General features: G+C 64.9%; 53 protein-coding genes and 1 tRNA gene (2 of these 54 only partly in view). 20 read left to right on the top strand and 34 right to left on the bottom strand.

Annotated features, from left to right (window positions below; genetic code table 11):
• On the bottom strand, positions 1–775 hold the 5' portion of the coding sequence (locus HWX53_RS04270; RefSeq protein ID WP_175939586.1) for an efflux RND transporter periplasmic adaptor subunit. It extends 458 nt beyond the left edge of the window; 775 of the gene's 1,233 nt are visible here — the first part of the coding sequence; its start codon is at positions 773–775; its stop codon lies off the left edge, out of view.
• Between the two features lie 391 nt (positions 776–1,166).
• On the opposite strand from HWX53_RS04270, the gene HWX53_RS04265 reads away from it, so the two are divergent.
• The gene (locus HWX53_RS04265; RefSeq protein ID WP_175939585.1) at positions 1,167–1,811 is read left to right on the top strand and encodes a TetR family transcriptional regulator; all 645 of its coding nucleotides are present in this window, start codon (positions 1,167–1,169) and stop codon (positions 1,809–1,811) included.
• Positions 1,812–1,820: 9 nt separating this feature from the next.
• On the opposite strand, the gene HWX53_RS04260 is transcribed toward HWX53_RS04265, so the two are convergent.
• The 6 genes from HWX53_RS04260 to HWX53_RS04235 form a co-directional block, all read right to left on the bottom strand.
• Positions 1,821–2,435 carry a cysteine hydrolase family protein gene (locus HWX53_RS04260; protein WP_175939584.1) on the bottom strand — a complete coding sequence of 205 codons (615 nt, stop codon included), beginning with the start codon at positions 2,433–2,435 and terminating at the stop codon, positions 1,821–1,823.
• A gap of 58 nt (positions 2,436–2,493) precedes the next feature.
• Positions 2,494–3,303 (bottom strand): SRPBCC domain-containing protein, encoded by an 810-nt coding sequence (locus HWX53_RS04255; protein ID WP_175939583.1) that lies wholly within the window; start codon positions 3,301–3,303, stop codon positions 2,494–2,496.
• A gap of 75 nt (positions 3,304–3,378) precedes the next feature.
• Positions 3,379–3,753, bottom strand: a complete 375-nt coding sequence (locus HWX53_RS04250) for a DUF427 domain-containing protein (RefSeq protein ID WP_175939582.1) — start codon at positions 3,751–3,753, stop codon at positions 3,379–3,381.
• A 151-nt stretch (positions 3,754–3,904) separates the two neighbouring features.
• A complete protein-coding gene (locus HWX53_RS04245; RefSeq protein WP_175939581.1) occupies positions 3,905–4,405 on the bottom strand; it encodes a carboxypeptidase regulatory-like domain-containing protein in 501 nt (166 codons plus the stop codon).
• Between the two features lie 129 nt (positions 4,406–4,534).
• A complete protein-coding gene (locus HWX53_RS04240; RefSeq protein WP_175939580.1) occupies positions 4,535–6,037 on the bottom strand; it encodes a DegQ family serine endoprotease in 1,503 nt (500 codons plus the stop codon).
• A 186-nt stretch (positions 6,038–6,223) separates the two neighbouring features.
• Positions 6,224–8,806, bottom strand: coding sequence for a YadA-like family protein (locus tag HWX53_RS04235; RefSeq protein WP_175939579.1), 2,583 nt, complete (start codon positions 8,804–8,806; stop codon positions 6,224–6,226).
• 102 nt (positions 8,807–8,908) lie between these two features.
• Here HWX53_RS04235 and HWX53_RS04230 point away from each other — a divergent pair, with 102 nt between their 5' ends.
• Positions 8,909–9,052, top strand: a complete 144-nt coding sequence (locus HWX53_RS04230; protein WP_175939578.1) for a hypothetical protein — start codon at positions 8,909–8,911, stop codon at positions 9,050–9,052.
• Positions 9,053–9,304: 252 nt separating this feature from the next.
• On the opposite strand, the gene HWX53_RS04225 is transcribed toward HWX53_RS04230, so the two are convergent.
• Positions 9,305–10,606: an ATP-binding protein gene (locus HWX53_RS04225; RefSeq protein ID WP_175939577.1), complete on the bottom strand. Its 1,302-nt coding sequence runs from the start codon at positions 10,604–10,606 to the stop codon at positions 9,305–9,307.
• A complete protein-coding gene (locus HWX53_RS04220; protein WP_040051669.1) occupies positions 10,606–11,268 on the bottom strand; it encodes a response regulator in 663 nt (220 codons plus the stop codon). The genes HWX53_RS04225 and HWX53_RS04220 overlap by 1 nt, the downstream gene beginning before the upstream one ends.
• Positions 11,269–11,476: 208 nt before the next feature.
• Here HWX53_RS04220 and dacB point away from each other — a divergent pair, with 208 nt between their 5' ends.
• Positions 11,477–13,081, top strand: a complete 1,605-nt coding sequence (gene dacB, locus HWX53_RS04215) for a D-alanyl-D-alanine carboxypeptidase/D-alanyl-D-alanine-endopeptidase (protein WP_244139993.1) — start codon at positions 11,477–11,479, stop codon at positions 13,079–13,081.
• Between the two features lie 295 nt (positions 13,082–13,376).
• Positions 13,377–14,483 (top strand): SGNH/GDSL hydrolase family protein, encoded by a 1,107-nt coding sequence (locus tag HWX53_RS04210; RefSeq protein WP_175939576.1) that lies wholly within the window; start codon positions 13,377–13,379, stop codon positions 14,481–14,483.
• A gap of 192 nt (positions 14,484–14,675) precedes the next feature.
• Here the strand turns inward: HWX53_RS04210 and HWX53_RS04205 are convergent, their stop codons facing one another.
• The 12 genes from HWX53_RS04205 to HWX53_RS04150 all read right to left on the bottom strand — a co-directional run bounded on the left by HWX53_RS04205 (position 14,676) and on the right by HWX53_RS04150 (position 27,333).
• Positions 14,676–16,385: a hypothetical protein gene (locus HWX53_RS04205; protein WP_175939575.1), complete on the bottom strand. Its 1,710-nt coding sequence runs from the start codon at positions 16,383–16,385 to the stop codon at positions 14,676–14,678.
• 116 nt (positions 16,386–16,501) lie between these two features.
• Positions 16,502–16,732: a hypothetical protein gene (locus tag HWX53_RS04200; protein WP_175939574.1), complete on the bottom strand. Its 231-nt coding sequence runs from the start codon at positions 16,730–16,732 to the stop codon at positions 16,502–16,504.
• Positions 16,729–17,313 carry a hypothetical protein gene (locus HWX53_RS04195; protein WP_175939573.1) on the bottom strand — a complete coding sequence of 195 codons (585 nt, stop codon included), beginning with the start codon at positions 17,311–17,313 and terminating at the stop codon, positions 16,729–16,731. Before HWX53_RS04195 ends, HWX53_RS04200 begins: the two co-directional genes overlap by 4 nt.
• A gap of 359 nt (positions 17,314–17,672) precedes the next feature.
• On the bottom strand, positions 17,673–18,704 hold the full coding sequence (locus tag HWX53_RS04190) for an L-threonylcarbamoyladenylate synthase (RefSeq protein ID WP_175939572.1): 1,032 nt from the start codon (positions 18,702–18,704) through the stop codon (positions 17,673–17,675).
• A gap of 33 nt (positions 18,705–18,737) precedes the next feature.
• Entirely contained in the window at positions 18,738–19,934 is a 1,197-nt protein-coding gene (locus HWX53_RS04185) for a 5-(carboxyamino)imidazole ribonucleotide synthase (protein ID WP_175939571.1), read from the bottom strand.
• Positions 19,935–19,982: 48 nt separating this feature from the next.
• Positions 19,983–20,504, bottom strand: a complete 522-nt coding sequence (gene purE / locus HWX53_RS04180) for a 5-(carboxyamino)imidazole ribonucleotide mutase (RefSeq protein WP_175939570.1) — start codon at positions 20,502–20,504, stop codon at positions 19,983–19,985.
• Positions 20,505–20,565: 61 nt separating this feature from the next.
• Entirely contained in the window at positions 20,566–21,456 is an 891-nt protein-coding gene (locus HWX53_RS04175; protein ID WP_175939569.1) for a phosphoribosylaminoimidazolesuccinocarboxamide synthase, read from the bottom strand.
• 159 nt (positions 21,457–21,615) lie between these two features.
• A complete protein-coding gene (gene fba / locus HWX53_RS04170) occupies positions 21,616–22,680 on the bottom strand; it encodes a class II fructose-bisphosphate aldolase (protein WP_175939568.1) in 1,065 nt (354 codons plus the stop codon).
• 184 nt (positions 22,681–22,864) lie between these two features.
• Positions 22,865–24,301, bottom strand: coding sequence for a pyruvate kinase (gene pyk, locus HWX53_RS04165; RefSeq protein ID WP_175940593.1), 1,437 nt, complete (start codon positions 24,299–24,301; stop codon positions 22,865–22,867).
• Positions 24,302–24,646: 345 nt separating this feature from the next.
• Entirely contained in the window at positions 24,647–25,837 is a 1,191-nt protein-coding gene (locus HWX53_RS04160; RefSeq protein WP_175939567.1) for a phosphoglycerate kinase, read from the bottom strand.
• A 381-nt stretch (positions 25,838–26,218) separates the two neighbouring features.
• Entirely contained in the window at positions 26,219–26,542 is a 324-nt protein-coding gene (locus HWX53_RS04155) for an AzlD domain-containing protein (protein ID WP_175939566.1), read from the bottom strand.
• Positions 26,539–27,333 (bottom strand): AzlC family ABC transporter permease, encoded by a 795-nt coding sequence (locus HWX53_RS04150; protein WP_175939565.1) that lies wholly within the window; start codon positions 27,331–27,333, stop codon positions 26,539–26,541. Before HWX53_RS04150 ends, HWX53_RS04155 begins: the two co-directional genes overlap by 4 nt.
• A 333-nt stretch (positions 27,334–27,666) precedes the next feature.
• On the opposite strand from HWX53_RS04150, the gene HWX53_RS04145 reads away from it, so the two are divergent.
• The 6 genes from HWX53_RS04145 (at position 27,667) to HWX53_RS04120 (ending at position 32,455) form a co-directional block, all read left to right on the top strand.
• Positions 27,667–28,587, top strand: coding sequence for a branched-chain amino acid transaminase (locus HWX53_RS04145; RefSeq protein WP_175939564.1), 921 nt, complete (start codon positions 27,667–27,669; stop codon positions 28,585–28,587).
• Positions 28,588–28,654: 67 nt separating this feature from the next.
• Entirely contained in the window at positions 28,655–28,849 is a 195-nt protein-coding gene (locus HWX53_RS04140; protein ID WP_175939563.1) for a zinc-finger domain-containing protein, read from the top strand.
• Positions 28,850–29,027: 178 nt separating this feature from the next.
• Positions 29,028–30,101, top strand: a complete 1,074-nt coding sequence (gene waaF / locus HWX53_RS04135) for a lipopolysaccharide heptosyltransferase II (RefSeq protein ID WP_175939562.1) — start codon at positions 29,028–29,030, stop codon at positions 30,099–30,101.
• 185 nt (positions 30,102–30,286) lie between these two features.
• On the top strand, positions 30,287–30,730 hold the full coding sequence (locus HWX53_RS04130; RefSeq protein ID WP_175939561.1) for a nuclear transport factor 2 family protein: 444 nt from the start codon (positions 30,287–30,289) through the stop codon (positions 30,728–30,730).
• Positions 30,731–30,778: 48 nt separating this feature from the next.
• On the top strand, positions 30,779–31,870 hold the full coding sequence (locus HWX53_RS04125) for an alpha/beta fold hydrolase (protein WP_175939560.1): 1,092 nt from the start codon (positions 30,779–30,781) through the stop codon (positions 31,868–31,870).
• A 3-nt stretch (positions 31,871–31,873) separates the two neighbouring features.
• Complete coding sequence (locus HWX53_RS04120; protein WP_175939559.1) at positions 31,874–32,455, top strand: DUF2946 family protein; 582 nt, start codon at positions 31,874–31,876, stop codon at positions 32,453–32,455.
• Positions 32,456–32,459: 4 nt separating this feature from the next.
• Here the strand turns inward: HWX53_RS04120 and HWX53_RS04115 are convergent, their stop codons facing one another.
• Complete coding sequence (locus HWX53_RS04115; protein ID WP_175939558.1) at positions 32,460–34,463, bottom strand: M48 family metalloprotease; 2,004 nt, start codon at positions 34,461–34,463, stop codon at positions 32,460–32,462.
• A 52-nt stretch (positions 34,464–34,515) separates the two neighbouring features.
• Here HWX53_RS04115 and HWX53_RS27550 point away from each other — a divergent pair, with 52 nt between their 5' ends.
• The gene (locus HWX53_RS27550) at positions 34,516–35,244 is read left to right on the top strand and encodes a hypothetical protein (protein WP_175939557.1); all 729 of its coding nucleotides are present in this window, start codon (positions 34,516–34,518) and stop codon (positions 35,242–35,244) included.
• A gap of 27 nt (positions 35,245–35,271) precedes the next feature.
• Positions 35,272–35,763, top strand: a complete 492-nt coding sequence (gene moaC / locus HWX53_RS04105) for a cyclic pyranopterin monophosphate synthase MoaC (protein ID WP_175939556.1) — start codon at positions 35,272–35,274, stop codon at positions 35,761–35,763.
• Positions 35,764–35,790: 27 nt separating this feature from the next.
• Here moaC and HWX53_RS04100 read toward each other — a convergent pair whose 3' ends face one another.
• The 8 genes from HWX53_RS04100 to recA all read right to left on the bottom strand — a co-directional run bounded on the left by HWX53_RS04100 (position 35,791) and on the right by recA (position 44,564).
• Positions 35,791–37,605, bottom strand: a complete 1,815-nt coding sequence (locus HWX53_RS04100) for a Wzy polymerase domain-containing protein (RefSeq protein WP_175939555.1) — start codon at positions 37,603–37,605, stop codon at positions 35,791–35,793.
• A gap of 136 nt (positions 37,606–37,741) precedes the next feature.
• Positions 37,742–38,335 (bottom strand): pilin, encoded by a 594-nt coding sequence (locus HWX53_RS04095; RefSeq protein ID WP_175939554.1) that lies wholly within the window; start codon positions 38,333–38,335, stop codon positions 37,742–37,744.
• A 121-nt stretch (positions 38,336–38,456) separates the two neighbouring features.
• On the bottom strand, positions 38,457–39,155 hold the full coding sequence (locus HWX53_RS04090) for a TerC family protein (RefSeq protein ID WP_175939553.1): 699 nt from the start codon (positions 39,153–39,155) through the stop codon (positions 38,457–38,459).
• Positions 39,156–39,279: 124 nt separating this feature from the next.
• Positions 39,280–40,161, bottom strand: a complete 882-nt coding sequence (gene sucD, locus HWX53_RS04085; protein ID WP_175939552.1) for a succinate--CoA ligase subunit alpha — start codon at positions 40,159–40,161, stop codon at positions 39,280–39,282.
• Positions 40,162–40,259: 98 nt separating this feature from the next.
• Positions 40,260–41,441, bottom strand: coding sequence for an ADP-forming succinate--CoA ligase subunit beta (gene sucC, locus HWX53_RS04080; protein WP_347879152.1), 1,182 nt, complete (start codon positions 41,439–41,441; stop codon positions 40,260–40,262).
• Positions 41,442–41,546: 105 nt separating this feature from the next.
• Positions 41,547–42,173 (bottom strand): DUF2889 domain-containing protein, encoded by a 627-nt coding sequence (locus HWX53_RS04075; RefSeq protein ID WP_175939550.1) that lies wholly within the window; start codon positions 42,171–42,173, stop codon positions 41,547–41,549.
• Positions 42,174–42,295: 122 nt separating this feature from the next.
• The gene (recX, locus tag HWX53_RS27545; RefSeq protein WP_244140041.1) at positions 42,296–43,042 is read right to left on the bottom strand and encodes a recombination regulator RecX; all 747 of its coding nucleotides are present in this window, start codon (positions 43,040–43,042) and stop codon (positions 42,296–42,298) included.
• A gap of 451 nt (positions 43,043–43,493) precedes the next feature.
• On the bottom strand, positions 43,494–44,564 hold the full coding sequence (gene recA / locus HWX53_RS04065; protein ID WP_175939548.1) for a recombinase RecA: 1,071 nt from the start codon (positions 44,562–44,564) through the stop codon (positions 43,494–43,496).
• Between the two features lie 262 nt (positions 44,565–44,826).
• On the opposite strand from recA, the gene HWX53_RS04060 reads away from it, so the two are divergent.
• The 5 genes from HWX53_RS04060 (at position 44,827) to HWX53_RS04040 (ending at position 49,883) form a co-directional block, all read left to right on the top strand.
• Positions 44,827–45,537 (top strand): response regulator transcription factor, encoded by a 711-nt coding sequence (locus HWX53_RS04060; protein WP_175939547.1) that lies wholly within the window; start codon positions 44,827–44,829, stop codon positions 45,535–45,537.
• A gap of 12 nt (positions 45,538–45,549) precedes the next feature.
• Positions 45,550–47,133 carry a sensor histidine kinase gene (locus tag HWX53_RS04055; protein WP_175939546.1) on the top strand — a complete coding sequence of 528 codons (1,584 nt, stop codon included), beginning with the start codon at positions 45,550–45,552 and terminating at the stop codon, positions 47,131–47,133.
• A 229-nt stretch (positions 47,134–47,362) separates the two neighbouring features.
• Positions 47,363–49,021 (top strand): MFS transporter, encoded by a 1,659-nt coding sequence (locus tag HWX53_RS04050; protein WP_175939545.1) that lies wholly within the window; start codon positions 47,363–47,365, stop codon positions 49,019–49,021.
• A 96-nt stretch (positions 49,022–49,117) separates the two neighbouring features.
• A tRNA-Met gene (locus HWX53_RS04045) sits at positions 49,118–49,194 on the top strand.
• 209 nt (positions 49,195–49,403) lie between these two features.
• Positions 49,404–49,883, top strand: coding sequence for a hypothetical protein (locus tag HWX53_RS04040; protein ID WP_175939544.1), 480 nt, complete (start codon positions 49,404–49,406; stop codon positions 49,881–49,883).
• A gap of 269 nt (positions 49,884–50,152) precedes the next feature.
• Here HWX53_RS04040 and HWX53_RS04035 read toward each other — a convergent pair whose 3' ends face one another.
• Genes HWX53_RS04035 through HWX53_RS04025 form a run of 3 tightly spaced genes read right to left on the bottom strand, consistent with a single transcriptional unit; the run spans position 50,153 to position 52,035 of the window.
• Complete coding sequence (locus HWX53_RS04035; RefSeq protein ID WP_175939543.1) at positions 50,153–50,539, bottom strand: hypothetical protein; 387 nt, start codon at positions 50,537–50,539, stop codon at positions 50,153–50,155.
• Between the two features lie 36 nt (positions 50,540–50,575).
• Positions 50,576–51,127 (bottom strand): outer membrane protein assembly factor BamE, encoded by a 552-nt coding sequence (gene bamE / locus HWX53_RS04030; protein WP_175939542.1) that lies wholly within the window; start codon positions 51,125–51,127, stop codon positions 50,576–50,578.
• A gap of 14 nt (positions 51,128–51,141) precedes the next feature.
• Positions 51,142–52,035: a peptidoglycan DD-metalloendopeptidase family protein gene (locus HWX53_RS04025; RefSeq protein WP_244139992.1), complete on the bottom strand. Its 894-nt coding sequence runs from the start codon at positions 52,033–52,035 to the stop codon at positions 51,142–51,144.
• 535 nt (positions 52,036–52,570) lie between these two features.
• Here HWX53_RS04025 and HWX53_RS04020 point away from each other — a divergent pair.
• Positions 52,571–52,831, top strand: a complete 261-nt coding sequence (locus HWX53_RS04020) for a GlsB/YeaQ/YmgE family stress response membrane protein (RefSeq protein WP_175939540.1) — start codon at positions 52,571–52,573, stop codon at positions 52,829–52,831.
• A 76-nt stretch (positions 52,832–52,907) separates the two neighbouring features.
• On the opposite strand, the gene HWX53_RS04015 is transcribed toward HWX53_RS04020, so the two are convergent.
• Positions 52,908–53,567, bottom strand: a complete 660-nt coding sequence (locus tag HWX53_RS04015; RefSeq protein ID WP_175939539.1) for a VTT domain-containing protein — start codon at positions 53,565–53,567, stop codon at positions 52,908–52,910.
• Between the two features lie 169 nt (positions 53,568–53,736).
• On the opposite strand from HWX53_RS04015, the gene mutL reads away from it, so the two are divergent.
• Together mutL and miaA are read left to right on the top strand one after the other, a co-directional pair.
• Complete coding sequence (mutL, locus tag HWX53_RS04010; protein WP_175939538.1) at positions 53,737–55,674, top strand: DNA mismatch repair endonuclease MutL; 1,938 nt, start codon at positions 53,737–53,739, stop codon at positions 55,672–55,674.
• On the top strand, positions 55,671–55,936 hold the start of the coding sequence (gene miaA / locus HWX53_RS04005) for a tRNA (adenosine(37)-N6)-dimethylallyltransferase MiaA (protein ID WP_175939537.1). The gene runs 706 nt beyond the window's last position; the window shows 266 of its 972 coding nt (coding positions 1–266); it begins with the start codon at positions 55,671–55,673; its stop codon lies off the right edge, out of view. Before mutL ends, miaA begins: the two co-directional genes overlap by 4 nt.

The raw sequence follows: 55,936 nt of genomic DNA, 5'->3' as shown, positions 1-55,936 counted from the left end.
GCAGCTTGCCCTTCTCCGAATATGCGCGGCCGTCTTCCAGCACGAGCGAGACTTTGGCCGCGTTCGGGCCGCTCGTCGTGAGGCGGCCTTGCTGGATCTGCTGGCGCAGCTTCAGACCGTCGAGGCTCGATTGCGTCAGGTCGACGTACATCGGGTCGAGCTGCTGGACGGTCGCCATCAGCGTCGCCTGGCTCGCCTGCACGTACGCGCCCGGCGTGACCTGCGAGATGCCGACCTGGCCGGTCACGGGCGCAACGACATCCGTGTAGCCGAGGTTGATCGCTGCGGTATCGACCGCGGCCTTGCCGGCAGCCACGTCGGCGGCGGCCTGGCCTTGCGCGGCGACGGCGTTGTCGTAGTCCTGCTTGCTGACCGCGTTCGCCGAGACCAGCACCTTGTAGCGATTCGCCTGCGCGGTCGTCGACGCGAGGTTCGCCTGCGCCTTCGCGAGCGACGCCTTCGCGTTGTTCAACTGCGCGATGTAGGGCGCCGGATCGATCTTATAGAGCCGCTGGCCCGCCTTGACGATGCTGCCTTCCGTGAACTCGCGGCGCAGCACGACGCCGTCCACGCGCGCCCGCACCTGTGCGACGAGATACGCGCTCGTGCGGCCCGGCAATTCGGCCGTGACCGGCACGGCGGTCGACTGGATCGTCACGACGCCGACTTCGGGCGTCTGCGGCGGCGGCGCCGACTGTTTTTGTCCGCACGCCGCCAGCAAGATGGCAGCCGTCGCGGCACTGACGAGGTGAAACGGAACCCTTTCGAAGCGCATGGAGCGACCTCTGTGTGTGACTGATAGCGAAAAGAACACGCGCATCGCCGGATCGGCGGCTCAGTGACGAGACGCACTTCTCTTTATGACGGCGATGCACACATTAGCGAGCATCTGGCGCGCGTCCGAACGACGGCGGCGCCACACGCGAATCTGAACAACGTTGATGACGAAACTGACGAGCCGACGATTGTTGCGTCTTGACGGCGTGTGGGCTGGTATTATAAATACATTCACGAATGGATGTAAAAATAAGATACCGCGAAGATTACGGCCGTAACGAGACGTTCCCGCGCCGTCGTTGGACAAAAAAGGTACAGCTTTTCGTTCACCGCATTCACACCCCGCATCGCGATTTCGATTTGCAGCGGCAAGCCGTCAATCCCAGGATATGGTCAGACGAACCAAGGAAGAAGCGCAGGAGACGCGCAACCGCATTCTCGACGCCGCCGAGCGCGTTTTTTATGAAAAAGGCGTGTCTCGCACGTCGCTCGCGGACATCGCGGAGGCGGCGGGCGTGACGCGCGGCGCCATCTACTGGCACTTCGCCAACAAAGGCGATCTTTTCAACGCGATGTTCGACCGCAGTCTGCTGCCGCTCGACGAACTCGTCGAAGCCACGCTCGACGGCAAGGAACCCGACCCGCTCGCGCGCATCCGCGAGATTTTCATCTGGTGCATGCGCAACATCACCGAGGACGAAAAACGCCGCCGCGTGTTCGACATCCTGTTTCTCAAGTGCGAATTCGTCGAGGAAATGGGACCCGTGCGCGAGCGCCAGCAAAACAACATGCGCGACGGCATGGAACGCATCGCGCGGGCGCTGCGCAATGCCATCGACAAGGCGCAACTGCCCGCCGCGCTCGACGTGCGCCGCGCCACGACGCTGCTGCACGCGCTCTTCACGGGCATCCTGCACGACTCGCTGATGATGCCCGAGCGCGTCGATCCGTCGAAGGACGCGGAAGCGCTCATCGACGCCTGCTTCGACGCGCTGCGCGCGAGTCCCGCGCTGCTCACGACCGCCAGCGTCTGAGCGCTGCGCTCAGCGGCCACGCGCGCGCTGGTTCGACGCGTAGATGTTGTCGCGCGGCGGCGCCTCGCCGCTTTCGAGCGCCGCGATCCATTCGTCCGTCGTCAGCACGGCGGCAAAGCGCGACTGCATGACGACCGTGAACACGCGATGAATCTCCTCGGCGCTCGCCCGCCCCGCGCGGTTTTCGTACGGCACGGCGCCGGTGGCGTCGGTCAGGAATTCGACCGATAAGCCGGCATGCACCGCGTGCCGCACCGTGGAATCGTCGCAATTGTGGGTCATGTAGCCGGCGATCACGATGGTGTCGATGTCGTGCGCGTTCAGCCAGTCGCCCAGATCCGTGCCGGCGAACGCGCTCGGCAGCGCCTTTTCGACATAGTGAGCGCGCGGGCGCGTCGCGACCGATTCGTGCAACTCCGCCATTCTCGAGCCGCGCGCAAAGATTGGCGCGGTCGCGGGCGCGAAGTTCTGCACGACGACGATCGGCACGCCGTGCGCGTCGGCGGCATCCATCGCGCGCGAAATATTGGCGAGCGACACGTTCACATCGGGATATTCGATCGGCAGATTGCCGGTGACATACTCGTTCTGCACGTCGATGACGATCAGGGCGCGGCGCGGCATGGTGGATTCCTTCCGAAAACGTCGGGGAGAAACGCAGCACTCTAGCGCCGATCGCCGTTCAATGCAGGCTTCCGCGCTCCGCGAAGAAGGCGAGCAGCGCGACGAACACGAGCATCGCGGCCCACGCCCAGCCCGGCAGTCCGAACGGATGCGGATCGTGCTCGCGATGGTGACTGTGATGGTGACTGTGATGCCCCTCGCGATGCGCGAACGGATGCCCGCCCAGCCGATGCCGCAGCACGCCGCTCGGCGCGGCATCGCCCGGTGTGCCGTGGACGGCCCGCGCGGTCGCCCCCGCGCGGCGCGAGAACGCCGCCGACATGCCGCCGGGGCGCAGGAACACGTGACGGCGCGCACGGTCGCCGGCCGCGCGCATCGACGGCAGGCCGTGCTTCGCGCGCACGACTTCGCAGAATTCCGCGAAGAAATCGTCGGCGCCTTCGCGCAGCGCATTTTCGATCTGGCGCGCTGGCAAGCCCGCGAGTGGGCCTGAGACCGTCGCCCAGACGGTGTACTCGATCCACGTCGACTCGCCGCCGTCGCCGGGATTGAGCGCCACGGCAATCTGTCCGCGCAACGAACCGACGCCCTCGCCGCGCGCCTTGAAACTGAGCGTGCGGGCGTAGGCGCGGTCGTCGTCCTGCTCGGCATCGCCCTGCCGCGTGCGGCCGGCCGGATGCGCGCGCACGTCATACCGGGCGCGCAGCGCGCCTAACGGCACGACCAGCGTGAGCGCGTACTCGCCGGCCGGCGTGCGCGTGAAGGATTCGCAATTGTCGAGACTCGCGCGCAACAACGCGAGATCGCCGAGCGCGTCCTCGACATGTGCCGGCTCGAGCGGCACGCGCAACGCTTCGGTGACTTCCATCCGAGCCTCCGGGACAAGAAACGCGTCTGCGTGCTTTATCGCACGCCGGGGAGCATGCGTCTGTTGGCCGGGCCGCTAAGCCGTCTCGTCGATGCGGTCCACGCGCGACGGATAGAACGCCAGATAGCCTTTGATCTGCGCGGCAGCGTCGAACGGGTTTTCGTAGCTCCACGCGGCGTTTTCCACCGGACCGTCTTCCGTCAGCAGATGATAGTGCGTGGCCTCGCCCTTGAACGGGCAGTGCGTGGTGTGCGCGGAGCGTTGGAGCCGCGCCATGTTGACATCGGCGCGCGGGAAATAGTGAACGGGCTCGTGCCCGATTTCGATGAGCGTCATCGACGCATGCGTGTCCGCGAACGTGACGCCCTGATGAATTACGCGGCAGCGCCGCGCGTTCGGCTTGATCTCGATGCGGCGCGCCTCCTGGCCGTGGTTCAGGTCCGTGCTCATCGTGCGTCCTCCGCGCTGCGGTCGAGAGAATCGCGGGCGCGGTGGCGCCTCGCTCACAAAAAAGCCACGAGCCGGGAGCGACTCGTGGCTTCATTATGAGACAAGTTTTCGCCGCGAGACAGAGGCGGCGTTCGATGCGCGGACTACCGCCTCATTGAATACTCCAATGGAACGCGGCCTTCGCCTTGCCCGGCCCGGACACGTTGACGGCCTGCTTCTTTTCCTGATCTTTGTACTTGGCGTACACGGTATAGCTGCCCGGCGGCAGCTTGACGAGCATGTACGGCCCCATCGATTCGGTGTTCAGCACTTCGCCGCCCTTGCCGCCGACGATGCGCACGGTCACGCCCGAGAGATAATCGGCGGTCGGTCCCGTGAAGCGCAACGAGAGCGGCCAGTGCGCCTGTTCGCGCAACAATGCACGCGATTCGTCGAGCCCCACGCCGCCCGACGTGTACGACACATCGCCTTGTTGCTGGATTTGCGGCAGGCCGCCGCCGTTCGCGTTGCCGGCGCTGCCCGTATCGCTCGTGCCGGCGCTCGCTGCATTGGCCGAATCCGCGGACTGCTGCGCCCACGCGCCGCCAGCCAGCCCGGCGCTCAATGCGGCCGCGATGACAGTCGCGGCCAGTTTGCCCATTTTGCTCTTCATCTTCTTGGCTCCTTTATCCGATGCCGCCGCGCCACGGCGCAGCGGCGTCACGCCCGATGCGCGGTGACACGCGATGGGGCCCCGGCGAGCCTTCGAGCATGCTCCGTGCCCGCATCGCGGGTCGCTCGATCAGCCGAGGTCGACCGGAACGAAGATCTGCGCGTCGTCGCGCTGGATCAGAAGCGCGATGCTGTCGCCGGCGTGCGAGATCATCGACTTGAGTTGCTGCACGCTCGTGACCGGCTGGCCGTTCACCGCGAGAATCACGTCGCCCGGCTGGATGCCCGCGCTCGCCGCCGCGCCGCTCGCCTGCTGCACGACCAGTCCGCGCGAAAGCGAAGCCTGCTGCTTTTCGTCCGGCGTGAGCGGCCGCACCGCGACGCCGAGCCGCGCATCCTGCGACGCGCCGCCCTGATCGCCGTTCGCGTCCGCGCTCGCCGTCTTCGCGTCCTTGAGCGCGCCGACGGTCACGGTCAAATCCTTCGAGCTCTTGTCCCGCCACACCTGCACCTTCGCCGAGCTGCCCGGCGACAAGCCGGCCACTTGCGACGGCAGCGAGGTCGAATCCGTCACCGGCACGCCGTTCAATGCGGTGATCACGTCGCCCGGTTGCAGGCCGGCCTTCGCGGCGGGTCCGCCCGGCTCGACCGAACTCACGAGCGCGCCCTGCGGCGACTTCATGCCGAAGGAATTCGCGAGCGTCTGGTTCATTGCCTGCACGGTGACGCCCAGGCGGCCGCGGTCCACATGACCGGTCTTGATGAGCGCGTCCTTGACCTTGATGGCTTCGTTGATCGGGATCGCGAACGAAAGGCCCTGGAAGCCGCCCGTCTGCGAGTAGATCATCGAATTGATGCCGATGACTTCGCCTTGCAGGTTGAAGAGCGGCCCGCCCGAGTTGCCCGGATTCACCGGCACGTCGGTCTGGATGAACGGCGTGTAATTCTCGTTCGGCAGCGACCGCGACTTCGCGCTGATGATGCCCGACGTCACGGTGTTATCGAAGCCGTACGGCGAGCCGATCGCCACGACCCACTGCCCGACCTTGCTGCCGTTCGGATCGCCGATCTTGACCGTCGGCAGGTTCTTGGCGTCGATCTTCAGCACGGCGACGTCGGACTGCTTGTCGGAGCCGATCACCTTCGCGCGATACTCGCGCTTGTCCGTGAGCTTGACGGTGACGACGTTCGCGTTATCGACGACGTGCGCGTTCGTCAAAATGTAGCCATCGCTGCTCACGATGAAGCCCGAACCGAGCCCTTCGCTCGGACGGTCCGCGCCGGGGCCGTTATCGCCGCCGCCGAAGCCCGGCATGCCGCCGAAGCGCTTGAAGAACTGGTAGAACGGGTCGTCCGGGTCCATCGGCAACTGGTTCTGGCTGCGGCGCGCGGATGTCTGCTTGACGAGATGCTTCGCGCTGATGTTGACCACGGCCGGGCCGTACGTTTCGACGAGGCCGGAGAAGTCGGGCACGCCTGTCTTGGCGGCGGCTTCGGCCGGCATCATCGCGGCCTGCGCGGGGGCAATGACTTGCGGCGCGGGAATGTTGTTGTGACCGGCGACATAGCCTGCCGACAAGGCAACGGCGACGGCGGCTGCGACGGCGCTGCGGGTAAAAATCTTCGCTTTCATCGTGTGCTCCTGACGGATTGCAATGCGCTTGAGATGCTGGCGCAGTGGGATGAACGAAGATTACGGGGCGTGGCTTAAACGTCTCTTAAACGGTGAAAGCGCGGCCACATGCGGCGAAGCGCCATAGAAAACGGGCGGCTACCCTTCCGGATAGCCGCCCGTCCTACTGCTTGATTGCGCTCGAGCTTAGAACTCGTAGCCGACCTGACCGCGCACGCCGGCATCGCCGCGCTGTGTGATCGACGCCGCAGCGTTCACGAGCCAGCGGCTGTCGCGCGAACGATACGTCGCGCCGAAGCCCATCGCGGTGTAGCCCTTGTAGTTGCCGACGCCCGCGGCGACCACCGTCTTGCCCGGCTGGCTCGGCGTCAGGTTAGGCATGGCCATGGCGGCGGCCACGCCCGAGAACGCCTGGCGCGCCGTGGCGTTGACGCTGTTCTGAACCGCGTTCAACTGGTTCATGTTAGCCGCGTCCGTGCCGTTGACGCCCGGTGCGACGTTCGTCAGGCGACGTTCGTTACCCGCCGAGCCGATAGACACCGTGTTGTCTTCGTCGGCGACGGAACCGCTGCCGATCGCGACCGAATTGTTGCCCGTCGCTTTCGAACCGTTGCCCATCGCAGTCGAATTCGCGCCGGATGCGACCGCCGGTGTATCGGTGCTCTGCGATGCGAACGCCGAACTGGCAGCCGCGACGTTGTTGATCTGCTGCGTCAAACTCGCGACGTTCTGGTTCGTGGCGTAAAGCTGCGAACCGTTGACCGCGTCGAGGCTGTCGGAGGAGAGCGTGCCGGCGGCGACGCCCGTCACCGTGCGCGCGCCTTGCGTGCCCGTCATGTCGACGACCGTGCCGTCGTTGTCCTTCGCGACCGTGATATTGCGCGTGGTCGCGTCCTGCTTCACCAGACCAACGTTGCCGCTGGAAATCTGCTGATTGATGTTGCTGATGTCGGTCGTGTTCTTCGCGATATCGACCGTGTTCTGCGCGACATTGGTGTTCAGGTTGGCGATGTCCGCGGTGTTCTTCGCGATATCGGCGGTGTTCTGAGCGATGTTCGCGGTGTTCTGCGTGACGGTCGTGTTCAGGTTCGCGATATCGGCTGTGTTTTGCGCCACGTTCTGGTTGGTCGCATAAAGCTGCGAGCCGTTGACTGCGTCGGTGCTCGTCGCGTTCAGTTGACCTGCCGTCACGCCGGTCACCGTGCGCGTGCCCGCCGTGCCCGTCATGTCGACCACGGTGCCGTCGGTGTTCTTGGCGACGGTAATGACGCGCGTCGTCGGGTCCTGCTGGACCAGACCGATTGATCCGTTGTTGAACTGGTTGACGATGTTGTTAATGTCGGACGTGTTCTTGGCGATATCGGTCGTGTTCTGCGCAACGGCCTGATTCGTTGCGTAGAGTTGCGAGCCGTTGACCGCATCGGTGCTGGTCGCGTTCAACTGCCCCGCCGTCACGCCCGTCACCGTGCGCGTGCCCGCCGTGCCCGTCATGTCGACGGTCGTGCCGTCGGTGTTCTTCGCGACCGTGATATTGCGCGTCGTCGCGTCCTGCTGCACCAAACCGATCGTGCCGTTGTTGATCTGCGTCGACATGTTGTTGATGTCGGTCGTGTTCTGCGCAACCGCCTGATTCGTTGCATAGAGTTGCGAGCCGTTGACCGCGTCCGTGCTGGTCGCGTTCAGTTGACCCGCCGTCACGCCCGTCACCGTGCGCGTGCCCGCCGTGCCCGTCATGTCGACGGTCGTGCCGTCGGTGTTCTTCGCGACCGTGATGTTGCGCGTCGTCGCATCCTGCTGCACCAGACCGATCGTGCCGTTGTTGATCTGCGTCGACATGTTGTTGATGTCGGTCGTGTTCTGTGCGACAGCCTGATTCGTGGCGTAGAGTTGCGAGCCGTTGACTGCGTCGGTGCTCGTCGCGTTCAACTGCCCCGCCGTCACGCCCGTCACCGTGCGCGTGCCTGCCGTGCCCGTCATGTCGACGGTCGTGCCGTCGGTGTTCTTCGCGACCGTGATGTTGCGCGTCGTCGCGTCCTGCTGCACCAGACCGATCGTGCCGTTGTTGATCTGCGTCGACATGTTGTTGATGTCGGACGTGTTCTGTGCGACAGCCTGATTCGTGGCGTAGAGCTGCGAGCCGTTGACTGCATCGGTGCTCGTCGCGTTCAGTTGACCCGCCGTCACGCCCGTCACCGTGCGCGTGCCTGCCGTGCCCGTCATGTCGACGGTCGTGCCGTCGGTGTTCTTCGCGACGGTGATTTTGCGGGTCGTCGGGTCTTGCTGCACCAGACCGATCGTGCCGTTGTTGATCTGCGTCGACATGTTGTTGATGTCGCTCGCGTTCTGTGCAACGGCCGTGTTCAGCTTGCCGAGCGCGCTGTCGACCGTCTGGAACGCCGATCCGACGTCGTTCGCGGCGCCGGTGGTGCCATCGATCGAATTGGCGTTAGTCAACGCGTAGCTCGGAGCGGAAACCGAGCCGTCGGCGTTCACCGACGCGCCGCCACCCAGCGCCGAGGCAGTCGAGCTCGCAAGCCCGAACAGTTGCGAACCGTTGACGGCGTCAAGGCTCGTGCTCGACACCTGACCAGCCGCGAGTCCGCTCAGCAACACGTTCGAACCCGAGGCCGTCGCGGTCATCACGTTGCTCGCCATCGAGCCGCTGCTGTTCAGATAGAACGTCGCCTTGCCGGAAGTCAGGGCCAGCGCGGAGTGACCGGCCGGACTGCCGTTGTCCAACACCGCGTACGGTCCGCTCAGACCTGACACCCAGCTCGTACAGCCGGAAGTGGCCGAGCCCGACGTTGAACCATAGTTGTATGTACCGTTTGCGTCGCTCAGACACATGACGCTGGCCGAGGCGGGAGCGGCATGAGCCAGAACGGCGGCAACGGCGCTTGCGCCAATCACGATTCCGCGGTGCGACTTCGGCTTGTTGTTGCAAATTACTTCAATGATTTTCGTCATAAAAATGCATGCCGGGAAAACAACACCGGCGGATTCTCGATGGGTTAGGGTGACCCCATAGATTCGTAGTCCGAACGACTCGTCTGTAACAGCGAACCAACCGGCGCGTTCTTCGACTGTCAGGGAGCCGTCGCCGATAAGAAAGTATTCGAGCCCTTCTTCGCGGAAATCAACAATCTATGGATGAAGGCATGGTATTCAGATGTACGCATGCTTCAAAGCAGACACTTCCGAAAAGATATCGAAGGATTTCGAAAATTCGGACTGCGGGCAGGAAAGCTGGCCGGCGCGTTCTGAACGTCAACAAACGATTCGAACGAGCAAACCGCCAGCCGGCGATTCCCCAAGCGCGATAGAAAAACCGTGGCGGTCGGCAATACGCCGTACGATGGCGAGCCCTAATCCGCTGCCCGCCACGTCGGTGCGCTCCCTGTCCGCGCTTTGCCCCACGCGATAGAAGCGGTCGAAGACGCGCTCGCGCTCGTCTGCCGGAATGCCAGGTCCCGTGTCGGCGATTTCCACGACCGGACGTCCCTCTTGTACTTTTATTGAGGCATCCACGCGTCCGCCGACCGGCGTGTACTTGGTCGCGTTGTCGATCAGATTGTTGAACATGACGCGCAGCGCATCCGCGTCGCCTTTGACGGTCGCGGGCTCGCTCCTCTCGATGCCGAGATCGACGCCTCGGTCCTGCGCGACGAGCACATAACCGCGCACGCACTCGCCGAGCAGCGCGCACAGGTCGACGGGCGCCCGCGCGACCTGCGTATCCGGCTCCGACCGCGCGAGCGCCAGCAGTTGCTCCGCAAGCCGCGTCGCGCGCCCGATGCCTTCGTTCAGATCGGTGAGCGCCTCGCGGCGCGCGGCGTCGTCCTGTGCGCGCCCGACGAGTTGCGCTTGAATCTTCACGGCGGCGAGCGGCGTGCGCAGTTCGTGCGCGGCATCGGCGACGAAGGCTTTCTGCGTGTCGAGCGCCGTGGAAAGCCGCGCGAGCAGCGCATTGAGCGCGCGCACGAGCGGCCGCACTTCCTGCGGCAGACGCTGGTCCGACAGCGGATCGAGCGCCTCCGGATGCCGCGAGTCGAGCGCGCGCGTCACGCGTTGCAGCGGCGCGAGCCCCCGCCCGACGATGATCCAGATCGCGAGCCCGAGCAGCGGCAACAGCAGCACGAGCGGCCATAGCGTGCGCCACGCGACGCCCGCCGCGACACGGTTTCGGATCGACAGCGGCTGCGCCAACTGCACCACGTTATCGCCGACGATCGCGCTGTACACGCGCCATTCGCCGCGCGGCGTCATCTCGGTGGAAAAGCCCAGTTCGGCATGCGGCGCAAGCGGCACGCGCGGATGCGAGTAGTACATCAGCACGCCGTTGCGGTTCCAGATCTGGATGACGACGCCTTCGTCCGTCTCGCTGCGCGAACTGAGCACCGACGAGAACGGCTCGGAAGGCAGCGCCGCCGCGATCTGCTGGAGCTGGTAATCGAAGAGTTCGTTGGCTTCGGCGAGCGCCTGCCGGTAGATGAGCCATCCGGCGAAGCCCACGCCCACGATCACGAGCGCGAGCAGCCAGACGAGAAGCTGGCGGCGAATCGACCGCATCAGGCGTCCTTCGCGACCATGTAGCCGAGGCCGCGCACGTTGCGGATGAGATCGGCGCCGAGCTTCTTGCGCAGCGAATGGATGTAGACCTCGACCGTGTTGCTGCCGATTTCCTCGCCCCAGCCGTAGATTTTTTCTTCGAGCTGGCTCTTGGAAAGCACCGCGCCGGGCCGCGCCATCAAGGCTTCGAGGAGCGCAAACTCGCGTGCCGAAAGCGCGACGGGCGCGCCCGCGAGCGTCACCTGATGACCGACCGGATCGAGTGTCAGATTGCCATGCCGCACCAGCGATTCGCCCCGACCCGCGTGACGGCGGATCAGCGCGCGCATGCGGGCGCCAAGTTCGTCGAGATCGAACGGCTTGACGAGATAATCGTCCGCGCCGGCGTCGAGACCTTTCACGCGATCCGCGATGGCATCGCGCGCGGTGACGATCAGCACCGGCAGCGCATTCGCGCGGGCGCGCAGCGTCTTCAGCACGTCGAGGCCGTCGCGTTTGGGCAGGCCGAGGTCGAGCAGCATCAGGTCGTAGGCTTCGCCGCTGACGGCCGTGAGCGCCGCTTCGCCGTCCTGCACCCAATCGACCGCGAAGCCGTCCGCGCGCAGCGCCTTGCGCACGCCCTCGGCGATCATCCGGTCATCTTCGACTAGCAGGATTCGCATGTTATTTCGGGAAGATTGGTGTGCGGCTCATTTTAGCCGCGCGGCTCGGCGGCAGGCTTAAACCGGACTTAACGCAACGAAGCACGCCGCCCCGCCCGCCGCGTACGATTTCCGCAAGCCGGCTTGTCTACAATAGCCGCTTCGCCCGCGCGGCCCGGCCCAGCCGCGCGGGGCAGTCTCAGAACTCACACCAAGAACGCACGTCCGTATGCCGCTCTTTTCCGCTATTCCTCGTTCACTCTCCGCGCGTCTGTCGACGCTCGCTTTCGCGGCGGCGCTCGCCTGCGCCGGACTGTCCCACGCACCGGACGCGCACGCCCGCGGCGGCACGCGGTCCGACTCGCAGAAGCACGCGCCCGAGCGCGCGGCGCGCGGCGCTTTCGGCGCGAAGAAAAGCGCCAAGGCGGAGAAGGTTGCACGCGTCGCGCCGGCCGGTCCGCTGCCCGCCTCCGTGATGAGCGCGCTCGCCCGCGCGCACGTGCCGCTTTCGTCGATCAGCGTCGTCGTGCAGCGAATCGGCGCGCCGGAGCCGCTCGTCGCGATCAACGCCGACCGGCCGATGCTCCCCGCCTCGACGATGAAGCTCGTCACCACGTATGCGGGCCTCTCGCTGCTCGGGCCGGACTACCGCTGGAAGACGACCGCCTACGCCGACGGCGATGTCGACGCGCAAGGCGTCTTGCACGGCAACCTGTACATTCAGGGCACCGGCGACCCGAAGCTCGTGCCGGAAGAATTGATCGATCTCGTCGAGCAGATTCGCAAGAACGGCATTACCGGCATCGACGGCGCGCTGGTGCTTGACAAGCGTTACTTCGACGCCTCCACGCGCGATCTGCCCGCCTTCGACAGCGACGAAGCCGCGCCGTACAACGTCGGCCCCGATCCGCTGCTGTACGCGTTCAAGTCGCTCTCGTTCACGCTGACGCCGAATCCGGACGGGCAAGTGTCCATCGACGTGCTGCCACAGCTCGCGCAGCTTCAGATCGACAACGAACTGCGCGTCACGCGAGGCGCGTGCGCGGGGACGCTGCCGGCGGCGTCGCCTAGCGTCGCGCAGACGCAGGGCGGCTTCGTGCAGGCGTCGTTCATCGGCGACTATCCGCTGCGCTGCGGCTCGCGCACCATCAACGTCGCCGCGCTCGATCATTCGACGTTCTTCGCGGGCGGCTTTCTCGCGCTGTGGAAGCAGGCGGGCGGCACGTTCCAGGGCGTGACGCGCGAAGGCCCGACGCCTTCGAGCGCGCGGCTCGTCGGCACGCATCGCAGCCCGGTGCTGTCGGACATCGTGCGCGACATCAACAAGTTCAGCAACAACGTGATGGCGCGTAACCTGTTCCTGACCATCGGCGCGGTGCAGTCGAAGCCGCCCGCGACGACCGCGAAGTCCGCGCAGGCCATCCAGACCTTTCTGCGCCGCAGCGCGCTGCCGATGGACGGTCTTTCGCTCGACAACGGCTCCGGTCTCTCGCGCGACGAAGCGATCTCCGCGACCTCGCTCACCGACGTGCTTCAGGCCGCGAACGCCAGCCCGGTCGCGCAGGTCTTCGTGGAATCGCTGCCGATCGCGGGCGTGGACGGCACCATGCGCAACCGCCTGACGAACGCGGGCGCGGGCGGCAACGCGCACATCAAGACCGGCACGCTGCGCGACGTGCGCGCCATCGCGGGCTACGTCGGCGCGGCCAACGGCGAAAGCTATGTCGTGGTGAGCTTCATCAACGATCCGCGCGCGGAAGCGGCGCGCGCCGCCCACGACGCGTTGCTCGAATGGGTCTACGAAGGCGCGCGCAAGCCGGGCATCGAAGACTGAGCGGGCATGCACGACGTCGCGGGAGCGGCAATCCTGCAAAACCCTCGCTTTTTGCGAACGATCGTGCGCGAGAGCCGAAGATTTCTTCTACGAAGTCGCGCCCGCCAAGGCTCGCGCGCCGTGTACGCTGTCGGAACGGCGCGTCGCCGGCCGCGCGTCTGGCTGAGCGGCTGGCCGCATCGCTCGACATCCGCCTGCTTTGCGGCACAATGAGACGCGGCAGTGACACAGCAGTAACGCGGCCGCGAGCGCCGCGAGAAACAAATACAAAACACCGAAAACGGAGACGAGGTCCATGAAGAAGCAACTCTCGATGCGCGCCGCCGTGGTGCGCGCCACGCGCATTGCGGCCGCGAGCGCGGCATTCGCCCTAATCGCAGCGTGCGGCGGCGGCGGCGACGACAACAATTCGACGCCCGCGGGCGGCATCAAGCTACAGGTCGTGTCCTTCGGCGACAGCCTCTCCGATGTCGGCACCTATTCGCCTATCGCGGCAGCGAACTTCGGCGGCGGGCGCTTCACGACGAACCCCGGCGAGATCTGGGTGCAGGACGTCGCGAAGTATTACGGCGACACGCTCACGCCCGCGATGAGCGGCGGCTTCGGCGCGCCGCCGACCACGCTCACCGGCTTGGGCTACGCGCAAGGCGGATCGCGCGTGACGAATCCTATCGGCGTCGGCCATCAGAGCACCGACCCGGCGAACTACGCGGGCGCGCTGACGGTGCCGGTCGTGCAGCAGGTGACGAACTATCTGTCGTCGCATGGCAGCTTCAATGCGAATCAACTCGTGATCGTCAACGGCGGCGCGAACGACATTCTCTACAACCTGACCGCGGTGCAGGCCGGGCAGATCACCGCCGCGCAGGCGCAGGCGGCGATCGGACAGGCGGCGATCGATCTCGCGGGCGTGATCGGCAAGATCGTGCAGAGCGGCGCGACGCATGTGCTGGTGTCGAATGTGCCGGATATCGGCGCGACGCCGCAAGGCGTGGCAAGCAACGCGTCGACGCGCGCGCTGCTCACGCAGGCATCGCTCGGTTTCAATCAGGTGCTCGCGGGCGCACTCACGCGAGCCGGACTCATGTCGAAGGTGATTTACCTCGATATCGTGCCGGCGCTCGCGAATATCACGGCGAACTATCAGCAGTACGGATTCGCGGTGTCGAACACCGGCACGGCCTGCAATCTTCAGGCGATGGCCGCGGCGGCGCAGAAGTTCGGCGAGCCGAATCCGCAGGCGTTCGCCACGTCGCTGTTCTGCTCGCCGCAAACGCTGACCGTCGCCGGCGCGGACCAGACGTACATGTACGCCGACACCGTGCATCCGACGACGCATCTGCACGCCCTCTACGCGCAGACCGCGGAGCAGACGATCGCGAAATCGGGACTGGGCAAGTAACGCTTCGCGTTGATGCACGGTTTCGTAGCCGCCCGGGTTTTAGCCTGGGCGGCTTTTTTGCTTGACGCTTTCTTTTTTTTTGAGTCTGCCCAAGCGTTCAGACGCCAAGTCAGCGACGTCTCCCTGAAAGCTGCATTTCGTCAGTCATCCTAAACGAAGCAGGCCGAAGAACGCGCCAATGCGTGCCTCCGCTTACCAGCGGTATCCGACTTGCGCCTTGATACCCGCCGATCCGCTATCGGTCGTCGAAACGCCCATCCCGACGTTCAGGTTCGCCGTCGCCTGATAGGCCGCCGCCACGCCGATCCCGACACGGCTGCCATACGCGCCCACGCTTGTCCCGACCCACTTTTCGCCCGCCTGAAGCATCGGAATGCTCGGCATGGATAGAACCGTCGCCACGGCTTTGTCGGTGTAGTTCTTCGACTGCTGAACGCCGGCCGCAACCGCTTTGTCCGTGTACGCGTTCGCGCTCGACACCGCTTTGTCCGTATAGACGTTCGCTTGCTGCACCGCGCCGTTCAACTGGTTGACGTTCACCGCGTCCGTGCCTTGTGTCCCGGCCGCAACGTTGACGACCTGTCGTTCGTTACCCGACGAGCCGACGGAAACCGTATTCGCGCGATCGGCAGACGAGTTCGCGCCGAGCGCCACCGAATTGTCGGCGCTTGCCGTCGCGTTCGCGCCCATCGCCGTCGAATGCGCTCCGCTTGCGACGGCCGCTTCGGTGGCCGCGTTCCCGTCGGCCGCGAAGAGCGGATTCGAGCCACCCGAAACCGATATGTTCGCGATCTTATTAGTGATGGTCGACATCGCCGAATTGAGCTGGCCGACATTCACGGCATCCATGTCGGCAGAACCGGCGGCGAGGTTGTGAAGCGTCGTGCCGTTCGCGCCGCCGAGCGTCACGTTGTCGAGATCGAGCGAGCCGCCTTTGGTGTCGTATCGCACGGCAGCCGGATCGGTTGCGCCGCCCGTGTTGTTCGCAATGTTCGCAATGGTCGTGTTGATGTTCGTGAGCGAACTGTCGACGCCGTTCAGTGCGCTGCCGACATCGTGATACGTTACGCCGTTGATGACATACGACGGCATCAGAATGCTTGCATCGGGCAGCGCGGCAGCGCCGCCGCCCAGTGCCGACGCCGTGCCGCTCGCCAGAACTTTCAGCTGGCTCAGGTTCACCGCGTCAGTGCCTTGCGTGCCGGCCGCCACGTTGATGATGCGTCGCTCGGATCCGGCACTGCCGACGCTCACCACATTGCTCTGCCCGCCGTCGAAACTGCTTGCGCCGATGACCACGGAGTTATCGCCTTTCGCATAAGCATAGTTGCCGATGGCCACCGAATCCTGACCGCCCGATGTCGTACTATTGCCGATGGCCACCGACGTGCTGCCCAGCCCCACCGCATTGCTCCCGACTGCCACGGCGCTGTTGCCGCTTCCGCTCGCGTTGCGCCCAATCGCGACCGCGGCGTTCGCCGCGGTGCTGCCTCCACCGGCCGCCACGGCCGCGTCTGCCGCTGACGAATCGATGCCCAGGGCCACCGCGCGAAAGCCCGCGTTGGCGTTATCGCCGATCACGGTAGCCTGGTTGTTCCGGGCGAGTGCGTTTCGGCCGATCACCACACCGTTCTCTTGCGACTGGGCACCGAAGCCGATCGCCACGGAGGCCTGTTCTGCTGCCTGATTTCCGCCGTTCACGACTGCACCATCACCCACAACGACGCTTTCCTCGATATTGTTATGCGCCCCGTCATTTCCGATCAGGACGCCTGTGCTCGCGGAGGTCGTTCCATTGCCTTCGACGATGGCTTGCCCGAAAGCCGAGTTCATGGCCAGCCCGGCGAGACTGGCGGCGATAGCGGCGATAATCGGTTTGAGTCGGAATTTCGCTTTATTCATGCTAAGTTGTCCTTATAATATTAAACGTGTTGCGTACCTCATCGTTTCACTGCGTCTCGGTTTCCGGCGAAGGTGCCCGGTTGCAGTCGAAATATCTTGGGCGAAAGACTATTGGGTCAGTCGTTCGTTGCCGAATCTGACTTCGGCTCGAAATGAAGCCACGTCATCGGCTTGGCTCGGCCTTCCGAACATAAAAGCCAGCGGTCCGAGTCGGTCCAGTTATCGGCGATCAACGGAATTTGCGACAAGTCGCGTGCGCCGGCTTTTATCTCGGTGACGTTGAAATATTCGCTCGCGCGGGCGACGAGGTCGGGGAGCCACGTATGACGGTCCGGGCCGACAATCATGAAATCGTGAATTCCACGATGACGTGAGCATGCCTCAGCGTGCGAAGGCAGCCTCGCGTGAGCGTCTCGAACTCGTGTCCCTCGATATCGCAAAGCACAACGCAGTCTTTGAAATCGACGCCATGCGCAGAGAGTTCATCGGCGAAAGTGGAAGTCGCGGCACCCAGAATATCCACACGGTCTCCAACGCCACGTTCACTCGCGAGATTTCTTAAGTTGTCGCGACTGGCTTCGTCAATCTCGTAACAAATCGAGCGTTCGAAGACGCCCGTCGAGACCAGACCTATTCCGTAGAAGCCGTCGGCCGCGCCGAGGTCGATAAACGTGCTGCGCCCGCGATGAACCCTGCGAATGAGTTCGCATACTTCGAGTTCATAGAGACCGACGAGCTTCGTTCCTGTGTCCTCATAGCGCCACGTGGCCCGTTCACCGAGGAAATATCCTTTGAGAAGCCCATGCTGCACGACGCCGTTCGTCGCTCGCCAAAGCCGGCGCCCGTTATACATGCGTCGCGCCTCTACCACTTCGGCACTCATCTTGATGAAATCCGGGGAGTCCAAAAATGAGTCGGCAGGGTTCATCGTGAATTCTAGTTTTGATTGCGAGCAATCGTTTGGGAAGGAAGCGACTGACGCCGGTGAATCGCCTCAACGCCGACACTCTTCTGGCATCACTCGAGAAGAGCCGGCGCATTCATTTTTATTTGCAGTGCAGAATTCTAACGCGCGACGCCTGGACTTATTTAACGCAGACGCGGGTTTTTACTCATCATTGCGCTTCCGGGAGAAGTCGTCGCAATGAATAGGCGGAGGATTAATACTTCACGCCAGGACAACCGGCCATACGAAAAATCCGATAAGCACCGGATAATTCGACGGCCGATAGTATTTGATATTCAGACAGGCAACAGTTTGCTCAAAAGGCGTTCGCACGGCCGCCTTCACTCTTCGTTCTCGAACGCCGCAGCCGCCCTTCCGAGCCGATCATTCACCGCGACCCACTCGGCCGTTTCCGGCAGCTTTTCGATCAATATGCGCTCGACATTCGCCCGATCCAGCGCCCGCAGCAAGCCGTATAGCTCCCGCGCGTAAGTCTGTGGATCTTCCGGCGCGGCGACGAAATGCACGTGCGGCGCATGCGCCCACTCGCCCGCGCTCGACGGCCGCGCGACCAACGCGAGCTTCCCGCCACCCGCGCGATCGAACGCCGCGAGCAACGGCTCGATCGACGCGAACGGCAACAGCGCCAACGGCGTGCGCGGCGCGTAATGCGCCTTGAGCGTGCCCGACGCGCGCGGCGCGGTGGCATCGCCGCCATCGGGCAGACGCGGCGCGGTGCCGATCACGTCGGCAATGGCCTGCGGGCTCACATGCCCCGGCCGCAGCAACGCCGGAAAGCCGCGCGACAAATCCAGAATGGTCGATTCGATGCCGACATCCGCCGCGCCGCCATCTAGCACATGCACCGCGCTGCCGAACTCGTCGCGGACGTGCTGTGCCGTCGTCGGGCTCACGTGCCCAAAACGGTTCGCCGAAGGACCCGCCACGCCCGCTTGCCTACCAGTTCCTTGACGCCGCGCATGAAACGCCGACAACAGCTGCTGCGCGACCGGATGCGAAGGACAGCGAATCCCGACCGAGTCCTGCCCGCCGCTCACGGCCGCCGGAATATGCGCGGCACGCTTCAAAATCAAGGTCAACGGACCGGGCCAGAACGCGTCGATGAGCTTCTGCGCGTCAGCGGGCAACTCGCGCACCCAGTAGCCGGGATCGGCCTGCGGCGCGAGGTGGACGATCACCGGATGATTCGCCGGCCGGCCCTTCGCGGCATAGATTCGCGCGACCGCCTCCGGGTTCTCGGCATCGGCGCCGAGGCCGTACACCGTTTCGGTCGGAAACGCGACGAGTTCGCCCGCATCGAGCAGAGCCGCGGCTTCGTCGATCTGCGCGGCGCTCGGGTAAATGATGGTCATTGTCTAACTGCTGCTTGAGGGTTGCCTGAGAGTTCAGTCGGTCGCGATGTGCAGCATGCGCGCGCAGTCGCGCGCCGCCGTGCGCGCTTCTTCGAGCGTCGCCGCCGTGAAGTTGATGTGCCCCATCTTGCGGCCGGGACGCGCTTCCTCCTTGCCGTAGAGATGCAGCCGCGCCGCCGGCATCGCCACGACCTCGGTCCACGCGGGCGGGCGCGGCTTGTCGTCCTCGCCACCGTCGAACCAGATATCGCCGAGCAGGTTCAGCATGGCGGCCGGCGAATGCTGGCGCGTGTCGCCGAGCGGCATGCCGGTCATCGCGCGGACCTGCTGCTCGAACTGGCTCGTGGCGCAGGCATCGACCGTGTAGTGGCCGGAATTGTGCGGACGCGGCGCCATTTCGTTCGCGATCAGCGAGCCGTCTTCCAGCACGAAGAACTCGACACACAGCACGCCCACGTAGCCGAGCTTCGCGGCGATGGTGAGCGCCGCGTCCTGCGCCTGCGCGACGAGCGCGTCCGACGCGTCCGGCGCGGGCACCACCGTCTTCGCGAGAATGCCGTTCACGTGCGAGTTCTGCGCGAGCGGAAACACGGCGGACTTGCCGTCGCCGCCACGGGCGATCAGCACGGACACTTCGTATTTCAACGGCATGCGCTTTTCCAGCACGCACGGCACGCCCGACAGCGAGCCGTACGCCGTGCGCACTTCCTCCACGTTGCGCACGCTGACCTGGCCTTTGCCGTCGTAGCCGAGGCGCGCGGTCTTGAGAATGCCCGGCAGCACGGCGGCGATTTCATCGTCGGGGAGCGCGGCGAGTGCTTCCGGCGATTCGATCACCACGTGCGGCGCGACCGGCACGCCGGCTCCCGCGATAAAACGCTTCTCGGCGACGCGATCCTGCGCAATCGCGACGCAACTCGCCGCCGGACTCACGAACGTGAGCGACGCCAGAAAGTCGAGACTCGCGGAAGGCACGTTCTCGAATTCCGTCGATACCGCCGCGCACAGGCGGCCGAGTTCGGTGAGCGCCGTTTCGTCGTCGTACGCCGCGCGGATATGGCGATCCGCCACCGCGCCCGCCGGACTCGTTTCGTCCGGATCGAGCACGGCCACGCGATAGCCCATGGATTGCGCCGCGAAGCAGAACATGCGGCCGAGCTGGCCGCCGCCGACCATGCCGAGCCACGCGCCCGGCAGAATGGGGGAATTCGGGGAGTGTTGTGGGTTCATCGTGGGACTGGCCGATAACCTGTAGGGAGAGTTTCGTCGACGGAACGCTCAGAGCGGCGGCAGCGTCATGGCGTGCGCGGCCTGATTCTGCTTGACGCGAAACGCGGCGAGCGCCTCGGCATAACGCGCATCCGTCACGCTCAAAATGGACATCGCGAACAGCGCCGCATTCGCCGCGCCCGCTTCGCCGATTGCAAAGGTAGCAACGGGCACGCCCTTGGGCATCTGCACGATCGAATGCAGCGAATCGACGCCCTTCAAAAACTTGCTCGCCACCGGCACGCCGAGCACCGGCAACGTGGTTTTCGCCGCGAGCATGCCCGGCAAATGCGCCGCGCCGCCCGCGCCCGCGATGATGGCGCGCAGTCCGCGCTCGCGCGCGCTTTCCGCGTAGGCGAACATCTCGTCGGGCATGCGGTGCGCGGAGACGACCTTCGCCTCGTACGGCACGCCGAAATCCTGCAGGATCGCGACCGCGTTCTTCATCACCTCCCAGTCGGAACTGGAGCCCATCAACACGCCGACGAGCGGCGCATCGTGCGCATGCGCTCCGGTCTGTACTTCGCTCATTGCTTTTCCCTCGATCCGAGCGCGCCGGGTCGGTGTCGGTGCCACGGCGCGCGTGCCGACATTACGACAGCGTCTTGCCCGTGATGCGTTGCAGCGCTTCCTGATACTTCTCCGACGTCTTCGCGATCACGTCGTCCGGCAGCTTCGGCGCGGGCGGTTCCTTCTTCCACGGCTGCGTTTCGAGCCAGTCGCGCACGAACTGCTTGTCGAACGACGGCGGATTCGTGCCGACCGTGTAGCCGTCCGCCGGCCAGAAGCGCGAGGAATCGGCGGTGAGCACTTCGTCCATCAGGAACAGTTCGCCCTTGTTGTCGAGGCCGAATTCGAACTTCGTATCCGCGATGATGATGCCGCGCGTGGCTGCGTACTCGGCCGCTTCCTTGTACAGCTGGATGGAGATGCGCTTGATGGTCGCCGACAGCTCCGTGCCGATGCGGCGCTCCATCTCGTCGTAGGTGATGTTTTCGTCGTGATGGCCCATCTCGGCCTTCGCCGCCGGCGTGAAGATCGGCTCGGGCAGCTTCTCGGCGTTTTGCAGGCCCGGCGGCAGTTGCACGCCGCAGACGGCGCCCGTCGCCTGATAGTCCTTCCAGCCGCTGCCCGCGAGATAGCCGCGCACCACGGCTTCCACGAGAATCGGTTCCAGGCGCTTCACGACGACCGCGCGGCCCTTCACCTGCTCGACTTCGTCCGGCGCGACCACCGAAGCCGGATCGATGCCCGTATTGTGGTTCGGCACGATATGGCCGAGCTTTTCGAACCAGAAATCGGCCATCTGATTGAGCACGCGGCCCTTGTTCGGGATCGGCTCGCCCATCACCACGTCGAAGGCGGAAAGGCGGTCGGTTGTCACGATCAACAGCTTGTCGTTGCCGACGGCGTAGTTGTCGCGGACCTTGCCACGGCCGAGCAGCGGCAGCGATTTGATCGTGGATTCGTAGAGCGTGGACATCGTCATGTACCGAAGAGGTGCCGAAAAAAGTGAATCGCCGCCACGAGCCTTGCGCGGCGGCGATGGAAAAAATGCGAACGGGTCCCGTCGCCGGAACCCGTTGATTTTACTTTACAAATGAAGCGAGCTTGCTTGAGACCTGCGTGAGACCTGCGCCGCTCACCGGACAACCTGCGCGAGTTCGCCGGATTTGTACTTCTCGGCCATCTTGTCGAGCGTAACGGGCTTGATCTTGCCTGCCATGCCCTCGCAGCCGAACTGCATGTACCGCTGACGGCAGATCTCCTTCGCTGCCTCGCGCGCGGGCTTCAGATAGTCGCGCGGATCGAACTTCGACGGATTTTCGAACAGATAACGGCGGATCGCGCCGGTAATGGCGAGACGCAGGTCCGTGTCGATGTTCACCTTGCGCACGCCGTGCTTGATGCCTTCCTGAATCTCCTCGACCGGCACGCCGTAGGTTTCCTTCATGTCGCCGCCGAACTCGCGGATTTCGGCCAGCAACTCCTGCGGCACCGACGAGGAGCCGTGCATCACCAGATGCGTGTTCGGAATGCGCTGGTGAATTTGCTTGATGCGATCGATCGCGAGGATATCGCCGGTCGGCTTCTTCGAGAACTTGTACGCGCCGTGCGACGTGCCGATGGCAATGGCGAGCGCGTCGCACTGCGTGAGCTTCACGAAGTCGGCGGCCTGCTCGACGTCGGTGAGCAACTGCTCGCGCGTCATCGTGCCTTCCGCGCCGTGGCCGTCTTCCTTGTCGCCCTTCATGGTTTCCAGCGAGCCGAGTACGCCGAGTTCCGCTTCGACCGTGACGCCGATCGAATGCGAGAACTCGACCACCTTGCGCGACACATCGACGTTGTACTCGTAGGACGCAACGGTCTTGCCGTCCGCTTCCAGCGAGCCGTCCATCATCACGCTCGTGAAGCCCGAGCGGATCGCCGCCATGCACACGGCCGGCGACTGTCCGTGATCCTGATGCATCACGACGGGAATGTGCGGATACGACTCCACCGCCGCTTCGATCAGATGCCGCAGGAACGCTTCGCCCGCGTACTTCCGCGCGCCGGCCGACGCCTGCATGATGACGGGCGCGTTGACTTCGTTCGCCGCCGACATGATGGCCTGCACTTGTTCCAGATTGTTCACGTTGAATGCCGGGAGGCCGTAGCCGTGTTCGGCTGCGTGATCCAGCAATTGACGCATTGATACGAGAGGCATTGAGAAACTCCAGGATGTGAAACGAAATCCTTCGCGCGCACGGTTCTGCTCTTTGCTTCTTTCGAGCTTCTCGGCAGCTTCCGGCCTTCTTCGTGGCGACGACTTGCGTTCGAATCGTCCAGCGCGCTCTTGGGCGTTCGCGGATCGGACCGCGAACGCCCTGCCATGCGTTGAAACGGGTGAATCAGAAATGGTCGCCGACGCGCACGATCTTCAGCGTGTTCGTGCCGCCCGCCTGCCCCATCGGCTCGCCGACGGTGAGCACGACCATGTCGCCGCGCGCCGCATAGCCTTTGGAAACGACCACTTCAAGCGCCTGATTCAGCGCCGTGTCGCGATCCATGTTGGTGTCGAGATGCAGCGGCGTGACGTTGCGATACAGCGCCATCGTCCGTTCGCTGCCCACGCGCGGCGTCAGCGCGAAGATCGGCACATGCGTCCAGTGACGCGACATCCACAGCGCCGTCGAGCCGGATTCCGTCAGCGCGACAACGGCCTTCGCGCCCAGATGGAATGCGGTGAACAACGCGCCCATCGCGATCGACTGGTCGATGCGCGTGAACGTGCGATCCAGGAAATCGCGGTCCAGTTGCGATTCCTCGGACTTCTCGGCTTCGATGCACACGGCGGCCATCGTTTCGATGGTCGTCACCGGATACTTGCCCGCCGCCGTTTCGGCGGAAAGCATGACGGCGTCGGTGCCGTCGAGCACGGCGTTCGCCACGTCGGAGACTTCGGCGCGCGTCGGCACCGGCGCGTGAATCATCGATTCCATCATCTGCGTGGCCGTGATCACCAGCTTGTTCGACTCGCGCGCCATGCGGATCATGCGCTTTTGCAGCGCGGGCACCGCCGCGTTGCCGACTTCCACCGCCAGATCGCCGCGCGCGACCATGATGCCGTCCGAGGCATCCAGAATGCCTTGCAGCGCGGGAATGGCCTCGGCGCGCTCGATCTTCGCGATCATCTTCGGCTTGATGCCGTACGGCGCGCCCGCGATGTTCGCCAGTTGCCGCGCCATTTCCATGTCCGTCGCGTTCTTCGGGAACGACACCGCGACGAAATCCGCGCCGAGCGACATCGCCGTCTTGATGTCCTCCATGTCCTTCTCGGTCAGCGCGGGCGCGGTCAGCCCGCCGCCCTGCCGATTGATGCCCTTGTTGTTGGACAGCTCGCCGCCGACCTTCACGGTCGTGTGAATCTCCTCGCCGATCACGCGCGTCACGTCGAGCACGATCAGGCCGTCGTTGAGCAGGAGCACGTCGCCCGCGCGCAGATCGCGCGGCAAGTCCTTGTAGTCGAGGCCCACGCGGTCGTTGTTGCCCATCTCGCAGTTCGCATCGAGGATGAACGTGTTGCCCGCGACCAGCATGGTCTTGCCGTTCTCGAACTTGCCGACGCGAATCTTCGGGCCTTGCAGGTCCGCCATGATCGCGACTTCGCGGCCGACCTGCCGCGCCGCCTCGCGCACCCATTCGGCGCGCTGGCGATGATCGTCGGCGGTGCCGTGCGAGAAGTTGAAGCGAACGACGTCGAGCCCGGCCTGCATCATCTGCAGCAGGATTTCCGGATTACTCGACGCCGGACCGATGGTGGCGACAATCTTGGTGGCGCGATGCATGTCTTTCCTCGTCTCTTTGGGAACGGCCGTAACCAGGCTGCGAGCACGTTGCGCTTGCAGTGACGTGTTGCTCACTGGCTGCGCGCGCGCGCCGGTTCGTGCCGGCGTCGCTTTATCGATGGGCTGCGCGGCATGAACGGGCATGCCGCCGATGGTGACGACAGCAGTCGTCTGTTCTTCCAGATGCGGCTCTTCGCTCAGAGCCGCCTCCGCGATGATCGAAGCAGCAACGGCGGCGGCATCGGGTTGACTGCCGCTTTCGATCACATCCGCTTGCGCGCCGCCGGCTGCTTGCGCGCCCTTCCTTGCTGCTTTCGCCGGATGGGTTCGGGCCGTCACCGGGCGTTACGCGCGCGACTCGAGCACTTCCACCGCCGGCAGCGTCTTGCCTTCGAGGAACTCGAGGAACGCGCCGCCGCCGGTCGAGATATAGCTGACCTTGTCGTGAATGCCGTACTTCGCGATGGCCGCGAGCGTGTCGCCGCCGCCCGCGATCGAGAACGCCGACGAATTCGCGATGGCCTGCGCCAGCGTCTTGGTGCCGTTGCCGAACTGGTCGAATTCGAACACGCCGACCGGGCCGTTCCACACGATGGTGCCCGCCGTCGCGAGTTGCGCGGCGAGCGCGTTAGCGGTGTCCGGGCCGATGTCGAGAATCATGTCGTCGTCGGCGATATCGGCGACGGGCTTCGTTTCGGCCTTCGCGGTCGCTGCGAATTCCTTTGCGGTCACGACATCGCTCGGAATGGGCACCGAAGCTCCGCGCGCGCGCGCCTCTCCGATGATGTCCTTCGCCTCGCCGACGAGATCAGCTTCAGCCAGCGACTTGCCGATCTTGAGGCCCGACGCCAGCATGAACGTGTTCGCGATGCCGCCGCCGACGATCAGCTGATCGACCTTCTCGGCGAGCGACTTCAAAATGGTGAGCTTGGTCGACACTTTCGAACCGGCGACGATGGCCACGAGCGGGCGCTTCGGGTTGCCGAGCGCCTTGCCGAGCGCGTCGAGTTCGGCGGCGAGCAGCGGGCCGGCGCACGCAACGGGCGCGTACTTGGCGATGCCGTGCGTGGTCGCTTCGGCGCGGTGCGCGGTGCCGAAGGCGTCGTTGACGTAGATGTCGCAGAGCTTCGCGAGCTTCTGCGCGAGGCCGTCGTCGTTCTTCTTCTCGCCCTTGTTGCAGCGGCAGTTTTCAAGCAGCACGACATTACCCGGCTGCACGTCGACGCCGTCCACCCAGTCGGCGACGAGCGGCACGTCGCGGCCGAGCAGTTCCGACAGGCGCGCCGCGACCGGCGCGAGCGAGTCTTCCGGCTTGAACTGGCCTTCGGTCGGGCGGCCCAGATGGGACGTGACCATCACGGCCGCGCCGGCGTCGAGCGCTGCCTTGATCGCCGGGACCGAAGCGCGCACGCGCGTGTCCTCGGTGATGTTGCCGGCGTCGTCCTGCGGCACGTTGAGGTCCGCGCGGATGAACACGCGCTTGCCGGAGACTTTGCCTTCGGCGATCAGATCGGTGAAACGCAGTACTTTCGTCATGGGAGTCAACGTTAGTCAGAAAAGCGGTTCGGGCGAAGATGGCCGGACGAGCGCCGGCCGGTTCGTTGAGAGTTTGGCGCGAGGCCTGAAAACCGAAACTGGGAACTGAAAGACGCGCAAGCGAAACGAGCGGACAGCGTCTGTCGCGCGAACGTGCAGAGGGTCGAGTGGAGTGAGACGCGGAGAAAGATACGCGCCAAGCGCGCAGACACGGACGCAGCGGACAAGCCGGAGGCGGCGAGCTTCGGAACCGTTGCGGTGACTGCCGGACTCACTTTCGACCTCGCTCCATGCGACAGGAAAGACCGTCATTTTAACCGATCACCCCGCCCGCTTTTAGCCGGTGTTTCTTGATGATGCGTATTTGGGACGCGGCGCGGATCACGCGGCGAGGCGCAGCAGCGTGAAAACGATCATGCCGACCGCGATGGTGCCCATCATGCCGCGCCGCCACACGTAATACGCGAGGCCGGCGAGCGACGCCCACACCGCATGATTCGAGAACGCGATCGAGAAGCCGGCCGATGTTTCGAGCAGATCGGGCACGACGACGCCCGCGAGCGCGGCGGCCGGCGCGTAGCGCAGCACGCGTTGCACACGCGGCGGCAGCACGGTGCGCTCGCCGCCGATCAGGAAGAACGCGCGCGTCGCCGCGGTCACCACGCCCATGCCGAGAATCGCGAGCCAGATCTGGAGCGTGGTCATCGCGCGGGCCTCGCGGGTTCGGGCTCGGCCGCTGCATCCGGCGCGGCGGCCGACTCAGCGTCGCTAGAACCCAGAGCCGCCGGGCGCGCCCGTTCCGCGATTAGATCGGCGAGCGTGCCGGCCAACAGCGCGGCGAGCACCGCGAGCGGCAAGCCGAAGCGATACGGCAGATGAAACGCGAGCAGCGCGACCACGCTCGCGACGACGACCGCGGCGAGCGTCGAGCGCGTGGCGATGGCGGAGACGATCAGCGGAATCAGCGCCAGCGTTCCCGCCAGTTCCAGCCCCCAGTTGTCGGGAATGAGGCTCGCGAGCAGAATCCCCGCCACCGACGACGCCTGCCACGCGAGCCAGCACGTGAACGCGAGTCCCCAGAAGAACGCTTCCTTGCCGGGCTGCCGGCCGACGGGAAAATTCCGCGCGGAGAACATCAGATAGATGATGTCGCCGTTGAAGTAGCCGATCGCGAGGCGCCGCCACATCGGCAGATAGGAGAATTGCGGCGCGAGCCCGGCGCTGAAAATGACGAAGCGCAGATTCACCATCGCGGCGGTGAGGAGCACGGTCCAGAGCGGCAGCCTGGCGGCCAAGAGCGGCAGCACGGCGAGTTGCGACGACCCCGCGTACACCGCGAGCGACATGCCGAGCGCCTGCGGCACCGTGAGCACCGATTTCGTCATGGCGACGCCGGTGACGAGTCCCCACGAGAACGTCGCCATGACGGCGGGAGAGAACGCGCGGGCACCGTCGAGAAATGCGCGGCGATTCGTGTCGGATAGCCGGTGGAGCATGCAAGGGTGCGCGGCCGAGTGGCCGCGATGACGAAATGGGAAACGCCGCGCGCGCAACGCGAAAAACGGACGACTCGGCGCAGCTTGCCGCTTGCCGGTCCGAACAACGCTTTCGGGCGGCTTTGCCTCTTCGCGGCGAAAGGCAAAGTATAGCCGCGTGAAAGGCGCTTCCTATCCGGTTTGATCGCGAAAAGAAGCTAAAATGACGAACTTTGACCGCTCTTGCAGCCGGCAGCGCCGGCAACGCGCGGAATGGGAAGATTCACCCCGAGATTCACCCGGAGATTCACCCGGATTCATCGAATTTCTGAACGAGACAGCTAGGAGAACCGTATGTCAATGGCCGACCGCGACGGCAAGATCTGGATGGATGGCAAGCTGATCGACTGGCGAGACGCCAACATCCACGTTCTGACGCACACGCTGCACTACGGCATGGGCGTATTCGAGGGCGTGCGCGCGTACAAGACCGCCCAGGGAACGGCCATTTTCCGCCTGAAGGAGCACACCAAGCGCCTTCTGAACTCGGCGAAAATCTTCCAGATGGAAGTCCCGTTCGATCACTCGACGCTCGAAGCCGCGCAACTCGAAGTCGTGCGCGAGAACAAGCTCGAATCGTGCTATATCCGCCCGATCATCTGGGTCGGCTCCGAAAAGCTCGGCGTCTCGGCGAAGGGCAACACCATTCACGTGGCCATCGCCGCGTGGCCGTGGGGCGCGTATCTCGGCGAAGACGGGCTCGCGAAGGGCATCCGCGTGAAGACGTCGTCGTTCACGCGCCATCACGTGAACGTGTCGATGGTGCGCGCGAAGGCGTCCGGCTGGTACGTGAACTCGATTCTCGCGAATCAGGAAGCCGTCACCGACGGTTACGACGAAGCCCTGCTGCTCGACGTGGACGGCTACGTGTCCGAAGGCTCCGGCGAAAACTTCTTCCTCGTGAACAACGGCAAGCTGTACACGCCGGATTTGTCGTCGTGCCTCGACGGCATCACGCGCGACACGGTCATCACGCTGGCGCGCGACTTCGGCATCCCGGTCATCGAGAAACGCATCACGCGCGACGAAGTCTATACGTGCGACGAAGCGTTCTTCACCGGCACCGCCGCCGAAGTCACGCCGATCCGCGAACTCGACAATCGCACGATCGGCGAGGGCAAGCGCGGCCCGATCACGGAGAAGCTGCAAAGCGCGTTCTTCGACGTGGTCGGCGGCAAGAACGAAAAGTACGCGAGCTGGCTCGCGAAAGTCTGACGCCGCGAGGGCCGCGCTGCCCTCGCGCGACAGACGACAGCAACGAACGACATTGAAAGAGATAGCAATGAGCGACCTGAAGGAAATGCCGCTGGTGGAATTGTCGGCGAAAGATATCCCCGCGTTCTGCCCGAATCCGAAGATGCAACGCTGGAGCGCGCATCCCCGCGTGTTCCTCGACGTGACGCACGGCGAAGCGCGCTGCCCGTATTGCGGCACGCGCTACAAACTGAAGGACGGCGAAGTCGCCAAAGGGCACTAAGCTCGCCGAAGCAACCTCCGAGCGTCGTCGATGCGCGCGTTCCGGTTCATCCGAGCGCGCGCTTTCGTTCGCTCTCGCTTGTTTTTGCCGCATGGCCGCCGCGCCATGACACCACAGGACCGACGCCCCGCCGCCCGAGCGCGGCGAGCCGCTATATTTTGAGATCGGAAAACGACTGATGCGCCGTGCGCTGGTTATAGCACCGAACTGGATCGGTGACGCGTTGATGGCGCAGCCGCTGTTCACGCTTTTGCGAAAGCTCCATCCGCGCATCGCGATCGATGCCGTCGCGCCGAGCTGGGTCGCGCCCGTGCTCGAACGCATGCCGGAAATCCGCGACGTCTACGCGACTGATCTCGCGCACGGCAAGCTGCAACTGCTGCGCCGCTGGCAGCTTGCGAGCGACCTGCGCGATGTCGGCTACGACGCCGCGTACGTGCTGCCCAACTCCGCCAAGTCCGCGCTGATTCCGTGGATGGCGGGCATCCGGCTGCGCATCGGCTACAAGGGCGAGGCGCGTTACGGGCTCTTGAACGTGCGCCACCCGAATCCGCCGAAGACCGAGCGCCCGCCGATGACCGCGCAGTATGCGGCCCTCGCCTATGCGCCGGGCGCGAAGCTGCCGTTCATCGACCGATACGCGCAAGCTCACGACGCAGCGGCCACCGACGCGCCGCTCTTGCCCGTGCCGCGCCTCGAAGCCGATCCGAACGAAGCGGCGCGCGTGTCGGCGCGCTTCAATCTGGATACGCGCGCGCCGCTCGTCGTGTTCTGCCCCGGCGCCGAGTACGGCCCGGCCAAGCGCTGGCCGCCCGAGCACTTCGCGTCGCTCGCGCAGTTCGTCGCGCAGTCGTTCCCGTATGCGCGCATCGTCGCGCTTGGGTCGAAGAAAGATTCCGCGGCCGCGCAGGCCATCGCGGAGCGCGCGCCGAACGTGCGCAATCTGTGCGGTCAGACATCGCTCGGCGAAGCGTGCGCGCTGATCGCCCGGGCGAGCGCCGTCGTCACCAACGACTCCGGGCTCATGCACGTCGCGGCGGCGCTCAAACGTCCGCTCGTCGCGGTGTACGGCTCCACCGATCCGCGCCACACGCCGCCCTTGTCCGACGTCGCAAAGGTACAATGGCTTCACCTTGAGTGCAGTCCGTGCTTTTCCCGCGAGTGTCCGCTCGGCCATCTGAACTGCCTGCGCGAGCTTTCTGCCGAGCAGGTTTTCGCCGATCTGCGCGGCATGTTGCTCGCGCATCGCTGAGGCGTCGCTCCTGCCCGGCGTCACGCCGCCGCCTGATCGCGGCGGCTTTGCGGCGGCATCGGCATTTTCGTGTGCGGGCGCGGACACGCGAGTGTCTCCGAACGGAGGCATGCTTTGAATCATGACCGATGCGGCACGCCATCGTGACACGGCGTTGCGCGCGAATGCCAGAGACCCACGAGCCCATGCCACGTTTCGCCCGCCTATTCGAAGCCGCCGCCGACACTCTCAACGCTTACTATCAGGCTGTCGCGGACAACAGCATCGACGCTGTGATGTCGCTTTGGATCGACGAGGAGTTCGCCACCTGCATCTGCGCGGACGGCACGCATCTGCATGGCCTCGAAAGCATTCGCGCGGGCCTCGGCAAGCAGTTCGGCGCGCAGGCCGTCAGCATCGAGCCGCTCGATATTCGCGTGTACGACAGTCTCGGCACGGTCGTGTATGCAATCGCGGAGGCGCATCAGCCGGCCGGGACCGCCGCGCCGCGCATGATCTTCTCGACTTACGTGATGGTCCACGAACGCGGCGAATGGCGCATTGCGCACATTCACGCGAGCGAAATGCCGATGGAAGCGGCCGGCCAGTTCGCCGCGAAGCTGCGTCACGGGCAGGGACCGTTGCACTGAAATACCGCAGTCACGAAGCATAGAAAGACGTTCGCCGGGGAGAAGGCCATGAAGCGCGATCCGTTGTTGAAACACGATTCGTCGTTCGTGGACAAGGCGCCCGCCGTCGCGCTGAAGGAAACCGCGCAGGCCGCGGGCAGCGTGCTCGCCGAACCCGTCTCGCAATGGCTCTACAGCGCGCCGCGCTGGCTGCCGACGAGTCACGCGCAAACCATCGTGCCCGCGCTCTTCGGGCGCAAGCCGGCGGTGCGTTACCGGCGCGAACGCTGGGATACGCCGGACGGCGATTTCATCGACGTCGACTGGCTCGCGCACGATGACGCCGCGCGCCCGGCATCGACCGCGCCGCTTTTCGTGCTGTTTCATGGCCTCGAAGGCAACTCCGACTCCCACTACGCCCGCGCGATGATGGCCGCCGCCGATGCGCACGGCTGGCACGGCGTGGTGCCGCACTTTCGCAGCTGCAGCGGGCCGATGAACCGGCTGCCGCGCTTCTATCATCTCGCGGATAGCGCGGAAGTCGACTGGATCTTGCGGCGACTGCGCGAAAGGCATGCGGGCCCGATCGTCGCGGCGGGCGTGTCGCTCGGCGGCAATGTGCTCTTGCATTGGCTATGCGAGCGCGGCACGGACGCTTCGATGATTAGCGCCGCCGCCGCCATTTCCGCGCCGCTCGATGTCCACGCGGGCGGTCACGCGATCTCGCAAGGCTTCGGCATGGTCTATACGCGCAGCTTCCTGAAGTCGCTCAAGAAGAAGGCGCTCGCGAAGCTCGACCAGTTTCCGGGTTTGTACGACCGCCACGCCGTGCTCGCCGCGCGCACGCTCTATGAATTCGACAACGTCGTGACCGCGCCGCTGCATGGTTTTCGGGATACCGATCATTACTGGACGACGGCGACCATCCGCGCGCATCTGAACCGCATCGAAGTGCCGGCGCTCGTCTTGAACGCCCGCAACGATCCGTTCCTGCCCGAGCGCGCGCTGCCATCGCAGGCCGAAGTGTCGGCGTCCGTCACGCTCGATCAGCCGAACCACGGCGGCCATGTCGGCTTCATGACGGGGCCGTTTCCGGGACGCATCGACTGGCTGTCGTCGCGCGTGTTCGGCTACCTCGAACATTTTCTTCCGGGCGAATGAATCATGGATGAGATCGTCAAGCAGGCGCTGGCCAAGTGGCCGAACGTGCCGCATTGCACGGGCTGGCTGTTGCTGGACCGGCGCGGTCAGTGGCGCATGCGCGACGAGGCGGCGCAGGCGGCGGGCGCGCTCGGCGATGCCATTCGCCATGAAGCGCTGATCGGCTTCATCAACCGCAACTACGAGCGTGATGCCGACGGTCAGTGGTTCTTTCAGAACGGGCCGCAGCGCGTGTATGTCGAACTGGCATACACGCCGTGGATCGTGCGTCTTTCCGAGACGAACGGCGAATTGCGGTTGACGGATCACACCGGCGCGCCGTTCGAGCCGGCGCACGCATTCCTGGATGACGAAGGCGCCCTGCTCTTTTGCGACGATGCCACGCCGCCGCGCATAGCCGCCCTGCACGATCACGATCTCGATCTGTTCTCGAGCCACGCGACGTTCGATGACGCATCGGGCGGCGGCGTTTTTCATTGGCGCGATGGTGTCGATCTGCCGTTACAGCCAATAGCACGCGCCGACGTCGAGACGCGCTTCGGTTTCGTCGCCAGTCCGGACGCGCGCGCGGCGTCGAAAGCGTGAAGCGTCAGCTCTTTTTCTCCTCGTCGCGCTCTTCCTTGTAGCGTGCTTCGAAGTCGCGCAGCCGCGCCGAAATCGTCGAGAGATCGTAGAAGCTCGCGGTTTTGACATCGCGTGCTTCCTTCAACTGGCGGATCGCGGACGGCCATGCGCCATCGAGCGCGAGTTTCTCGGCCATCGCCTGATGCTGGCGCAGCGGATCGTTCATGCCCGCGCTCGCCTGCGCCAGATAGAGCCACCAGTCCGCGCGCTGCGGTTCTGCGCGCGTTTCGCGGCGCGCGAGCGTCTGCGCCTCCTCATAGCGATGCGCGGCCATCAGCGCTTGCAGATGCGCGTCGATCGCCGCGTGCGAGTTCGGCCAGCGCGTCTGGGCGATGTCGGCGAGGCGCACGGCGTCGTCGTAACGGCCCGCGCGACGCGCGATGTCGGCGGCGAGCACGTCGAGACTCGGCGTGCTGCGGGCGGCTTGCTGGGCGGTCACGCGCACGGGCGGGAGCGCGATGGCCGCGCTTGCCGCGGCGGGCGCGGTGCTGTTGGCGGGCGCGGCGGTCAGTGCGCCGTATGCGCTGCTGCTCAGGAGCGAAGACATCGAGACGGCCGGGGCGGAGGGGTTCGCGGGTCGTGGCGTCGAGTGCGGGTTGGCGTTGTTCGTCGACGCATCTTTCAGCGCAGCCGCTCGCGCAGATAGCGGTCGGCCGCTTCGCGCAGGCGGGGCTTCTATCCCGGCGCGGGCGGTCGTCGCTGAGGCGGGCGTGCTTTGGGTATTGGCCGGTTGTGAAGATCGCGCTTCGTCGCGACCGGCACGTGCAGCTCCAACGCCCGCGCGAGCGTTCGCCGATGAACCCGACACGCCACGCGGCGATGCGCTGAGTCTTGCGCCCTGCGCCTCCGACGCGCCCTTCTGCTGCTGCGCGTGGCGCTCGTCATCGGAACGCGCATCGCGGCTTTGACCGCCTTCGACCGTCTGCGCCAATTCGCGCCGCGCCTGCATCGAAGCCGCCGCCGCGCTCGCCTCCTCGCTTTCAAACAGCCGCCGCGCGTTGGCGAGCGCATCGTTGGCGGCGGCGTAATCGCCCGTCAGCGAACGCGCGAGCGCGACCCCGTACCAGTTCGCGGCGGGATTGAGCGCGGTTTGATCGTCGATTTCGGACTGCAGACGGCTCGCGACCTCGCGATAGTCGCTCGCATAGTTCACCTGGAGCACGCGCGAGCGCGCACGCACGAACGCATATTCCGGCGACTGCCGCGGCTGCCGGTACGGCACGCGTCGCGCGCGGTCCTCCATGTCGGCGATGCGCTCGGTCGTCAGCGGATGCGTGCGCGCGTAAGCCGGCACGCCGTTATCGGCCATCGACGCGCGATCGAGCCGCTCGAAGAAGGCGGTCATCGCGTACGGATCGTAGCCGGCGGCCGCGAGCATCTGAAAGCCGACGCGGTCGGCCTCGTGCTCGGCGGCGCGCGAGAAGCGCAGCTGGTTGTCGACGGCGAAGGCCTGTCCGCCCATCGCGATGCCCATGCCAAGATCGCCGCTATGCGCCATGACGCCCGCGAGCAGCCCGGCGAGCATGGCCGCGAGCGCCGCGTAACCGCTCTTTTCCTGCGCGCCGATCATGCGCGCGATGTGGCGCTGGAGCACGTGCCCCATCTCGTGGCCGACGACGGACGCCAGTTCCGATTCCGTCTGCGTCGCCGAGATCAGCCCTGTGTTGACGCCGACGAAGCCGCCCGGCATCGAGAACGCGTTGATCTGCGCATCGCGCACGGCGAAGAGTTCGAAGTCCGGACGATAGCCGCCGAGGTATTGCGTCGCGGCGGCGGCGGAGAGCTTCGATGCGATGGAATCGAGGTAATCGCGGATCAGCCAGTCGTCGAGGTAGTCGGGATCGGCGCGGACTTCGCGCATCATCCGCTCGCCGAGCTTGCGCTCCGCCTGCGGCGAGAGCGTGCCGCCGGAGCCGTCGCCCAGATCCGGCAGTTGCACGGACGAAAGCGGCGCGCGCAGGCTGGCCATCGCGCCCGGCCGATTGGCGAAGCGGCTTTCCGCGCCGCCGTAGACGCCGAATATGCCGTCGGCGACGGTGTTGGGGGGTGTGCTGGTGGTGGAGGTTGTGGGTGAGTTGGTGGTTGCGCTTGCCGAAGTTGCTCCGTTCGTCGCGTTCGTTGCGTTCGCGCCATCTTCCCCGTTCAATCCGCTTGCTGCGTTTGTGACGGTTGCCGGTTTTGCTGCGGCCGTCTTGTTCGTCGCGGTCGTCGCGACCGCCACGTTCCTCGAATATTTCGTGTTGGTCGGATTTGCCGCGTTTGCCCCGTCGGTCGGACTGGTCGCCTTCGTCGCGATTGACACGTTCAGCGGATATTTCGCGTCGGTCGGCTGTGCCGCGTTTGCTCCGTTGGTCGAACTGGTCGCGGTCGTCGCATTCGTCGCATTCGTCGCATTCGTCGCATTCGTCGCATTCGTCGCATTCGTCGCATGCGTCGCATTCGTCGCATCCGTCGCATCCGTCGCGATCGACACGTTCCGCGGATATTTCGCGTTGGTCGGCTGGGCCTCATTCCCCCCAGCACCCACGGACACGCCTCCCTGCGCCGCAGCGAACGGCGGCATGGCGAGACTGAGACACAACGCGAACACGAGCCCGCGGCTCGGACGATTCAGGAACATGGCGCGAAGCCGGAGCGTCGCCGGCGGTCAGCGTGAGGAAGCAAACGCGCTTATCGTATCAAGTGTTGCGCGCCCGGCGGTACCTGTGGACAAGGCTTCGCGCCGTTTTTGCCGAAGGCCCCGCTGGTAAGATAAGCGCCCACTGCAAGGAGACGCTATGTCCGGACTCACACATTTCGATGCCTCCGGCGAGGCGCATATGGTCGACGTCGGCGGCAAGAACGAGACGCGACGCATCGCGGTGGCGCGCGGCTCCATCGTCATGCGCGACGACACGCTCGCGCTCATCCGCGAAGGCCGCGCGAAAAAGGGCGATGTGCTCGGCGTCGCGCGCATCGCGGCCATTCAGGGCGCAAAGCGCACCGCCGATCTGATCCCGCTGTGTCATCCGCTTGCCCTGACGCGCGTGGCCGTCGAGTTTTCCGTCGATGACTCGCTGCCCGGCGTGCATTGCGAAGTGCGCGTCGAGACCGTGGGGCGCACGGGCGTGGAGATGGAAGCCCTCACCGCCGTGCAAGTCGGTCTGCTCACCATCTACGATATGTGCAAGGCCGTCGATCGCGGCATGACCATCACGAACGTGCGCGTGATGGAGAAGCACGGTGGGAAGTCGGGGGACTGGGTGGCGGACTCTCAGCCGTCCGCCTGAATCGCGCCCGAACCGGGTGCTTACTGCTTACTCGTCGGCGTCATCGTCCGCGTGGGCATCCGCTCCGGCAGGCGGCCCGTACTGCTTAACGAGATCGGCCCTGAAGTCTGCCAGCGGCGCGCCGATTTCATCGACCGACTGATACAGCGACGCGAGTTGCGTCGGCCAGTCGTTCAGTTCCGTCGCGAAAATCTGCAGGCGCGCCACGGTATCGAGCGCCTCTTTGCGCTGACCCGCGATCGCCTGCAACACCGCGTAACGGCGCAACACCGTCTCGCCCGGCAGCAGCGCAATGGCCTGCCGATGCGCCGCCAGCTTCGCTTCGATGTCCTGCGCGTTCATCGGCAGCAGCGTAGCGGCGCCATACTGGCCCCATGCGCCGAAGAGGAACGACGGATCGTCGCGATACTGCTCCGCCGGCCGCGAGCCGTAATACAGCACTTCGGCGCGGTTGTAGTCGCGCATCGTCGGATACAGCGCAATCAGACCCGCCACGACGAGAAAGACGTAGCCGCCGTACGACACCGGGCGCGCCACGAGCCGCAGCGGCCGCGTCTCCAGAAGACCGATCAGAAGCATGGCGGGCATCAGAAAGAACATGTACTGCTGCGGATACTCGACGAGCGCGTGCATCATCAGCACGCCCAGCAGCGAGAGCGCAAAGACGCGCGCGGGCGTATGCGGCGCCCGCAGCACGCGAATCAGCCACAAGACGATGCCCGCCACCAGCACCGCGACCCCGAGCAGCCCGGTTTTTGCGAGCAGGTCGATGAAGATATCGTGCGCGTTGTTCGCGATCTCCACGCCGCCGAGTTCGCGCACCATGTCGAACTGATAACGCGGAAACTCGCCCCAGCCGACGCCGAGCAGCGGATGCGTCTTGAACATGGTCCAGCCGTACTTCCACAGCGCAAGACGCGGCGCGATCTGATTGGCGTCCTGCATGCGCTCCGCCGCCGACTGCGCGAGACCGAGCCCATACCGCACGTTGGCCCAGCGCACCGCGGCGTTGACCAGCAGGAACACCGCCGCGAGCGCAAACGGCATGATCCAGGCGCGGATGTCGCGTCCGCTGGTCGCGGTCGGGCTGTCGAAGTCGTCGGCCGCGCCGGGGCGTCGGCGGATGAACGCCATCCAGAAACCGGCGACGACGATCACCGCGGTCTGCAGCCACGGCCCACGCGACACCGTGAGCGCGAGGCCGAACGACAGCACCGCCGACACCACGAGCCACACCACCACAGGCATGCGGCGCGTCTGCACGAAATACATCGCCCCCGCCACGGCAAAAGCGATGACGGTCGCAAGATGATTCGCCTGCGCCATGTTCCCGAAAGGCCGCCGCTTGATCGCGACGTTGTAGGCCACGACGAGCGGCGCGAATTTCGCCTCCATGTGCAACAACTGCACGGTCTGGCAGAACACGGCGAAGAGCCCGCCCGCCAGCAACGCGGCAGCGCCGATGCGCAACGCCTTCTCCGACAGTCCCGCGCGCACCAGCCCGAACCCCGTATGCACGGCCACGAACGATGCAAGAAGATAGGCGCCGCCGAGCCAGTTCATCGAAGGCTGCGCGACCGGCAGCAGCACCGTCTGCGCAACGAGCACGATGCCGAACGCGAGCGGCATCAGCGCGACCACCGGCGAGGCGAACGGCACGCGCGGCTCGGAAACGCGCACGAGTATCGCGACCGTGGCTCCGAGCGCAAGATACAAGGCCAACGCGCTGTATTCGGCGTAGAACGTCGGGATCGGATACGTGTGGTTGACGACGCCGAACGGAATCGTCAACGCAAGACACAGAACGGCAAAGCAAAGGTAGCGCGCGAATTGGGAAGGCATGAGGGGCTGGGAACGTCGGGAACCGGCGCACTATACAAAACTTTGCGTCCGCTGTGCGCCGCGCACCCGCAAATGCGACGAAATCCACAGGTTCCCGCGCGGCGCTCACGCCTTCCGTCCACCGCGTGCAACTCGCTCAGGCGCGGCACTCCGGCGGCGCTAGATTCGCCGGCAGGGTGGCCGCTTGCGCCGGCACGGGTCCCGCGCCCGGCGCAGGCAGCGACGAAGCAGCCTTGCCTGCCGCAAAGCATTCCCACGTGATCGTGCCCGCCTGCACCGAGCCACGGGTCAGCGCGACGCGGGCTGTCGGCGTATCGGCGTTATCGGGCGCAGAAGGCACGAGCACGAGCGTGTTCGATCCGGCCGGCGCGACGCGCGTCGTATAGGCGATCGCGATCTGCCCGGTGTCGCTGTCGACGTGAATGGATTCGATGTTGCGCGTGGCCGGCGGCGACGCATACGCGCTCGCCAGATCCGCGCCGCTCGCGGCATTCTCGGCCACCGCGAGCCGCGCCGATGCCGCGAGCGACATGCCCTCGCCCACGCGGCTACGCGACAGATAGTCCTGATACGCGGGAATCGCGTAAGCCGCGACCACGCCGACGATCGCCAGCACGATCATCAATTCGATCAGCGTGAAACCGCGCGCGCCCGCCTGCGCGCGTTTCAGCCATGCACCGAAGCCGTCGCCGTCGCGCGGCGCATTTACATCCGAAACCATGCTCGTCATTGCCACTCCCTGAAAGACACGAAGCGTCGGCCGCGATATGCGAACCGAACGCTTCGATGGTAGGGAGGGCGCGCAGGCCGCGACAGTCGGCCGTTCGGCTAACGCCCGCGTCGGTGGCAAGTCAGCCCGTGCTCGCGAGCGCGCGGCGCTTCATCAGCCAGCCCGCCGCGATCACGAGCGCCGCGCCCGCGAGGCGCGCGGCATACCCCGCCGCTTCGGTGTTGAGCGCGGGCCAGCGGTCGATGAACGGATCGTCGATGATGAGTCCGCCCGCGATCCACCCGAGCAAGCCCGCGCCGAGCAGCACGACGACCGGGAAGCGGTCGAGCAGCTTCAGCACCAGCGTGCTGCCCCACACGATCAGCGGAATGCTCACGACGAGCCCGAAGACCACGAGCACGAAGCGGTGCTGCGGGTCCGCGGTCTCGGCCGCGCCCGCAATCGCGATCACGTTGTCGAGACTCATGACCGCGTCTGCGACGATGATCGTCTTGACGGCCGCCCATAGCTTGTCCGACGAACTGATGTCGGGCTCGTCGTGGCCGGGTTGCAGGAGCTTCATGCCGATCCACAGAAGCAGCAAGCCGCCGAGAAATTTGAGGAACGGGATATCGAGCAGGAAGACCGCGAACGCGATCAGCACGACGCGCAGAACAATGGCGCCGAGGGTGCCGAGCACGATGCCGCGCGTGCGCTGCGTGGCGGGAAGATCACGGCAAGCAAGCGCGATCACGACGGCGTTGTCGCCCCCGAGCAGAATGTCGATGACGATGATTTGCAGAACCGCGCCCCAATGGAGCGTCGAGAAGAATTCGAGCATGGGCAGAACGAGCTGTGACCGGAAACAAAAAAGCGAGGAAGCCAACGCTCCCTCGCTTTTTCTTCGGCCTGAACGAAAGGAATCAGTAAGAGTACCAAACCCTCGCGTTGTGTGCCCGACTGCCTTAGATCACCGACTTCAGCAGGCGGCCCATCTCGGACGGGTTCTTCGTGACCTTGATGCCGCACGCGTCCATGATTTCGAGCTTGGCGTCCGCCGTGTCCGCGCCGCCCGAGATCAGCGCGCCAGCATGGCCCATGCGCTTGCCCGGAGGCGCCGTCACGCCCGCGATGAAACCGACGACCGGCTTCTTCATGTTGTCCTTGATCCAGTAAGCGGCGTTCGCTTCATCCGGACCGCCGATCTCGCCGATCATGATGACGGCGTCCGTTTCCGGATCGTCGTTGAACATCTTCATCACGTCGATGTGCTTTAGACCGTTGATCGGATCGCCGCCGATGCCGACCGCCGACGACTGGCCGAGGCCGAGCGCCGTCAGTTGGCCGACCGCTTCGTACGTCAGCGTGCCCGAACGCGACACGACGCCGATGCGACCCTTCTTGTGAATGTGACCCGGCATGATGCCGATCTTCAGTTCGTCCGGCGTGATGGTGCCGGGGCAGTTCGGTCCGAGCAGCAGCGTCTTGCGATTTTCGCGGCGCATGCGGTCCTTGATTTCGAGCATGTCGCGAACCGGAATGCCTTCCGTGATGCAGATGGCGAGATCGAGATCGGCCTCGACGGCTTCCCAGATCGCGGCGGCTGCGCCCGCGGGCGGCACGTAAATGACCGAAACGGTCGCGCCGGTTTCCGCCTTCGCTTCCTTGACGGACGCGTAGATAGGAATGCCTTCGAAGTCTTCGCCGGCCTTCTTCGGATTCACGCCCGCAACGTACGCTTCACGGCCGTTCGCGTATTCGCGGCACGCGCGCGTGTGGAACTGGCCGGTCTTGCCGGTGATGCCCTGCGTGATGACCTTCGTGTCTTTGTTGATCAGAATCGACATGTAGTGACCTCTGTTCGTTTGGCGTCGCCAAAGCAGTTGTTGGCGCCGCCATTCGTATCTGGTGGAACGCTCTCTTAGGCTCGGTAAGCGAAGCGCGCTTACTTGCCTTCGGCAGCCGCGACGACCTTCTGCGCGGCTTCTTCCATGCTGTCGGCCGAAATGATCGGCAGTCCCGACTCCGCCAGCATCTTCTTGCCGAGGTCTTCGTTGGTGCCCTTCATGCGCACGACGAGCGGCACCTTCAGGTCCACGGCCTTCGACGCCGCGATCACGCCTTCCGCGATCACGTCGCAGCGCATGATGCCGCCGAAGATGTTGACGAGAATCGCCTTCAGATTCGGGTTCTTCAGCATCAGCTTGAAGGCTTCCGTGACCTTCTCGGTCGTCGCGCCGCCGCCGACGTCGAGGAAGTTCGCCGGTTCGCCGCCGAACAGCTTGATGGTGTCCATCGTCGCCATTGCGAGGCCCGCGCCGTTCACGAGACAGCCGATGTTGCCGTCGAGCGAGATGTACGCGAGGTCGAACTTCGACGCTTCGACTTCAGCCGGATCTTCTTCGTCCAGATCGCGATACGCGACGATCTCCGGGTGACGGAAGAGCGCGTTCGAATCGAAGTTGAACTTGGCGTCGAGCGCGATCACCTTGCCGTCGCCGGTCAGGATCAGCGGGTTGATTTCGGCGAGCGATGCGTCGGTTTCGTAGAACGCCTTGTACAGACCTTGCAGGATCGCGCGCGCTTGCGGGATCGATGCGTCCGGAATGCCGATCTTGCGCGCGAGGTCGTCCGCGTCTGCGTCCTGCAGACCCGTCGCCGGCTCGACGGCGAACTTGTGCAGCAGTTCGGGCGTCTTTTCCGCGACTTCTTCGATGTCCATGCCGCCTTCGCTCGACGCCATCACGACGATCTTCTGCGAAACGCGGTCGAGCACGAGGCCGACGTACAGTTCCTTCTTGATGTCCGCGCCTTCTTCGATCAGCAGGCGGTTCACCTTCTGGCCTTCCGGACCGGTCTGGTGCGTGACGAGCTGCATGCCGAGGATCTGGTTCGCGTACTCGCGAACCTGCTCGATCGACTTCGCGACCTTCACGCCGCCGCCCTTGCCACGGCCGCCCGCGTGAATCTGCGCCTTGACGACCCAGACCGGGCCGCCCAGCTCTTCCGCGGCCTTGACCGCATCATCCACCGAGAACACGGGTTTGCCGCGCGGGACCGCGACGCCGAATTTCCGCAGGATTTCCTTACCCTGGTACTCGTGAATCTTCATGCGTGATTCCTTCAGTCTGAGAGTTGGAGTGAACTTCTTCGATTTCGAATTGCTTGAACCGCTGATTGTTTGATTCGTGTCCGGTTGCCGGAAGCGTTCCGGGTTGGGAACGCGCGCGCGTCAGGTGTCCGGCTTTTCGCGTTCCGCCTGGCCACGATCTTCCGCCCGCGATGGCTCATGGCCGAACCAGCGCGGATAGTATTCGCGCACGGCCGGGCCGTCGAAGCGCAGCGCGTGGCAGCGGCCGAGCTGGAACGGCGGCTGAGCCGACGTCGACTCGGGTCCGCCTTGCGCGAAAGGACTGCCGCTCTCGATGGACCACACTTCGCCGGAGAACGCCTGGATAGCGGCGGTCGGCAACACGGCGCACAGCTCGGTGAGATGCGTGCAGCCCGCCGTTCCGCGCAGGCGCGCGCCGGCTTCGCGACGAAAGTTCTGGAGCAGATTGAGTCCGATGAGCGCGCGATACGCGTAATTCGACTCGGCGCACAACGCCGCATAAGGCGCCCACTCGGAAGACGCCTCGGCGTCGACGATGGTGAGCTTGCGGTCGATGGTGATGCGCAGCCAGAGTTCATGGATCGGCAGGCCTTGCGGCCGGACGCCCGCCGCGAGCGGAAAGTCGCGGGGCTTGTCATCGGTTAGACGGGCTTCGATGTCCCACAGGCCGTCGTCCCGCTCGAACGCTTCCAGCCGAATCGCGCGACGATGGCGCAACTGTCGGGAAACGGGCGGAGAAAAAGGCATGGGACCAAAGCCGGAACGGGGAAACCGTTGAATTTTAGCATAGCGAGTATTTGGGGCCGTGGATGCGCCTGATGATTGGCGGATGCCGTGCGCACGGCGTGTCGCATGGCGGACAAGGTGCGTCAATCGTCGCTGGGCTCGTCGATCCAGTCTTCGTCGCCGCCTTTCAGTATTTTTCCGATGGTGCTGGCCGAAAAACCGCGCGCCGCGAGGAAGCGAGCCTGTTTTGCACGCTCGGCGGGCGTCTCGGGCACGACGCCGTACTTCTTCTCCCACACGGCCTGAGCACGCGCGGTTTCGGTTTGCGCGAGCTTGTCCGCCGTCTCGCCGATCAACGCCTCGCCCACCGCGTGCCGCTTCAGTTCGTTAATGATCCGGCTGCCGCCCATGCGCGGCGCCCGACGATGAACGACGCTCTCCACGAAACGCTCATTGGACAACCAGCCGTCGCGTTCCAGGCTGTCGAGCGTATTCTCGAGCGAGTCGGCTTCCTGGACGTACGGACGCAGTTTGCGCGACAGTTCCGCGCGACTGTATTCGCGGCGCGAAAGGTAGGCCAATGCGCGGCCTTTCAGCGAGCGCTGCGGTCGTCTTGGGTTGCTCGCGTCCGGTGTCTTGCGCTGGCGTTCCGTCGAGCGGCTGTAGGACGGCTTTGATGGTGGTTCGGGCGCGCACTGCTCGAATGGCTCGAACGGATCGGCGTCTTCGAAGGGATTCGAGAAGGGATCGGCGCTGTCGTCCGGTAAGCGGGCCTCTTTCGGCGGCTTGGGCGGCGCGTCGAACTTCTGGACGGGTTGCGTCGTGGCCTGAGCGAGAAGCGAGCGCGCCTGCGCGAGACGCGCGGCGCGGTCGGGGTCTTGCGTCGGCAATGGCTTATGTGCGGCGCGTGCTGGCGCGTCCGGATTTGCGTCGAGCGTCGGGTTTGCGGTCTTTGGCGACTTGGCAGCCGAGCGCGGCGACTGGACCGTCGCGAATGTTTCTGTCGACGATGCCCGCTCGGGTTCGTTCACGAGCCGTTGCGCCGCTCCAGAAACAGCGCGCGCCGGCGCGAATGGCTTCGCGTCGGCGCGTGATGTGATGCTTCGGGTAGACCAGCGAGATTTCGTCGATACCGCGCGCCGCTCGCTGCTGCGCTCGTAATGGTCTGTGCCATTGGCATGGTCGGCGGACTCACCGACGCTGCGCGCAGACAATCCGGACGCAGCATCGTCGCCCGACTCACCCGCGCCGTCAGACCGACCCGCACGGCCCCGCCGAACATCGGCGCGGCCAGCCTTCGATCCGAACCGGCGCTTGAACATCGACCGTGCGGCGGGACGCTTATTCGTCGTCCGCGACTGCTGCGCCCGCGGCGACGCCATCTGCCAGCGCCGCCACACCCAGCGATTCGCGGATCTTGTTCTCGATCTCGCGTGCAATGTCCGGGTTCTCGCGCAGGAATTCCCGCGCGTTGTCCTTGCCCTGACCGATGCGATCGCCGTTATAGCTGTACCAAGCGCCCGCCTTGTCGACGAGCTTGGCCTGCACGCCCAGGTCGATGATTTCGCCCTGACGCGATATGCCCTCGCCGTACAGAATGTCGAAGATGGCTTCGCGGAACGGCGGCGACACCTTGTTCTTCACCACCTTCACGCGCGTTTCGTTGCCGATTACTTCGTCGTTCTTCTTGATGGACCCGATACGGCGAATGTCCAGACGCACCGACGAATAGAACTTCAGCGCGTTACCGCCCGTGGTGGTTTCCGGGTTGCCGAACATCACGCCGATCTTCATGCGGATCTGGTTGATGAAGATCACGAGGCAGTTCGTGCGCTTGATGGTGCCGGTGAGCTTGCGCAGCGCCTGCGACATCAGGCGAGCTTGCAGACCCGGCAGTGAGTCGCCCATTTCGCCTTCGATTTCCGCCTTCGGCACGAGCGCCGCGACGGAGTCGATCACGATCATGTCGATGGAACCCGAGCGCACCAGCGCGTCCGCGATTTCCAGCGCCTGTTCGCCCGTGTCCGGCTGCGAGATCAGCAGTTCCTGCACGTTCACGCCGAGCTTTTGCGCGTATTGCACGTCGAGCGCGTGTTCCGCGTCGATGAATGCCGCCGTGCCGCCGATCTTCTGCATTTCGGCGATCACCTGCAGCGTGAGCGTGGTCTTGCCCGACGATTCCGGACCGTAGATCTCGACGACGCGGCCGCGCGGCAGGCCGCCCACGCCGAGCGCGATATCCAGTCCGAGCGAGCCGGTGGACACGACTTGAATGTCTTCGACCGCCTCACCCGCGCCGAGCCGCATGATCGACCCTTTGCCGAATTGCTTTTCGATCTGCGAGAGCGCGGCAGCGAGGGCCTTGCTCTTCTCCGCAGTCATGCCAGCCGGGCCTTTCTTGCTTTCTTCCATGAATCGTCCTTTGCTATGATGAACGGCGTCTGAGGCTTGTGCGCGCGGGCTTCGATGCGGATTCCGCATACTTTCACCCGCTTTTCGCACAGATGCAGACACTGTATAAAAAAACAGTAGTTTTTGCAAGCCCGATTGCGGCGCGCGTGGCTTTTTTCCACGTCGCCCGAACCGCGCAAAAAACGCACAACACCCTGGAGACCGCCGCGCCGGGCAAAATGCGGTGCCGGCAATGCGCTACCGCGCATCAGGCGCACACACGATGCGAATCCTCATTGCCGAAGACGACAGCATACTCGCGGACGGCCTTGTCCGATCACTCCGCCAATCGGGATACGCCGTCGACCATGTGAAGCATGGCGTCGAGGCCGACACCGCGCTGACGCTCCAGCCTTTCGACCTCTTGATTCTCGATCTCGGGCTGCCGCTCATGCCCGGTCTCGAAGTGCTGCGCCGGCTGCGCGCGCGCAATTCGCAGATGCCGGTGCTGATCCTGACCGCCGCCGACAGCGTCGACGAGCGCGTGAAGGGCCTCGATCTCGGCGCGGACGACTATATGGCCAAGCCCTTCGCACTCAACGAACTGGAAGCGCGGGTGCGCGCGCTCACGCGGCGTGGCGCGGGCGGCGGGCCGACGGTCGTCAAGCACGGTTCGCTGTCGTTCGATCAGGTGGGACGCATCGCGCATATCGGCGATCAGGTGATCGACTTGTCGGCGCGCGAGCTGGGCGTGCTCGAAGTGCTGCTGCAGCGGACCGGGCGCCTCGTGTCGAAGGAACAGCTCGTCAATCACCTGTGCGAATGGGGCGAGGAAGTCAGCAACAACGCGATCGAGGTCTACGTCCACCGGCTGCGCAAGAAGATCGAGCCGAGCGGCGCGCGCATCATTACCGTGCGCGGGCTCGGCTACACGCTCGAAAAAGCGCCGAACGGCGCGTCGGCGAGCGCGCCGATGCCGCCGAGCCATCACTAGGCCGGGCCAAGCATGGCCTCGTCCGTTTCCAGCAAACGCGCACACGAGCCGCCGCGCACGCCGCCTGAATCCAACGCAGCCACCGCCGATTCCGACGCGCTGCGCGACGCGCGCTACGCCAATCCCTTCGCCCCGCCGGACGAGCTGGAACCGGACAGCGAGACGCATCCGCGCTCGCTTTTCGGCGAGATTCTCGACTGGATGCTCGCGCCGCTTCTGCTGCTCTGGCCGATGAGCATTGCCGTGACCTATCTGGTCGCGAAGTCCATCGCGAACGGACCGTTCGACCGCGCGCTAGAAGCGGATGCTTACGTCATCGCGCGTCAGATTCAGCCGGTCAACGGCGTCGCGGAACTGCGCCTGCCCGACGCGACGCGTGATTTTCTGCGCGCGGACAACGTCGACAGCGTGTTCTTTCAGGTGCTCGGCACGCGCGGCGAACTGGTCGGCGGCGACCGCGACATGCCCTTGCCGCACGAAGACGACCGGCCGCAGCCGGGCATCGTCGAGTTTCGGGACGACGTGCTGCGCGGCAACGATATTCGCGTCGCCTATACGACCGTGGACCTTCCCGCACTCGACGCGCAGAACGCGCAGCCGGTGCTCGTGCAAGTGGCCGAAACGCTCGACAAGCGAAGCCAGCTCGCCAACGACATCATCAAGGGCGTGATCCTGCCGCAGTTCGTGATCCTGCCGCTCGCCATCGTGCTCGTCTGGTTCGGGCTGTCGCGCGGGCTCGCGCCGCTGCACGCGCTGCAATCGAATATCCGCGCTCGCCGCCCCGACGATCTCTCGCCGCTCGAAGCCGGCCGCGCGCCGTCCGAAATCGCGCCGCTCGTCGCCTCGTTCAACGATCTGCTCACGCGGCTCGAACAGAACATGGAGTTCCAGAAGCGCTTTATCGCCGATGCCGCGCATCAGATGAAAACGCCGCTCGCCGGCCTGCGCATGCAAGCCGAACTGGCGCTGCGGCAGGAAGTGTCGAACGAAGTTCAACGTTCGCTCGAACAGATCGCGACCAGTTCGGAACACGCCGCGCGGCTCGTTACGCAACTGCTCGCGCTGGCCCGCGCGGAAAATCGCGCGAACGGGCAGATCTTCTCGCACGTCGAGTTGACGGATCTCGCGCGCCTCGCCGTGCGCGACTGGGTGCAGGCGGCGCTCGCCAAGCGCATGGACATCGGCTACGAGGAGCCGCCGTATCCGGTCGAGGTGGAAGGCAACGCTGTGATGTTGCGCGAAATGCTCTCCAATCTGATCGACAACGCAATCCGTTACACGCCGACCGGCGGGCGCATCACCGTGCGCGTGCGGGCCGACGACACGAATCTCGATCTCGTGCATCTGGAAGTGGAAGACACCGGCCTCGGCATTCCGCCGGCCGAACGCGAGCGCGTGGTGGAGCGTTTCTATCGCATTCTCGGCCGCGAAGGCGATGGAAGCGGCCTCGGCCTTGCCATCGTCAAGGAGATCGCGACGATTCACGGCGGCACGCTAGCCATCGAGGATCACGTCTATCAGGAAGCGCCGCGGCTCGCCGGGACGCTGGTTCGCGTCAGCTTGCAGCGGGTTTATCCTGCCCGGGACAAACCCTGAGCGCGCACGCGGAAGCGCGCCGATGATTCAGCGCGATAGGCGCAGTTTGTTTGCCGATCTCAGCGCCTTATAGACGAGTTAGCAGAATTTCAACCGTCCGCCCACGTCGAGAGCCCAAATAGCCCGAGTCAGAACGCCGTAAGTTTTCGTTCCAATAATCCTTGCACCGGCGCCGCGCGTGCGGCCCGATGGAATCGGGAATCAGACGGAAAACCTAAGGAGACGATTCATGGCAACGGTCGAAGGGCGCATTTCGCACGCGCCGATGACGAACGAGGAGCGGAAGGTCATCTTCGCCTCGTCGCTCGGCACCGTGTTCGAGTGGTACGACTTTTATCTCGCGGGCTCGCTTGCGATCTACATCAGCAAGACGTTCTTCTCGGGCGTCAACCCGACGGCCGGCTTCATCTTTACGTTGCTCGGCTTCGCGGCGGGCTTCGCGGTGCGTCCGTTCGGCGCGATCGTGTTCGGGCGGCTCGGCGACATGGTCGGCCGCAAGTACACGTTCCTGGTGACGATCGTCATCATGGGTCTTTCCACGTTCCTGATCGGCTTTTTGCCCGGCTATGCGACCATCGGCATCGCCGCGCCGATCATCTTCATCGCGATGCGGCTGTTGCAGGGGCTCGCGCTCGGCGGCGAGTATGGCGGCGCCGCGACGTACGTGGCCGAACACGCGCCCGCCAACAAGCGCGGCGCGTGGACCGCGTGGATTCAGACGACCGCGACGCTCGGCCTCTTCATCTCGCTGATCGTGATTCTGGCCGTGCGCACGGCGACCGGGGAGGAGCAGTTCGGCGCATGGGCGTGGCGCGTGCCCTTCCTCGTGTCGATCCTGCTGCTCGCCGTGTCGGTCTGGATTCGCATGAAACTGCACGAATCGCCGGTGTTCGAGCGCATCAAATCCGAAGGCAAGACCTCGAAGGCGCCGCTCACGGAAGCGTTCGGCGAATGGAAGAACCTGAAGATCGTGCTGCTCGCGCTCTTCGGTCTGACGGCGGGCCAGGCGGTGGTGTGGTACACGGGCCAGTTCTACTCGCTTTTCTTCCTGACGCAGACGCTGAAGGTGGACGGCACGAGCGCGAACATCATGGTGGCGGTCGCGCTGCTCATCGGCACGCCGTTCTTCGTGTTCTTCGGTTCGCTGTCGGATCGCATCGGGCGCAAGCCGATCATCATGGCGGGCTGCCTGATCGCGGCGCTGACCTTCTTCCCGCTCTTCAAGGCGCTCGCGCACTACACGAACCCGACGCTCGAAGCCGCGACGCAGAAGTCGCCGATCACCGTGATCGCCAACCCGGACGAGTGCTCGTTCCAGTTCAATCCGGTGGGCACGTCGAAGTTCACGTCGTCGTGCGATATCGCGAAGAGCGCGTTGTCGAAGGCCGGCCTCAACTATCAGAACGTGGCCGCGCCCGCCGGCACGCTGGCGCAGATCAAGGTCGGCGAGACGGTCGTGAACACTTACGACGGCAAGGCCGCCGACGCGAAGGCGCAAGGCGCGGCGTTCGACAAGACGCTCGCCGGCACGCTCAAGAGCGCGGGCTACCCGGCGAAGGCCGATCCGGCGCTCATCAACTGGCCGATGGCGATCGTGATTCTGACCATCCTCGTGATCTTCGTGACGATGGTGTACGGCCCGATCGCGGCGATGCTGGTCGAGATGTTCCCGGCGCGGATTCGCTATACGTCGATGTCGCTGCCGTATCACATCGGCAATGGCTGGTTCGGCGGCTTCCTGCCCGCGACGGCTTTCGCCATCGTGGCGGCGCGCGGCGACATCTACTCGGGCTTGTGGTATCCGGTGGTGATCGCGCTCGCGACGTTCGTGATCGGCATGCTGTTCGTGAAGGACACACGCAAGTCGAACGTGTACCACGAGGATTGATGCGTTGCGTTTTGCCGGGCCTGCCGCCGTTTTAGGAAAAACGCGCGGCAGGGGTTGACAGACGTTTCAACCGCCGCCATAATCTCGGCTTCTTTCGGCGAATTAGCTCAGTCGGTTAGAGCGACGGAATCATAATCCGCAGGTCCGGGGTTCGAGTCCCTGATTCGCCACCAGTTGCAAGAAAAAGCCGCTGTCCCACAAGGACAGCGGCTTTTTTGTCGTCCGCATCCGGTTCAGCGCCGCCCTTTCCCCGCAGAATCAGCCGAAGCGTCTTAATACGCCGCTAAGTCTTCGATGCCATCATGGTTCGAAAGTCAAGCAGCCAGCGGCCCGCGCAGCCATTCGCATCGGTCCGCACGAAAACTTCTTCGGGAGCTTATCCGTGAGAAAGACATCGTCGATCAGCCACGCCGCGCGCCCTACCTTGTCACCGCTTATGCGAGCGCTCAGCCAGAGCCGAACTGCCCGCGAGCCGGTCATCGATCTGATGCTGTTGAAGTGCTACGCCGCTCTGGACGCATTTTGCCGCGGGCACGGATCACATGCGCTTTCGACGACCCTGCGCAGTCATGTGCTGATTGCGCGCGAACTTGCTCGCATCGGTTATGCGAGCGAACGCGTGGACGAGCTCGAACGCGCGGAAGAAACGCTGACGGCGCTCGACGCCTTTCGCGCCGCGACCTCGCAGTGGAGCCTCGACGCCGCCGCGCATCGTCGCCTGTGCGATGCGCTCGCGCTCTTCGCAGCACAGCTCGACGCGGCGTCGCTCGAACACATCGCCCGGGCGCAAGCGAGCGCGGTCACCCGATCGCTGATGACCGCGCCCGCAACTTCGCACGAACTCGCGCCATCGCCAACCTGATCTGACACGAAATGTTGCTCACCGTACATTCATACAATTCGCCCGGCGCGATACTGTTTCTGCGCACGGGGGATGTTTTGCGCGCAAGGAGAGACCAAGAAGACGGGCGACACTCGACCGAGCCGTGGGTAAAGGATGGGCGCGATGTCTCGCGCAGGTCTTTGCCAACGTCCCGGCGAGTAGCAGGCGGAGAAGTGAACAGCCATCGCCCCGACAACGAAGTTAAAAGCCGGCAATCGCCGGCTTTTTCTTTTTCCCGAGCCGTACGCTCAGCGGTAACGGGCGAAGATCGTGCGCGCGCACTCGTCGCACCAGCGACGCTGAGCCGCATCGGCATCTGCTTGCCAGACGTGCCCGAACGCGCATTGCCACGTCAGCGACGCCGCCGCGCCCGCGTGAGGCGACGGTACAACCGCGCCGCCGCGGACTTCCGCAATTGCGCGCGCCCGGGCCATTTCGGCCTCGCGCCGCTGCGTCGCGCAGTTCATGCAGCGCACGTTCTGCGACGCGTCCAGCGCGTCATCCCAGTCATGCCCGCGCGTGCAGGCCCAGCGGACGAATGCGTCGTCGTTCGCTTCCGCGGATGCGCGCTCGCGGTATCGCAACGCTTCGTCCATCAATGCGCGTTGTCTCTTGCCGATATAGTTTTCGCTCATTGCCTCAACGCCTTTGCCGCTGCTACCGCCCTGTCGTCAATGCCGTCCGCCGCCCTCCGCCTCCGAACGGGATGTCGTGACCACCGTGCCGTCCGGGCCGAAATGCGCGTTGAACATGGCGTCGCGATTCACGCCGTCTTCAAGCCAATGCCAGCTCCACACGCGCTCCTGCTTCAGCCGGTATTCGGCGACCGTCGTCGGCTTGCCGAGCAGTCGCCGCACTTCGTCCTGCGTCATGCCCGGCCGCACTTTCGCGATGTTCTCGGCCGTCAGAACCTGGGTGACCGAAACGAGCAGGCCGTCCGGATCGAGGTCCACCATGTAGGTGTTCGTGCCGGCCGGGCCACGCGGATATTCGAGGCGCTTCGATCCGTCCGTATAGGTGCGCTCGGTTTCCGGCTCGCCCATCTGCTTGCGAATTTGCGCTTCGTTCGTGACGCCGGGCTTGAGGTCTTTCAGCAGCAGCACGTCCGGCTTCACCGAGTTGAAGAACGAGCTGAGTTTGTTCATCGCTTCCCCGCTCTGTTGCTGATCGCAGCCCGCGAGCAACGAGGCCGCGACGAGCGCCGCGCACATGATTCTCTTCATACCGCTCCTTCGACTCAACTGCCCGCGCCGAGCAGCGGCACGGGATCGACGGCGGCGCCGGCCTTCCTGATCTCGAAATGCAGCACCGGCGACCCGCTCGGGCCGGTTCCCATATCGGCGATCGTCGCGCCCTGTTTGACCGTATCGCCTTCGCGCACGAGGAGCTTGTCGTTGTACGCGTAGGCGGTCAGATAGTCGTTGCTATGCCGGACGATGATCATGCGCCCGTACGACCGCAAGCCGCTTCCCGCATACACGACCTTGCCGGGCGCCGCAGCCTTCACGGGCTCGCCGACCTTGCCCGCGATGTCAATGCCCTTGCTGCCGCTCGCCCCGAAGCCGCGCACGATCTCGCCCTTCACCGGCCAGACGAAGGTGCCTTTGCCCGCTGACGCCGTCGCGGCGGGCTTCTCGGCAGCTTTCTCCGTTGATTTCTCGATCGCCTTCTCGCTCGATCTCTCAGCCGTCTGCTTCCCCGGCGTCGGCAGGAGCGGCGGCAGGTTTTTCGAAGACGAACCCGCGGCCGCAGCCGCCGTCGACATGGACGCACCCGGCGGCACCACGCGCAACACCTGCCCGACGTTGACCTGCTTGCTCTCAGGCAAGTTGTTCCACGCAGCGAGATCGGCGGGCTTCTGTTTGTATTGACGCGAGATGCCGTAGAGCGTGTCGCCCGGCTTCACGCGATAAAAACCCGCCTCAACCGGCGCGGAAGCCGACGCACCCGGCGCCACCGGAACGGGCGCCGTGCTGACCGGCGAACTCACGATCACGGGCGGCGGCGGGGACATCGAATTGTCGACGATGGGCGCTGGCGTGCGCGGCGTCGACGTGCATCCGGCAAGACCTGCCGCGACGGATGCGGCGAGCCCGAAACTCGCGATGACCGCCCGAGTGCGCGGTCCCATGACAACTGTGTGCATCGACTGCAACTTTCTCATGCTCTTGTCTTGATCTAGTGCAACACTTTTTGATTTTGCCGCCGCCGGCCGCCGCGCTAACACACGGTCAAGCCGACGCCATACAACGAGGTACCGACACATCCGACGATGCCGCAGCCCGGCAGCAGGGAAAGCGCCAGCGCGCAAAACGATATGACCGCAAGCCGCGATCCGCGACCGCTCGCGCGTTTCACCTTCGGCTCCGACGAAACTCCGACAGCATAAAACATTACAGAATCCACTTCCTCAGGTCAGTCGACGAGACACTTTAGGCGAAACTTCGCCTGATCCTTTGGGATTCTAAATTTTTTACGATTCTGCCGGCCCGCGCGTTGACGTCGCGGCACGCCGCAGATTCGCACGCCCTAAGCCAAACAGACAATCCACAATCCTTGACACTTTGCGCGCTTTTGGCACCGCGCTTTCCGCTACATTCACGGCGCTCGAAAGCGGGAGCCTCCTGCAGTCCTGCAATTTCCTCATTTTCGCGGAGTACTAGCGCATGCACATCACGCATCTTGGAATCTTCACCAGTTTGATCATTGGCGGCATCGCGGGCTGGCTCGCCGGCCTCATCATGAACGGCACGGGCTTCGGCGTGTTCGTGGACATTCTCGTAGGCATCGTGGGCGGCGTCGTCGGCAATTGGCTCTTCGGCGTGCTCGGCATTTCGCTCGGCGGCGGCCTGCTCGGTTCGCTTCTGACGGCGGTGATCGGCGCGGTGGTGCTGCTTTTCGTCATCCGCCTGTTCCGGCGCGCGTAACGGCGCATCGGCATGTCGGGCCGCGCTTCTGACGATACGCGAAGCGCCGGCCCGGCGAACTCCACTCACGTCGCCTTCACACCTTCGAGCCGCGACGGCTCATCTTCCACAGCGCGCCCAACGCAATCGGCACGATGGCGGCGCCAATGCCGACCAGCACGATCACGTTCAAATACTGCCGGATGAACGGGATATTCCCGAAGAAGTAGCCGAGCAGCACGAGAAGCAGCACCCAGATGGCCGCGCCCATAATGTTGAAGAGCTGGAAGCGCGTGGCGTTCATCGCGGATGCCCCCGCCACGAACGGCGCGAAGGTGCGCACAACAGGCACGAAACGCGCGATCACGATCGTCTTGCCGCCGTGGCGATCGTAGAAGTTATGCGTCTTTTGCAGCGCCTTGCGATCCAGAAAGCGCTCGAGCACCGGTATGTTCGTATCGAACACCTTCGGGCCGATGGCGCGTCCGATCCAGTAATTGACCGTGTTGCCGGCCACGGCCGCAATCAGCAGCAGCGCGATAAGCGCGCCCAGATCCATCTCATGCGTGGCCGCGAACGCGCCGCCGATGAAAAGCAGCGAATCTCCCGGCAGAAACGGGAAGACCACAAGCCCCGTTTCGCAGAACACGATGAGGAACAGCACGGCGTACACCCACGCGCCATACGTGTGAATGAAGTCACCGAGCGATTTGTCGATGTGCAGGATGAGGCCCAGGAAATGCAGCAGCGTGTCCAAAAAACTGTCCTCGAAGAAGTGAGCCGGCAAAGAAGCGAAGGGTCGCGCCATGATACCGAAGTGACTCGGCGCGTCGGTTAAAAAGCACGTATCGAGCCGCCATCTGGCGACGCATTGTCGGAACGATGCGCCCCCGCGAGCGGCCGATGCGAATGGCTATAATTTCGGCATGGCCGATCTCAACGAACTCTCCGCCGGCGCTTCGACCACCGCCGTCGCGCGCCGTTCGCGCGCCATCGCCCCGCTTCCCGACCAGCTCATCAGCCAGATTGCCGCGGGCGAAGTGGTCGAGCGGCCGGCGTCCGTGGTCAAGGAACTGCTGGAAAACGCGCTCGATGCCGGCGCGCGCAGCTTGCGCGTGACGCTCGACGAAGGCGGCGTGAAGCGCATCGTGATCGCCGACGACGGCTGCGGCATGCCTCCCGAGGAACTCCCGCTCGCGCTCATGCGGCACGCGACCAGCAAGATCCGCTCGCTCGCCGATCTCGAAGCCGTCGCCACGCTCGGTTTTCGCGGCGAAGCGATCGCGTCGATCGCATCGGTGGCGGAGCTGTTCATCACGAGCCGCACCGAAGACTGCGCGCACGCCACGCGCATCGACGCGCAAACGGGCGTCATTTCCCCTGCGGCGGGCACGGTCGGCACGACCATCGACGTGCGCGAGCTTTACTTCAACACGCCGGCGCGCCGAAAGTTCCTGAAAAGCGAACAAACCGAGCTCGGGCATTGCCTGGAAGTCATTCGCCGCGTGGCGCTCGCGCGGCCCGACGTCGCCATTTCCGTGATGCATAACGGCAAGGCCGTCGAGCACTGGAACGCGAGCGATCCGGCCACGCGCGTCGCCAAAATTCTGGGCGAAGTGTTCGAGACATCGCATCTGCCGCTGGACGAACGCGCCGGCCCGCTTGCGGTGTACGGCTGCGCGGGCCTGCCGACCGCGAGCCGCGGACGCGCGGACCAGCAATATTTCTTCGTGAACGGCCGCTTCGTGCGCGACAAGCTGCTCACGCACGCCGTTCGCGCCGCTTACGAGGACGTGCTGCACGGCAACCGCTATCCGGCGTACGTGCTGTTTCTCGACTTGCCGCCGGAGTCGGTGGACGTGAACGTGCATCCGTCGAAGATCGAAGTGCGGTTTCGCGACTCGCGCTCGATTCATCAGTACGTGTTCCACGCGGTGCAGCGCGCGCTCGCGCGGCATGCGGGCGCGTCCCCGGAAACGACAGCGGGCGGGCACGCGGCGCAACTCGAACCGACCGGGCCGGCGTCGTTCAGCGCGCGGCCTGTCGCCAGCGCGGGATCGGTAGCCAGGAACGAAAACGGCACCACGTGGATGCGTCAGTCGCGCATGACGCAAGGGTCGCTGCCGGTCGCGCAGCCGCTCGCGCTCTACGACGCGTTGTTCGGGCGCAAAGACGCCGACGCGCCGGTCGCGTCCGCGGCAGAGGCATCGCCCGCCGTCGCGTGGGCCAACGACGACAGCGCGCCCGCCTACGCCGCCGCGAGCCACGCACACGCCGACGAGCAGCCGCTCGGCTTCGCCGTCGGCCAGATTCACGGCATCTACGTGCTCGCTCAGAACGCGCGCGGACTCGTCATCGTGGACATGCACGCCGCGCACGAACGCATCCTCTACGAGCAGTTCAAGCACGCGCTCGCGGACCGCTCCATCGCCGTGCAGCCGCTTCTGATTCCGGTCTCGATGACGGCGGATCCGGTGGAAATCGGCATCGTCGATGAAGAACGCGAGACGCTCGACGCGCTCGGCTTCGATCTCGCGGTGCTCTCGCCGACGTCCATCGCGATTCGCGCGGTGCCCGCGCTGCTGAAGGACGCGGACCTCGTCGCGCTCGCCCGCGCCGTGCTCGGCGACCTTCACGCGTACGGCGGATCGCGCGTGCTCACCGAGCGGCAGCACGAACTGCTCGGCACGCTCGCCTGCCACCATGCGGTGCGCGCCAATCGCCGCCTCACGCTCGACGAAATGAACGCCCTCTTGCGTCAGATGGAAGCCACCGAACGCGCCGATCAATGCAATCACGGCCGCCCGACGTGGTATCAGCTGACGCTCGCGGACCTCGACCGCCTCTTCATGCGCGGACAATGAGTAATTCTTTGCGCGTGGTCTGTCTGCTCGGGCCGACGGCGTCGGGCAAGACGGCGGCGGCGCTCGCGTTCGCGGCGGCCTCGGCGCGGCCGGTGGAAATCGTGAGCGTGGACTCGGCGCTCGTCTATCGCGAGATGGATATCGGCACGGCCAAGCCCAGCGCGGCGGAGCGGGCGGCCGCGCCGCATCATCTGATCGATATCATCGATCCGGCCGACGCTTACTCCGCTGCCCAGTTTCGCGCGGATGCGCTTCGGCTGGT

It is taken from the genome of Caballeronia sp. BCC1704, assembly GCF_902833455.1.
Classification (GTDB): Bacteria; Pseudomonadota; Gammaproteobacteria; order Burkholderiales; family Burkholderiaceae; genus Caballeronia.
The sequence above is the reverse complement of the archived record's forward strand: the minus strand, read 5'-3'. Positions and strand labels throughout refer to the sequence as shown.

Excerpts from the sequence above, each read along its gene's own strand:
- mutL (WP_175939538.1), top strand. The coding sequence starts at position 53,737 with ATGGCCGATCTCAACGAACTCTCCGCCGGCGCTTCGACCACCGCCGTC.
- HWX53_RS04175 (WP_175939569.1), bottom strand. The coding sequence starts at position 21,456 with ATGTCCACGCTCTACGAATCCACGATCAAATCGCTGCCGCTGCTCGGC.
- HWX53_RS04225 (WP_175939577.1), bottom strand. The coding sequence starts at position 10,606 with ATGCGGTCGATTCGCCGCCAGCTTCTCGTCTGGCTGCTCGCGCTCGTG.
- HWX53_RS04230 (WP_175939578.1), top strand. The coding sequence starts at position 8,909 with ATGAGCCAGAACGGCGGCAACGGCGCTTGCGCCAATCACGATTCCGCG.
- HWX53_RS04115 (WP_175939558.1), bottom strand. The coding sequence starts at position 34,463 with ATGGCCAGCCTGCGCGCGCCGCTTTCGTCCGTGCAACTGCCGGATCTG.
- HWX53_RS27550 (WP_175939557.1), top strand. The coding sequence starts at position 34,516 with ATGCCGTCGGCGACGGTGTTGGGGGGTGTGCTGGTGGTGGAGGTTGTG.
- HWX53_RS04245 (WP_175939581.1), bottom strand. The coding sequence starts at position 4,405 with ATGAAGAGCAAAATGGGCAAACTGGCCGCGACTGTCATCGCGGCCGCA.
- purE (WP_175939570.1), bottom strand. The coding sequence starts at position 20,504 with ATGAGCGAAGTACAGACCGGAGCGCATGCGCACGATGCGCCGCTCGTC.
- HWX53_RS04050 (WP_175939545.1), top strand. The coding sequence starts at position 47,363 with ATGGCAACGGTCGAAGGGCGCATTTCGCACGCGCCGATGACGAACGAG.
- fba (WP_175939568.1), bottom strand. The coding sequence starts at position 22,680 with ATGCCTCTCGTATCAATGCGTCAATTGCTGGATCACGCAGCCGAACAC.
- HWX53_RS04100 (WP_175939555.1), bottom strand. The coding sequence starts at position 37,605 with ATGCCTTCCCAATTCGCGCGCTACCTTTGCTTTGCCGTTCTGTGTCTT.
- pyk (WP_175940593.1), bottom strand. The coding sequence starts at position 24,301 with ATGCATCGCGCCACCAAGATTGTCGCCACCATCGGTCCGGCGTCGAGT.
- HWX53_RS04195 (WP_175939573.1), bottom strand. The coding sequence starts at position 17,313 with ATGAACCCTGCCGACTCATTTTTGGACTCCCCGGATTTCATCAAGATG.
- HWX53_RS04240 (WP_175939580.1), bottom strand. The coding sequence starts at position 6,037 with ATGAAAGCGAAGATTTTTACCCGCAGCGCCGTCGCAGCCGCCGTCGCC.
- HWX53_RS04090 (WP_175939553.1), bottom strand. The coding sequence starts at position 39,155 with ATGCTCGAATTCTTCTCGACGCTCCATTGGGGCGCGGTTCTGCAAATC.
- recA (WP_175939548.1), bottom strand. The coding sequence starts at position 44,564 with ATGGAAGAAAGCAAGAAAGGCCCGGCTGGCATGACTGCGGAGAAGAGC.
- HWX53_RS04145 (WP_175939564.1), top strand. The coding sequence starts at position 27,667 with ATGTCAATGGCCGACCGCGACGGCAAGATCTGGATGGATGGCAAGCTG.
- HWX53_RS04160 (WP_175939567.1), bottom strand. The coding sequence starts at position 25,837 with ATGACGAAAGTACTGCGTTTCACCGATCTGATCGCCGAAGGCAAAGTC.
- bamE (WP_175939542.1), bottom strand. The coding sequence starts at position 51,127 with ATGAAGAGAATCATGTGCGCGGCGCTCGTCGCGGCCTCGTTGCTCGCG.
- HWX53_RS04185 (WP_175939571.1), bottom strand. The coding sequence starts at position 19,934 with ATGAACCCACAACACTCCCCGAATTCCCCCATTCTGCCGGGCGCGTGG.
- moaC (WP_175939556.1), top strand. The coding sequence starts at position 35,272 with ATGTCCGGACTCACACATTTCGATGCCTCCGGCGAGGCGCATATGGTC.
- HWX53_RS04055 (WP_175939546.1), top strand. The coding sequence starts at position 45,550 with ATGGCCTCGTCCGTTTCCAGCAAACGCGCACACGAGCCGCCGCGCACG.
- HWX53_RS04075 (WP_175939550.1), bottom strand. The coding sequence starts at position 42,173 with ATGCCTTTTTCTCCGCCCGTTTCCCGACAGTTGCGCCATCGTCGCGCG.
- HWX53_RS04130 (WP_175939561.1), top strand. The coding sequence starts at position 30,287 with ATGCCACGTTTCGCCCGCCTATTCGAAGCCGCCGCCGACACTCTCAAC.
- HWX53_RS04150 (WP_175939565.1), bottom strand. The coding sequence starts at position 27,333 with ATGCTCCACCGGCTATCCGACACGAATCGCCGCGCATTTCTCGACGGT.
- HWX53_RS04200 (WP_175939574.1), bottom strand. The coding sequence starts at position 16,732 with ATGATTGTCGGCCCGGACCGTCATACGTGGCTCCCCGACCTCGTCGCC.
- HWX53_RS04265 (WP_175939585.1), top strand. The coding sequence starts at position 1,167 with ATGGTCAGACGAACCAAGGAAGAAGCGCAGGAGACGCGCAACCGCATT.
- HWX53_RS04035 (WP_175939543.1), bottom strand. The coding sequence starts at position 50,539 with ATGAGCGAAAACTATATCGGCAAGAGACAACGCGCATTGATGGACGAA.
- HWX53_RS04140 (WP_175939563.1), top strand. The coding sequence starts at position 28,655 with ATGAGCGACCTGAAGGAAATGCCGCTGGTGGAATTGTCGGCGAAAGAT.
- HWX53_RS04260 (WP_175939584.1), bottom strand. The coding sequence starts at position 2,435 with ATGCCGCGCCGCGCCCTGATCGTCATCGACGTGCAGAACGAGTATGTC.
- HWX53_RS04060 (WP_175939547.1), top strand. The coding sequence starts at position 44,827 with ATGCGAATCCTCATTGCCGAAGACGACAGCATACTCGCGGACGGCCTT.
- HWX53_RS04155 (WP_175939566.1), bottom strand. The coding sequence starts at position 26,542 with ATGACCACGCTCCAGATCTGGCTCGCGATTCTCGGCATGGGCGTGGTG.
- HWX53_RS04210 (WP_175939576.1), top strand. The coding sequence starts at position 13,377 with ATGAAGAAGCAACTCTCGATGCGCGCCGCCGTGGTGCGCGCCACGCGC.
- HWX53_RS04120 (WP_175939559.1), top strand. The coding sequence starts at position 31,874 with ATGGATGAGATCGTCAAGCAGGCGCTGGCCAAGTGGCCGAACGTGCCG.
- HWX53_RS04220 (WP_040051669.1), bottom strand. The coding sequence starts at position 11,268 with ATGCGAATCCTGCTAGTCGAAGATGACCGGATGATCGCCGAGGGCGTG.
- HWX53_RS04190 (WP_175939572.1), bottom strand. The coding sequence starts at position 18,704 with ATGACCATCATTTACCCGAGCGCCGCGCAGATCGACGAAGCCGCGGCT.
- dacB (WP_244139993.1), top strand. The coding sequence starts at position 11,477 with ATGCCGCTCTTTTCCGCTATTCCTCGTTCACTCTCCGCGCGTCTGTCG.
- sucD (WP_175939552.1), bottom strand. The coding sequence starts at position 40,161 with ATGTCGATTCTGATCAACAAAGACACGAAGGTCATCACGCAGGGCATC.
- HWX53_RS04255 (WP_175939583.1), bottom strand. The coding sequence starts at position 3,303 with ATGGAAGTCACCGAAGCGTTGCGCGTGCCGCTCGAGCCGGCACATGTC.
- HWX53_RS04095 (WP_175939554.1), bottom strand. The coding sequence starts at position 38,335 with ATGACGAGCATGGTTTCGGATGTAAATGCGCCGCGCGACGGCGACGGC.
- HWX53_RS04125 (WP_175939560.1), top strand. The coding sequence starts at position 30,779 with ATGAAGCGCGATCCGTTGTTGAAACACGATTCGTCGTTCGTGGACAAG.
- HWX53_RS04250 (WP_175939582.1), bottom strand. The coding sequence starts at position 3,753 with ATGAGCACGGACCTGAACCACGGCCAGGAGGCGCGCCGCATCGAGATC.
- HWX53_RS04025 (WP_244139992.1), bottom strand. The coding sequence starts at position 52,035 with ATGGGACCGCGCACTCGGGCGGTCATCGCGAGTTTCGGGCTCGCCGCA.
- HWX53_RS04205 (WP_175939575.1), bottom strand. The coding sequence starts at position 16,385 with ATGAATAAAGCGAAATTCCGACTCAAACCGATTATCGCCGCTATCGCC.
- waaF (WP_175939562.1), top strand. The coding sequence starts at position 29,028 with ATGCGCCGTGCGCTGGTTATAGCACCGAACTGGATCGGTGACGCGTTG.
- HWX53_RS04020 (WP_175939540.1), top strand. The coding sequence starts at position 52,571 with ATGCACATCACGCATCTTGGAATCTTCACCAGTTTGATCATTGGCGGC.